General features: G+C 53.9%; 37 protein-coding genes (1 of these 37 cut by a window edge). 17 read left to right on the top strand and 20 right to left on the bottom strand.

What is annotated here, in order from left to right; translation table 11 throughout:
• The 3 genes from Q8W22_RS06210 to Q8W22_RS06220 all read right to left on the bottom strand — a co-directional run.
• Nucleotides 1-738, bottom strand: the 5' portion of a protein-coding gene (locus Q8W22_RS06210) for a YncE family protein (protein ID WP_305451834.1). 369 nt of this gene lie to the left of the window's left edge; the window shows 738 of its 1,107 coding nt (coding positions 1-738); its start codon is at nucleotides 736-738; its stop codon lies off the left edge, out of view.
• Nucleotides 739-794: 56 nt separating this feature from the next.
• A complete protein-coding gene (locus Q8W22_RS06215) occupies nucleotides 795-2,372 on the bottom strand; it encodes a SulP family inorganic anion transporter (protein ID WP_303431683.1) in 1,578 nt (525 codons plus the stop codon).
• A 262-nt stretch (nucleotides 2,373-2,634) separates the two neighbouring features.
• Entirely contained in the window at nucleotides 2,635-2,889 is a 255-nt protein-coding gene (locus tag Q8W22_RS06220) for a hypothetical protein (RefSeq protein ID WP_303431684.1), read from the bottom strand.
• A 324-nt stretch (nucleotides 2,890-3,213) separates the two neighbouring features.
• On the opposite strand from Q8W22_RS06220, the gene Q8W22_RS06225 reads away from it, so the two are divergent.
• Nucleotides 3,214-3,660: a bacteriohemerythrin gene (locus tag Q8W22_RS06225; protein WP_303431685.1), complete on the top strand. Its 447-nt coding sequence runs from the start codon at nucleotides 3,214-3,216 to the stop codon at nucleotides 3,658-3,660.
• Nucleotides 3,661-3,809: 149 nt separating this feature from the next.
• On the opposite strand, the gene Q8W22_RS06230 is transcribed toward Q8W22_RS06225, so the two are convergent.
• The 8 genes from Q8W22_RS06230 to Q8W22_RS06265 form a co-directional block, all read right to left on the bottom strand.
• Nucleotides 3,810-4,442 (bottom strand): LysE family translocator, encoded by a 633-nt coding sequence (locus tag Q8W22_RS06230; protein WP_305451835.1) that lies wholly within the window; start codon nucleotides 4,440-4,442, stop codon nucleotides 3,810-3,812.
• A 92-nt stretch (nucleotides 4,443-4,534) separates the two neighbouring features.
• Entirely contained in the window at nucleotides 4,535-4,831 is a 297-nt protein-coding gene (locus Q8W22_RS06235; RefSeq protein WP_305451836.1) for a hypothetical protein, read from the bottom strand.
• 80 nt (nucleotides 4,832-4,911) lie between these two features.
• Entirely contained in the window at nucleotides 4,912-5,175 is a 264-nt protein-coding gene (locus Q8W22_RS06240) for a Txe/YoeB family addiction module toxin (RefSeq protein WP_305413227.1), read from the bottom strand.
• On the bottom strand, nucleotides 5,172-5,414 hold the full coding sequence (locus Q8W22_RS06245) for a type II toxin-antitoxin system Phd/YefM family antitoxin (RefSeq protein WP_305451837.1): 243 nt from the start codon (nucleotides 5,412-5,414) through the stop codon (nucleotides 5,172-5,174). The genes Q8W22_RS06240 and Q8W22_RS06245 overlap by 4 nt, the downstream gene beginning before the upstream one ends.
• 382 nt (nucleotides 5,415-5,796) lie before the next feature.
• Nucleotides 5,797-8,910 (bottom strand): efflux RND transporter permease subunit, encoded by a 3,114-nt coding sequence (locus Q8W22_RS06250; protein WP_305451838.1) that lies wholly within the window; start codon nucleotides 8,908-8,910, stop codon nucleotides 5,797-5,799.
• On the bottom strand, nucleotides 8,907-10,118 hold the full coding sequence (locus Q8W22_RS06255) for an efflux RND transporter periplasmic adaptor subunit (RefSeq protein WP_305451839.1): 1,212 nt from the start codon (nucleotides 10,116-10,118) through the stop codon (nucleotides 8,907-8,909). Before Q8W22_RS06255 ends, Q8W22_RS06250 begins: the two co-directional genes overlap by 4 nt.
• Nucleotides 10,119-10,132: 14 nt before the next feature.
• Nucleotides 10,133-11,590: a TolC family protein gene (locus tag Q8W22_RS06260; protein WP_305451840.1), complete on the bottom strand. Its 1,458-nt coding sequence runs from the start codon at nucleotides 11,588-11,590 to the stop codon at nucleotides 10,133-10,135.
• A 217-nt stretch (nucleotides 11,591-11,807) separates the two neighbouring features.
• On the bottom strand, nucleotides 11,808-12,371 hold the full coding sequence (locus Q8W22_RS06265; protein WP_303431699.1) for a hypoxanthine-guanine phosphoribosyltransferase: 564 nt from the start codon (nucleotides 12,369-12,371) through the stop codon (nucleotides 11,808-11,810).
• Nucleotides 12,372-12,510: 139 nt separating this feature from the next.
• Here Q8W22_RS06265 and Q8W22_RS06270 point away from each other — a divergent pair, with 139 nt between their 5' ends.
• From Q8W22_RS06270 to Q8W22_RS06305, 8 genes are all read left to right on the top strand, one after another.
• Nucleotides 12,511-13,152, top strand: coding sequence for a Slp family lipoprotein (locus tag Q8W22_RS06270; RefSeq protein ID WP_303431700.1), 642 nt, complete (start codon nucleotides 12,511-12,513; stop codon nucleotides 13,150-13,152).
• Between the two features lie 135 nt (nucleotides 13,153-13,287).
• Entirely contained in the window at nucleotides 13,288-14,415 is a 1,128-nt protein-coding gene (gene dapE / locus Q8W22_RS06275) for a succinyl-diaminopimelate desuccinylase (protein WP_303431701.1), read from the top strand.
• Between the two features lie 7 nt (nucleotides 14,416-14,422).
• A complete protein-coding gene (locus tag Q8W22_RS06280; RefSeq protein ID WP_303431702.1) occupies nucleotides 14,423-15,376 on the top strand; it encodes a putative RNA methyltransferase in 954 nt (317 codons plus the stop codon).
• Between the two features lie 100 nt (nucleotides 15,377-15,476).
• The gene (locus Q8W22_RS06285) at nucleotides 15,477-15,917 is read left to right on the top strand and encodes a DNA polymerase III subunit chi (protein ID WP_303431703.1); all 441 of its coding nucleotides are present in this window, start codon (nucleotides 15,477-15,479) and stop codon (nucleotides 15,915-15,917) included.
• Nucleotides 15,914-16,864, top strand: coding sequence for a hypothetical protein (locus tag Q8W22_RS06290; protein ID WP_305451841.1), 951 nt, complete (start codon nucleotides 15,914-15,916; stop codon nucleotides 16,862-16,864). Before Q8W22_RS06285 ends, Q8W22_RS06290 begins: the two co-directional genes overlap by 4 nt.
• A 44-nt stretch (nucleotides 16,865-16,908) precedes the next feature.
• Nucleotides 16,909-17,109, top strand: a complete 201-nt coding sequence (locus tag Q8W22_RS06295) for a hypothetical protein (RefSeq protein WP_303431705.1) — start codon at nucleotides 16,909-16,911, stop codon at nucleotides 17,107-17,109.
• 15 nt (nucleotides 17,110-17,124) lie between these two features.
• Nucleotides 17,125-20,091, top strand: a complete 2,967-nt coding sequence (locus tag Q8W22_RS06300; protein ID WP_305451842.1) for a valine--tRNA ligase — start codon at nucleotides 17,125-17,127, stop codon at nucleotides 20,089-20,091.
• A gap of 414 nt (nucleotides 20,092-20,505) precedes the next feature.
• Complete coding sequence (locus tag Q8W22_RS06305; protein ID WP_303431707.1) at nucleotides 20,506-21,630, top strand: BMP family ABC transporter substrate-binding protein; 1,125 nt, start codon at nucleotides 20,506-20,508, stop codon at nucleotides 21,628-21,630.
• Nucleotides 21,631-21,895: 265 nt separating this feature from the next.
• Here the strand turns inward: Q8W22_RS06305 and Q8W22_RS06310 are convergent, their stop codons facing one another.
• Nucleotides 21,896-22,816 carry a TRAP transporter substrate-binding protein gene (locus Q8W22_RS06310; RefSeq protein WP_305451843.1) on the bottom strand — a complete coding sequence of 307 codons (921 nt, stop codon included), beginning with the start codon at nucleotides 22,814-22,816 and terminating at the stop codon, nucleotides 21,896-21,898.
• Between the two features lie 607 nt (nucleotides 22,817-23,423).
• Between Q8W22_RS06310 and Q8W22_RS06315 the strand changes: the two genes are divergently transcribed.
• A complete protein-coding gene (locus tag Q8W22_RS06315; RefSeq protein WP_303431709.1) occupies nucleotides 23,424-23,870 on the top strand; it encodes a bacteriohemerythrin in 447 nt (148 codons plus the stop codon).
• 106 nt (nucleotides 23,871-23,976) lie between these two features.
• On the opposite strand, the gene Q8W22_RS06320 is transcribed toward Q8W22_RS06315, so the two are convergent.
• Nucleotides 23,977-25,332 carry a hypothetical protein gene (locus Q8W22_RS06320; protein ID WP_305451844.1) on the bottom strand — a complete coding sequence of 452 codons (1,356 nt, stop codon included), beginning with the start codon at nucleotides 25,330-25,332 and terminating at the stop codon, nucleotides 23,977-23,979.
• Nucleotides 25,333-25,540: 208 nt separating this feature from the next.
• On the opposite strand from Q8W22_RS06320, the gene Q8W22_RS06325 reads away from it, so the two are divergent.
• Nucleotides 25,541-26,161, top strand: coding sequence for an alpha-ketoglutarate-dependent dioxygenase AlkB (locus Q8W22_RS06325; RefSeq protein ID WP_305451845.1), 621 nt, complete (start codon nucleotides 25,541-25,543; stop codon nucleotides 26,159-26,161).
• Between the two features lie 35 nt (nucleotides 26,162-26,196).
• Here Q8W22_RS06325 and Q8W22_RS06330 read toward each other — a convergent pair whose 3' ends face one another.
• Complete coding sequence (locus tag Q8W22_RS06330) at nucleotides 26,197-27,624, bottom strand: (Fe-S)-binding protein (protein ID WP_305451846.1); 1,428 nt, start codon at nucleotides 27,622-27,624, stop codon at nucleotides 26,197-26,199.
• A 325-nt stretch (nucleotides 27,625-27,949) separates the two neighbouring features.
• On the opposite strand from Q8W22_RS06330, the gene Q8W22_RS06335 reads away from it, so the two are divergent.
• The gene (locus Q8W22_RS06335; RefSeq protein WP_305451847.1) at nucleotides 27,950-28,579 is read left to right on the top strand and encodes a glutathione S-transferase family protein; all 630 of its coding nucleotides are present in this window, start codon (nucleotides 27,950-27,952) and stop codon (nucleotides 28,577-28,579) included.
• Between the two features lie 370 nt (nucleotides 28,580-28,949).
• Here the strand turns inward: Q8W22_RS06335 and Q8W22_RS06340 are convergent, their stop codons facing one another.
• Nucleotides 28,950-29,420 carry a bacteriohemerythrin gene (locus Q8W22_RS06340; protein ID WP_303434311.1) on the bottom strand — a complete coding sequence of 157 codons (471 nt, stop codon included), beginning with the start codon at nucleotides 29,418-29,420 and terminating at the stop codon, nucleotides 28,950-28,952.
• Between the two features lie 503 nt (nucleotides 29,421-29,923).
• Between Q8W22_RS06340 and rlmF the strand changes: the two genes are divergently transcribed.
• Nucleotides 29,924-30,970: a 23S rRNA (adenine(1618)-N(6))-methyltransferase RlmF gene (rlmF, locus tag Q8W22_RS06345; RefSeq protein ID WP_305451848.1), complete on the top strand. Its 1,047-nt coding sequence runs from the start codon at nucleotides 29,924-29,926 to the stop codon at nucleotides 30,968-30,970.
• 148 nt (nucleotides 30,971-31,118) lie between these two features.
• Here the strand turns inward: rlmF and Q8W22_RS06350 are convergent, their stop codons facing one another.
• The gene (locus tag Q8W22_RS06350) at nucleotides 31,119-31,601 is read right to left on the bottom strand and encodes an SRPBCC family protein (protein WP_305451849.1); all 483 of its coding nucleotides are present in this window, start codon (nucleotides 31,599-31,601) and stop codon (nucleotides 31,119-31,121) included.
• 203 nt (nucleotides 31,602-31,804) lie between these two features.
• On the opposite strand from Q8W22_RS06350, the gene yegD reads away from it, so the two are divergent.
• Nucleotides 31,805-33,181 carry a molecular chaperone gene (gene yegD / locus Q8W22_RS06355; RefSeq protein ID WP_305451850.1) on the top strand — a complete coding sequence of 459 codons (1,377 nt, stop codon included), beginning with the start codon at nucleotides 31,805-31,807 and terminating at the stop codon, nucleotides 33,179-33,181.
• A gap of 24 nt (nucleotides 33,182-33,205) precedes the next feature.
• Here yegD and Q8W22_RS06360 read toward each other — a convergent pair whose 3' ends face one another.
• The 3 genes from Q8W22_RS06360 to gcvA form a co-directional block, all read right to left on the bottom strand.
• On the bottom strand, nucleotides 33,206-34,621 hold the full coding sequence (locus Q8W22_RS06360; protein WP_305451851.1) for a DUF3482 domain-containing protein: 1,416 nt from the start codon (nucleotides 34,619-34,621) through the stop codon (nucleotides 33,206-33,208).
• Between the two features lies 1 nt (nucleotide 34,622).
• A complete protein-coding gene (locus Q8W22_RS06365; RefSeq protein WP_305451852.1) occupies nucleotides 34,623-35,972 on the bottom strand; it encodes a DUF2868 domain-containing protein in 1,350 nt (449 codons plus the stop codon).
• 310 nt (nucleotides 35,973-36,282) lie between these two features.
• Complete coding sequence (gene gcvA, locus Q8W22_RS06370; protein ID WP_303434317.1) at nucleotides 36,283-37,194, bottom strand: transcriptional regulator GcvA; 912 nt, start codon at nucleotides 37,192-37,194, stop codon at nucleotides 36,283-36,285.
• 126 nt (nucleotides 37,195-37,320) lie between these two features.
• Here gcvA and Q8W22_RS06375 point away from each other — a divergent pair, with 126 nt between their 5' ends.
• Complete coding sequence (locus Q8W22_RS06375; RefSeq protein ID WP_303434318.1) at nucleotides 37,321-37,830, top strand: M48 family metallopeptidase; 510 nt, start codon at nucleotides 37,321-37,323, stop codon at nucleotides 37,828-37,830.
• A gap of 158 nt (nucleotides 37,831-37,988) precedes the next feature.
• Here Q8W22_RS06375 and Q8W22_RS06380 read toward each other — a convergent pair whose 3' ends face one another.
• Nucleotides 37,989-38,225, bottom strand: coding sequence for a GrxA family glutaredoxin (locus Q8W22_RS06380; RefSeq protein ID WP_303434319.1), 237 nt, complete (start codon nucleotides 38,223-38,225; stop codon nucleotides 37,989-37,991).
• Between the two features lie 362 nt (nucleotides 38,226-38,587).
• Between Q8W22_RS06380 and Q8W22_RS06385 the strand changes: the two genes are divergently transcribed.
• Together Q8W22_RS06385 and Q8W22_RS06390 are read left to right on the top strand one after the other, a co-directional pair.
• Nucleotides 38,588-39,646: an efflux RND transporter periplasmic adaptor subunit gene (locus tag Q8W22_RS06385; RefSeq protein WP_305451853.1), complete on the top strand. Its 1,059-nt coding sequence runs from the start codon at nucleotides 38,588-38,590 to the stop codon at nucleotides 39,644-39,646.
• Nucleotides 39,647-39,651: 5 nt separating this feature from the next.
• The gene (locus Q8W22_RS06390; RefSeq protein ID WP_305451854.1) at nucleotides 39,652-42,897 is read left to right on the top strand and encodes an efflux RND transporter permease subunit; all 3,246 of its coding nucleotides are present in this window, start codon (nucleotides 39,652-39,654) and stop codon (nucleotides 42,895-42,897) included.
• Nucleotides 42,898-43,175: the final 278 nt, after the last annotated feature.

The raw sequence follows: 43,175 nt of genomic DNA on the forward strand, positions 1-43,175 counted from the left end.
TGCACGGAGGCTCATGCCAGTACGTGGCGCAGATACCACTACCAGACTGCCATCTTCCGCAATCGCCACATGGCCGGTATTGAGGTCCGTGCGGGCCAACACCACCCGCTCAAGCAATTGCTGGCTGGCCACATCCACATAACAGACGCAGGGTATTGCTCCCCCCATTGGCCCACCGGCATTGGTAATCACCAGTGTCTTACCGTTATCAATCAGGGTGCACTCATGAGGCTCTTTGCCATAGCTGGGGAATTCCCCGAGATACGCCAGCGAGTCTGCATCACGTACCGCAATAACACCCTCCAGGCCATCCAGACGGGTTTCTGTACTGAACAGCTGCTGATTGTCAGCGGAATAAGCCCCATGTCCGTAAAAATAGCGCCCGGGACGAGCATCGATTTTACGGCTCAGACGCCGCGCCCCCAGATCTACCTCGGCGGCATGTGGGCCTTTTTTCTCAAACACCGCCAGCCGGTCAGGGGCGTCAGGGTGCCAGTGAATACCGTGCGGGAAAAAATCCAGATCGATCAGATCCGTCTGCTGTTGCTGCAGATCCACCAGCGCCAGCACGTAGCGCTGGCCGCTGCCATCCGGATTCATAAAACGACCACCGCCCAGCAGCAAATCGCCTTGGCGCTGACTGCAGCCGGTGGCCATCACCGACAAGGCCGAGACAGACAAGGACATGGCCGGCACCGCTGCCAACCAGCCAAGCAAATTACGTCGCGATAGCGTCATGAGGCAGCCTCGTCTGATCAGCTTGTGCAAGTTACTGGTGGTTAAACCAGTGTTGGTTAAGCCAGCTCGTCAACCGCCACCTTGTAATTGGGGTCTTCGATCACGTTGACCTCACACAAGCTGCCAGCCTGTTTCAGCAAGGTGCGACATTCCTGACTCAGGTGCAGCAAATGGATTTCCTTGCCCTCGGCAATATAACGCTCCGCCAGTGTATCAATGGCTTCCAGCGCAGAATGATCCATGACCCGACTATCGGCAAAATCGATAATCACCTTGGTCGGATCATTGCTTACGTCGAACAGATCCTTGAACGAGGCCACCGATCCAAAAAACAGCGGCCCATACAGCTTGTAGACCTTGGAGCCATCCTCCTGCTTCTGACTGAGCACATGAATACGTTTGGCACCCTGCCAGGCAAACACCAGCGCCGACACCACGACACCAATAATCACCGCAATGGCCAGATCCGTCAGTACCGTCACCACGGTCACCAGCACCAGTACAAACAGGTCGTGTTTTGGGATCTTGCCAACCATACGGAAACTGGCCCACTCGAACGTGCCAATCACCACCATAAACATGACCCCCACCAGTGCGGCGATCGGGATTTGCTCGATCAGCGGAGAAGCGAACAGGATAAAACTCAGCAAAAACAGCGCCGCCGCAATACCCGACAAACGACCACGACCACCCGAGCTGACATTGATAATCGACTGGCCAATCATGGCACAACCACCCATGCCGCCAATAAAGCCAGTCACAACATTGGCTGTCCCTTGGGCAACACACTCCTTGTTGCCCCGGCCGCGAGTGTTGGTCATCTCATCGATCACCGTGACGGTCAGCAGCGACTCAATCAAACCAATGGCCGCAAAAATGGCCGAATACGGCAGGATAAACATCAGGGTTTCCAGATTGAACGGCACATCCGGCACACCGATCGGCGGCAAGCCCCCGGCAATACTGGCCAGATCACCCACTGTACGGGTATCCAGATCCAGACCAAACGCCAGCAGGCTGGCCACCAGAATACCGGCCAACGCCGACGGCACGGCCTTGGTCAACTTGGGCAGGTTGATGGTAATAAACATGGTCAGCGCAATCAGGCCAAGCATCACGTACAACTGCATGCCACTGAACCATTCACCGCTCAACCAGCCCCATTTACCTTCGGGGGTGCTGATTTGCAACTGCGGCAACTGCGCCAGAAAAATCACAATCGCCAGGCCATTCACAAACCCCAGCATGACAGGATGAGGCACCAGGCGGATAAACTTGCCCAGTCGCAACGCCCCGGCCGCGATCTGGATAACCCCCATCAGCACCACCGCTGCCAGCAAATACTGCAGCCCCATGCCATCGCCATACATGCGTTCGGCATCGGCCACCAGCGCCACCATCACCACCGCCAAGGCACCGGTTGCACCGGAAATCATCCCGGGACGACCACCGATACAAGCCGTAATCAGACCCACCATAAACGCGGCGTACAACCCCACCAGAGGATGAACACCGGCAACAAAAGCAAACGCCACCGCTTCAGGCACCAGCGCCAAAGCCACCGTCAGACCGGATAACACATCCGTTTTGATGTTGGGAGAGAATGTTTCAGCAAACTCACGAAAGAAAGACATGGTATTGGATACCCCCAGGAACCGGAAAGCCGCGCACTATACCAGCACAAGGCGCCAAATTCAGGATCGATCGACAGCAATGCGCTCATATCCATTCAGAAGCCATCGTCGCCAAACAAAGAGTGTCACTCCAAAGGTAATATGCGCATCAAGCGCCATACAATCCAATATTTCCAACACAATCCATCAAAAGGCAACAACCCCATTCGTTACCCCCCTTCACCAAAGCTCACCAAAGCCGACGAAACGGAGTGATACCTATTTACCCCTGGGTGGTGGATCTTTTGGTCATGGGACTGATTTGCCCGGCTTCCGGTATTTCTGAACCAGTAATCAGCCAATAAGCGTATTCTGGCCATAATTTTCCCAAGGCTTCCAGCTCTTCCGCATAGGGCTTGGCTATCTTGCTACTCATGTTTTCCCAACGCTTTGCCTTGATCCCAGTCGCTTTTTCAAGCATCGGACGAGTGTACCCCTCTTGTTTTATAACAAGATTGATCCGTTCAACGAGTTCCATATTCCAAACCAGAATTTCCCTAAACACCAGGAATTCCCTAATATTTAGGGTGAGTGTTGAAGCCACTCGTTAGTATTAACCCAAACCCGAAAGCCTATCACGAACTGCCACTTTCCCGGCAGCCTCGCGGAACAAGGAGGTTTTGTGTCTTGTTTGTGAACTCATATGATCGCCGTGAAAGCCAATTGATAACAGGACACTGCTCATATCCGTTGCTTGCGAGTTATCAGCCGGAAGAGATGCGGCAGCCAATCACCGACAATTATTTCGCATTCGAGTCATGTCACCCGCGCATTTTTATACCCAATGGTAAGGAAGGAACCTGTGCAACCGATTCGTTGGAGCCCGGAATTTGAAACCGGCATTGATATTATTGACACTCAGCACAAGCGTATTTTTGACTACCTACAAGAAGTTGAGACCGCCATCAAGCAACGGGATGACCAGAAAATTCGAGCCGTCGCCAAAGCACTGATCGACTATTCCATTTCACACAACGCCTTCGAAGAAAAACTCATGGAGCAAGCAAATTATCCAGTATTAAAGGCCCATGCCAAAGTGCACGAAGCCTTTCGGCGGCGAGCGCTCAGCTACGATCAGAGACTGGAAGATGGCGAAGACAGCATCAAAGTCGCCAAAGAAGTGCGCTCAGACATTGGCTTGTGGCTGACCAATCACATTCAACGCGATGACAAGCATTATGTCCCTTATGTCAAAAAAACGCTGGAGGGCAACTTTGTTCGACGCATGGTGAAACGCTTTTTCGCTTAAATACAAATAAAGCCAGCCTGCGTCCGTGAACAGAATGCACTCTGACTCTGAATGCAAAGACTTTTTTGGGGAGACTATACAGTCTGAACGCTTTACTCACCGGCAAATCATGAGCGAAATCGAGCAACTTATCCGAGAGCAACAAATTGTTATGTAGAAGCTTTACTTGATGTAGAGAGAAACACACCTGCACTGATAAAAACACCACCAGTTATTCTATTAAAATATTTAGCCCTACCTTCTTTGAGCAACCAATTTGACGACTTAGCACCCAAGTATGAATATATCGTCAACCAAGAAATCTCCATAACTGCAAAAGTAATTGCGAACACCCAATACTGTATTAATAGCGACTCAGATGTGTTAATAAATTGAGGGGATAAAGCAGTAAAAAACACTATTGCTTTTGGGTTACTGACCCCAACAATGAAGCCACCAACATAAAGAGATTTTTTTGTGACCATTGTTTTTTCTTGTTCAGATATTTGATAAGTCTCTTGCTTGGAAGCAAAAGATTTATATCCTAAATATATTAAATAAATTGCACCAGACCATTTTATAATATTAAAAGCCACTTCTGACGTAGCAATAACCACCCCTAGACCAGAAAAAGACAAGGTCATTATACTAACAATTGCTGTAAGACTGCCTAAAGCAGTAAACATAGAATTTCGAAAGCCTTCGGTTACAGCCTTAGTCATACATAATAGAACGCTAGGACCTGGAGAAGCAGTTAATATTAATACCGCTAGCGAATAGTAAAACCAAGTTTCTACATTCATATATATACCATTTTAAAGTTGTTTTTAACTGATATTTCTTCGTCGCAGACACATAACACCGTATTAAGGTGTGAGCAACGCCACCACTCAACCTACTGCACCGTAACCCACTTGACCATGAAAATCACCATGAAAATAAAAGACATTTGTATGTCGGCAACAACAACTTCATTGGCTGACTCGCCATTTGAAACAACAACGGAGCCTTTTATCCTGGTTGGTTTGCTTGCAGAGTTAGTTGGCTCAGATATGTCGACATACCAATCATCACCAACTTTACGACCAACGTAAAATCCATCTCTCACCATATCAATTGCTTTTGATGCAGTGATTCCTTTTAGTTTTGCAAACTCCTCGACCGGAATCATTCCTTCTGGTGCATCTGACATAGTGTATTTCCTTTTGATTGCCTAACGCCGCCAACAAGCGCCGACCGTAAGGAGGTCCATTGCCTGGCCTTATAAAGCTACTATTCATAATGAGTCCAAAGCTTGATAACTTTAATGGCGTTTTCTTTTTCTAGTACTTGGTAAACGAGACGATGCTGTATATTTATTCTTCTTGAATAGGAACCGGCTAGATCCCCAACAAGTTTTTCGTAGGGTGGAGGATTTTGGAAAGGATTAATTTCGATTACCTCTAGCAGCTCTTTCGCTTTGGCCTTGAGGCCAGAAGATGCAAGTTTCCGAGCATCCTTTTGAGCTTGCTTGGTGTAATAAAGCTTCCAGCTCACCAATCAAGCTCTTGGTCACATTCACTGAGATTAGTATCCAATCCTTCACGAATAGATTCCCGCATTCCAGGTAAAGAAAGCAGGTAAAGTGATTCGTTTATAGCGTTCCAATCCTCTTCTGCCAACAAGACTGCATTCCCTCTCTTGCCGGTAATGATAATAGGTTGGTGGCTAGCAGAAGCCTCATCTATCAAGGCGTACAGTTTTGAGCGTGCTTCAGTCGCATTAAGTATTGTCATAAGTCATCTCCGAACTCAAAGCGTACGTCTATACGTACGAGGTGTCAACATCCGAAAAAGATTTAACGCCTGCCATAACCGGCACCAAAAGCGGAGCGGAGTGCATCTTTTTGTGCGTTCGCGCTTATGGCATTATTAGTAGCGCTGCATGCTATCTTTAATAAATTTATTATAATCTTCGACAGACTGAAATCACCGCCATTAAAAGAAGAACCGATATCTGGCTCTGTGGCCGAGACAGTCAAAGGGCATGTTAATAAAGCGATCACAACAGCCCATATTGCATACGTTACAGACATAAACATTCACTCAACCTGATATCGGATTGATACGACCCCAAAATTATGCGTTTGCAACCATCTACCCCGGATGCGTCTGGCAATCAACTATTCAATGGCTCCGCCGTACCCGACAATTTGCTCAGTAACTGATCCAGCAATACATACAAGGCAGGCAACACCAGCAAGCAAATAAAGGTGGTAAACAGAATCCCGAATCCGAGTGATACCGCCATGGGGGTAATAAACTGCGCCTGGCGTGAGGTTTCAAATACCATGGGAGCCAACCCACCAAAGGTGGTCAGAGTGGTCAATAAAATGGGCCGGAAGCGTCGCACTCCGGCTTCACTGATGGCTTCCAGTGCCGTCAGCTGGCGTTTTGCCCGGATGCGGTTGGCGTAGTCCACCAGAATCAGACTGTCGTTCACCACCACACCGGCCAGTGCCACAATCCCCATCAGGCTGATAATCGACAGTCCGTATCCCAGGATAATATGACCCAGAATCGCTCCGGCCGCGCCAAAGGGAATCACCAGCATCACCAGCAATGGCTGGCCGTAACTGCGGAATGGAATCGCCAACAAAACGTAAATCAGCAGTAACGAGAACAACCCGTACAGCTGCATCACACTCATGCTTTCACGGGTATCGGCCTGACGCCCCCGAAAATCAAAGTCGAGGCTGGGGTATTTGGCTTGCAGGTCGACAAAGGCTTCTTCCTGTAACACCGTCATCACAGCCGGGATTTGCGTACGCGGTTCGACATCGGCGGTTACGTTCACCACTTGCCGCCCGGCCCGGCGTGAAATACTCGATGGCGAGACGGTTTTCTCCAGCACCGCGACTTCTGCCAATGGCACATAACCACCGGCTGTCGTACGGATCATCAAGCGCTCGATATCGGCACTGTAGCGACGTTCGTTCTGGGGCAAGCGTACCAGTACGGTGACTTCGTTACGCTGGCGTTGCTGCCGCAAGGCTCTGGCACCGTACAAGGCCGCCCGTACCTGCATGGCCACATCATCCGACTCCAGCCCAAGGCTGCGCCCGAGGTCGTTAATCGCCACATCCCATTGTGGTTTGCCACTGGTAAAACTGCTGGCAACATCCTTGACGTTACCCAGATGCGACATAAACACACTGAGGTCTTCACTGGCTTGCGCCAGCAGGTCGATATCGTTGCCGCGCAGCTCCACCGTCAGGCCGCGACCACCGGACGGGCCGCCACCGCGTTCAGAATCGAAGGTAATGCTGCGAATACCGGGAATTTCTCCCATGGCGGCACGCCAGCGTTTGGCCACTTCGTGGGCGCTGATGGGACGGATTTCAGAGTCCACCAGCCGCGCTTCCACTTCGATGGTTGAGCCATTGATACTGCCTTCAATACTCAGCAGCAAGGGCGTTCCGGCAGCTTCAACCGGCTCGACGATATCGCGCAGCCGGGCTTCCAGCTGTAACCGGACATCCAGCGCCTGTTCAAACGGCGCATTGGAGGGCAGCTCGACCGCCGCAACGGTAAACTCGCCTTCCAGGCGCGGAAACATACTGAAACCCATCCGCCCGCTGAATGCCCAGGCCAGCACCGTCAACCCCAGCGCCAGCGCGATGGCCAGGGTCAACCCCGGGTTGCGCAAACTGACTTTCAGGGTCGGGCGATAAACCCGGTCGATAAAACGTCCCAGACAGCCATCAACCTTGAGTTGCAAGGCATCCATTTTTTGCCCTAAACGGCTCTCCGGTTTTTCTTTCAAATGCGCCAGATGGGACGGCAGGATAAACAATGCCTCCAGCCAGGAAATCAGAAAACAACTGATCACTACGATCGGAATCGCCAGGAACAATTTCCCCATCATGCCAGGCAGTGCCAGCAAGGGCAGAAAGGCTGCCACGTTGGTCAGAATGGCAAAGGCCAGCGGACTGGCGACTTCTTTGGCACCCACCACCGCCGCATCGGCAAACGGCATGCCTTTCTGCATGTGTTCGTAAATATTTTCACCGGCAATAATGGCGTCATCCACCACAATGCCAAGGGCCACAATAAAGGCGAACATCGAGATCATATTGATCGACATATCCACCGCAGGCAGCAACAGCAAGGCGCCTAAAAACGCCGTTGGAATCCCCATGGTAACCCAGAACGCCAGCCGGTATTCCAGAAACAGGCTTAACAACACCAGTACCAGTGTCAGCCCGATGGCGGCGTTTTTGATCAGCAACCCGACCCGCTGGTTGTAGGTTTTGCCATCGTCATCGGTGACCACAATCTTGACCCCCGGGGGCAACCAGCCACGAATCTCGTCGAGTTTTTCGTGTACGGCGGCGGCCACGGTCAGGGGTGTTTGTTGTTCAGAACGGTATATGTCGTAACGGATGGCTTCCTGGCCGTCATACGTCACCAGTCTGCGGCTGTCGCCAAAACCTTCGCTTACCTGGGCGATATCCCCCAGCCGCAGCCGTACACCGCCAGCATCAGCGATCACCGGAATGTCGTTGAATTCTCCCGCCCAATAGCGCCGCTGGTCGAGCGCCACCAGAATATCGCCTCCCGGGGTTTGCACGGTTCCGGCACTTTGTTCGATGGCATTTTTGCCCACCGCTGTCGCGATATCTTGCAACGACAGACCATAACGCTGGAGTGCAGACTGGGGAATTTCGATATGGATTTCTTCGTCGGGGGTACCGGTCAGCTCGACCTTGGAAATCTCTGCCGACGATAACAACTCATCCTTGACCCGTTCGGCCAGACGTTTGAGGGCAAAGGTGTCCAGCGGGCCAAAAATCGCCATTTCCACCACGCTGATATTACGGCTGGCAATACTGACGCTCGGTGTCTCCATTTGCCCCGGAAAGGTGGTAATCCGATTCACAGCCTGCTGCACATCCTGATACGCCTGCTGACGGTCAGTGCCGTTATCCAGCTCAATCGTGACTCTGGCGCTGCTTTGGGAGGCGGTTGAGTTGATCTCTTTCAGGCCATCGACTTCTGCCAGTTCATTTTCAATTGGCAGTACCACCCCTTGCTCCATCTCGGTGGGCGTTGCACCGGGGTAGCTCACCTGAACGATGATCATGTCCGCTTCGTAGGATGGAATAAATTCCTTGCGGATGGTCAGCGACATCAGAAAGCCGCCAATGATCAATACGGCCATCAACAGGTTGGGCGCCACGCCATGGCGTGACATCCAGGCGATCGGGCCATTCCCCTGCGCCGCACTCATGGTGTCACCTCTGGCTCACGACTGGAGGTGCCGTCGGCGGCTTCCACAGCCGCGCCAGTATCCGCCCGGTTGGCCAGCCGCACCGGCAAGCCTTCCGTTACACTGTCCAGCCGGTTAACCAGCAACTGATCATCCGGCTGCAGGCCCGCGCCAATCCAGGCCCGGGTCCGGCCCCGGTACAAGACCTCGGGGGTGCGCCGTACCATTTGGTTGTTGTTCACGACCCAGAGGCTGCCATCGTCATTCAGCTGCTGTAATGGCACGGTGACGCTATTGGGAATGGCCTTGCCTTGCAGCTCGACAGAGACAAAATCATTCAGCATCAACACCGGCTGGTCCGGGTCCTTGAGGCTCAGTGGATCACTCACGGCAACCATTAGCCGGGCCTGACGGTCACGCTCGTCGACGTCGGCCAACAGGTTCAGAATGCGGGCTTCGCGGCTCTGTTTACCCCAGCTGGGGTGATAAAGCCGGATCGGGGCATCCACATCCAGCCAGGCCAGAAAATTGCGCGGCACTTTGACTTCGATCCAGAATTCATCGGTATTCACCAGTTCAAACAGCTCGACTGAACTGCTCACCTGACTGCCAACCGCCACATTGCGTGACAGTATCTGACCGTTAAACGGCATCGTCACACGGGTACGCGCCAGGTTCAGTCGGGCCTGGTCGGTCTCCGCCCTGGCACTGAGCAGCTTGGCCCTGGCACTGGCCAGCTGCGGTTCTCGTAACACCAGCGCCCGGTCGGCACCGGTCAGCTCTCGCTGCGCCAATTGGTATTCGTCGGCGGCCAGGGCGGACTGCCCCAGCTCCAGATCCAGATCGGCTTGCGCCTGAATGCGAGCCGCTTCGTATCGCTGCAACGCCAGCTCATAATCCCGTGGTTCAATGGTCAGCAGGCGCGCACCGGCCTTCAGGGTCGCTCCCGGCAATGCCTCGCTGGCCACCGAGACAACCCGACCGCTGACCTGGGCCTGCAGCAGGATTCGCTCTGCCGCTGACACCTGACCACCCGCCGTCCAGGTTGGCCGTCCGCCAGCGCCCGGGCGCTGCACTTCAACCAGTCGCGCCTGCACCACGGGTTTTACCCGCTCCGGCACCGGGGCGGTGGTCAGCACGATCCAGGCTGCCGCGCCTCCCAGTACAAGCACCAGCAGTACCAGCCAGACATTACCGGTTTGCTTGTGCAAGCCTGTGGGTTGTTTCATATTCCGGTTGTCCTTCATGGTTGTGATTCTCCAGCATCCGCCCCGGTGAAATCGCCGTGACTGACCGATCGATACAATTGAATACGGTATTGCAACTGCTGCCATTGGCCATCGAGTACTGTTTGCTCCAGCGCCAGTACGTCCTGTTGAACGTTGAGCAACGCCAGAAAATCCCCCACCCCGCGCCGATAGCGCGCCAGCTGGAAGGCTTCTGTTTTACGGGCCAGGTGTAATTGTTTGACCAGGCTGGCCAGCTGGTCACTGGCCTGTTGTTCCTGCACCAGGAGTTGCTGCACGGTCTGGGCTGCCGCCAACAAGGTTTGCTGATAATCCGCCACCGTCGCCTGCACTCCCGCTTCCGACGCGGTCACCGCTGCGCGGCGACGGCCACCATCCAGCAGGGGTGCGACCAGACCCGCCGCCAGATTCCCTACCCAGTTATCAAAGATATCGGCCAGATTGGCGTCGGATGCCGAATAAGACGCCGACAGCGTCAGCCTTGGATAGCGGTTGGCAATGGCTGCCGCCAGCGCGGCATTCGCCGATTGCAAGGCAAACCAGGATTGCTGCACATCTGGCCGTTGTTGCAAGGCTGACAGAGAAACACGGGGGGATGAAGACGGCAGTCGTGGCAACGGCCGTGGTGGCATGGCGGCCAATTCAGGAACAAGCTCACTCTGCAGCCAGTCGCTGCGACCCAGCCAGACCGCCAGTTGCTGCTGATAGATAATTTGCTGGGCCTGATCAGCACTCAAACTGGCGGAGAGATTTTCCAACAATTGCTGTTGTTGCCAGACATCTGAAATAGCCACCTGCCCACGATTGAATCGCACTTCGGTGATAGCCAACGCCGAGCGAACCCGCTGTTGTTGCTGGCTTAGCAACTGGATACGACCTTGTTGCCGCAACCAGCCAAACCAGGCCTGGGCGACTTCTCCTGCAAGCGTATTGGCTGCTACCCGCACACTGGCTGCACTGGCCAGGGCATCCAATTGACCTTGCTGTTCCAGCGCACTGATCCGCCCCCAGAAATCTACTTCATAGGCAGCCGATAACCCGGCCTGCCAGCGATTGGTACCGGCATCCGGCCCAAATGAGCGGCTGCGCGACAAACTCGCATCCAGGGTAGGAAACTGTTCCGCCCCGGCCTGCCGGGCCAACGCCTGACTTTGTTGCAGCCGGGCCCAGGCGGATTGCAGGGTAAAATTATTCGCCAGGCTGTCTTCAATCAGACGATTGAGCATCTGATCATCAAAGGATTGCCACCAGCGGTCCGTGACCGCCTGCCCGGCAGCAACAGCCGTGGGAGAGGTACTGGCAACAGGTTCAGCCAGCCCGGAAAAGGTCATCGGCTCAGGCTGAACCGGCTCAATCGAACTGCAGCCAGCCACCGCAGTGACCAGCAACAGCAGCAGTCCCGACCGCTTGCGGCTTTTGGAACCCGCAGTGACATACGATCCAACATCCCTCACCCAGTATCTCCCTGGCAATTAAACGGCAAATGGGGCACAACCAGACAGAAGTGATATCACCGCCGTGAGGCAAAACGCCGCTTCAGACACAGTTATTTTTTGAAAAGTTCCGTCAATAATAACGGTTAACTATCTGACACATCACCAGTACAAACAGCCGTTTGCCAATCACAACGAATAACGGTTATTCCCCTTGTTATGGCAGGCCAACAGCCGGTTACAGACCCTTAACCGCATAGATGCCCGGCAAATTACGCCAGAAGCCACGGTAATCCATACCACAACCAAAGACATAACGGTCTTCAACTTCCATACCGGCGTAATCAACGGTCAGTTCATCGGTTTTGCGATCATGCCGCTTATCGACCAAAACGGCGGTGAGCACCTCTTTGGCACCCTGTTGACGACAGGCTTCAACGACGGCCGCCAGGGTATGACCTTCATCAAAAATATCGTCCAGAATCAATACCGTACGATCCGTCATTGGTATCGATGGCGGTGCTTGCCACTGCAGTTCGGTACTGCCTGTCACATCACCGCGATAACGGGTAGCGTGCATATAGCCAACCTCAAGCGCAAACGGCAGCCGGGGCAATAACCGCCCGGCCAGTACCAGACCACCATTCATAATGGTATAGACCACAGGAACCGTATCTTGCAGGCGCTCAGTCAGATCAGCGGCGAGCTGATTGATCGCGTCGTCCACTTGCTCCGGGGTTTTCAGTAAGTCCGCTTCTTGCAATACAGTATCCAGCTGATCTTTTGTCAGTGTCTCACTCATGGAGGCTTCTCGGCATGTCAGTAAAAAACCGGCATAGTAACACGCGGCCAGAACGGCGAAACCTGCCGATCTATTCTTCTGGCACTGATATCAAACCATTGGCTATCAACGTCATTCAGCACGACAGGGAACTTGGCTTATGTACTTTTTTCGTCATACCTCACAGCACCACCCTCACTCTCTGCGCCACTGGCAATCCGGCCTGCGATGCAGCGCATTGGCACTGCTGCTATCCGGCTGTGCCAGCTACCCGTCATCAGTCGCAGTACCTGACCCCGACATGTTGCCGTCATTGCAACAGATACAAGCCAACCCGGAGCAATACCAACATCAAACCGTTGTGTTGGGCGGGCAAATTATCAGTGTTATCAATGGTGATCAGCACACTACGCTGGAGATATTGCAGCGCCCGCTGTGGGATTCTGGCCAGCCGCGTTCAGACAGCGACCGTTCCGATGGCCGCTTTCGGGCCGAGTTCGATTATTTTATTGACCCGGAAACCTACCAGTCCGGCCGGTTAGTTACCGTTCGGGGGCAGCTGACCGGTATGGATGAAGGGCATATTGGTGAGCATCCCTATCGTTTTGCCCATATCCAGGCCGATGGCATCGAGCTTTGGCGCAAAACATCAGCCCCTGAGGTCCGCTATCACTTTGTCTGGGGAGTAGGGCCCTATTACGGCTACCCCTATCCCTACCGCAGCGCGGTTATTACCGGTGCCAAACCGCTCAAGCATCCTGTCCCCAAACACCCCGCCCACCCCAAGGCCAGCACGCCCTGAGGACAACACCGGTGCATTACCATCAGTGATCGATACCGGTGTTTCACCACCGCGCAGTGCGACGCGCTTTATCCCGCTCAAGGCTATGGTATTATCCGCGCCCGTTTTCGCCCTGCACCAACCTCTGGAGTTGTCATGTCCCCTACTTTACAACTGGCTTGCGACCTGATTGCCCGCCGTTCCGTCACCCCGGAAGACGAAGGTTGTCAGGCGTTAATGATGGAACGTCTTGCCAACGCCGGATTTACCAATGAGCCATTGCGCTTTGGTGAAGTCGATAACTTCTGGTCCCGCCGTGGCAACAGCGGCCCGCTGGTCTGCTTTGCCGGCCATACCGATGTTGTGCCTACCGGCCCGGAACAGAACTGGCAATATCCGCCATTTGAACCCCAAATTGTGGATGGCATGCTGTATGGCCGCGGCGCCGCTGATATGAAAGGTTCACTGGCCGCCATGGTGGTCGCAGTTGAAAACTTCACCGCCAAGCACCCTGACCACACAGGCTCGATTGCTTTTCTGATCACCAGCGATGAAGAAGGCCCGGCCCACAACGGCACCGTCAAGGTGATTGAAACACTGGAAGCCCGGCACGAAAAAATCGATGCCTGCATTGTTGGTGAACCCTCATCGACCCATCTGGTGGGTGACACCATCAAGAATGGCCGCCGGGGTTCACTCGGCGCAGTATTGACAGTCAAGGGGATTCAGGGACACGTGGCTTACCCGCACCTGGCCAGTAACCCGGTTCATCAGGCAGCACCCGCGCTGGCGGAGCTGGCCAGTGAAGAATGGGATCAGGGCAATGACTTTTTCCCCGCCACCAGCTTCCAGATTTCCAATATCAATGCCGGCACCGGTGCAACCAATGTTATCCCTGGCAGCATGACCGTGGTGTTCAACTTCCGTTTTTCCACCGAGCTCACAGCCGACATTCTCAAACAACGTACCTGCGATATTCTCGACAAGCACCAGGTCGACTACGACATTGAATGGAACCTCAGCGGCCTGCCATTCCTTACCGACCACGGCCCGCTGGTTGATGCCTGCGTGGATACCATCCGCGCAGTGACTGGTCGCGAGACCGAACTGTCAACCGCCGGAGGCACCTCCGACGGCCGGTTTATAGCCCCGACCGGCGCACAGGTCGTGGAACTCGGCCCTCGCAACGACACCATTCACAAAGTTAATGAATGTATCAATGCCGCCGACCTCGACACCCTCACCAGCCTGTACGAAGGCATTCTTGAGCGCCTGCTAGGATAGCCAGCCGATGACAAGCACAGACACAGAACAGACCATCCCCCAGGCAAACGATATTCTGATCTGCCCGGTTTGCCAGCAACCCTTACCGGAACTGGCAGGCGCTACTGACAAACACGGTGCCGCCCGCAGCCGGGGCTGTGCCAATGGCCACAGTTTTGACCGCGCCCGCCAGGGCTATTTTAACCTGTTACTGGTCAACCAGAAGCGTTCGCTCAATCCCGGCGACAATATTGAAATGGTCAGGGCCAGACAACAGTTTCTCAACGGCGGTTATTATCAAGCCATTGCTGATGCCATCAACACCGCCCTGATCCCGGTATTGGCAGACCGGGCAAACACGTCTGCCTCCCAGACACTCCATATTGCCGACAGCGGTTGTGGTGAAGGCTATTACACCGCCTCACTGGCGCAACAACTGACCGCCAACCATATCCACCACCATCTGTACGGCATCGATATTTCACGGGATGCAGTCCGTACCGCCTGCCAACGCAGCAAGCAGATTGACTGGCTGGTGGCCAGTGGCAGTCGCCTGCCGTTCCAGCCTGGCAGCCTCGACGCCATACTCAGTGTGTTTACCCCGACCATGGCTGACCGCTGGGCGGAATTGCTCAAACCCGAAGCACCTGTCTGGCTGGTTACACCGGCACAGCAACACCTGCAAGAACTCCGGCAGCACATTTATACCGACGTTCGCAGCGACAGTTACGATCCAACTGATGACATGATAAAACAGGGATTTGAGCGGGTTGGCAGCAGCGAGCACAGCAGCCAGGTATTTATTCCGGCCGCCGCCCTCCCCGACCTGCTTACCATGACACCACATGGCTGGCGCATTACCGCCGAAAAACGTCAACAGGTACTGGCCCTGAATGGTCTGGAACTGACTATTAGTGTCCGTATCTCGCAATTTTCAGCGCATTCATCAAACGATCAACCCGCACCGGCAGAGAACATATAAAAGATCCTCGTTTAATAGCATCAAGCGGTTTGAAAGCCCCCCATCAACCGGGTAGCATTCAGTTTATTAATGACCTGCAACAACGGCAGCCACGCCTCGCATGACCGATATTCTTTTTTATGTACTGGCCGCGACCACCATCGACGAGCAACAGCACTTTGTCTGTCGTTTGACCGAAAAAGTCCTGGCCCAGGGCAAGCATATTTATATCCATACCGGTTCTCGCAGCCATGCCGAGCAACTGGACCGGCAGCTGTGGGCGTTTCGTCATACCGCTTTTGTGCCACACAGCCTGGTCGATGAACAACGACCCGTAAGCCAAAGCCCGGTACATATAGGCTGGCAAGATGCGCCGACAGAGCAGCATGACGTACTGATTAACCTGAACGACCAACTGCCATCTTTTTTTGGCCGTTTTGATCGACTGGTCGAAGTTGTTATCCAGCAGGATGACGTACTGGGACATACCCGCGACCATTTCCGTTTTTTGCGTGACAGGGGCTACCCCATTACTCACCAGGATATGAGACTACGCACATGAGTACCGACAACGATTCGCGTAACTTACTCGACGAACTGGAAACCTTGCAGCGCGTCCTCGACGATGCCGCTGGTGAGCAAATTGACCTTGAGCAAGCCTTGACTCAGCTGAATACTGTCGACGATGTCCCGGTATTGAGCGACCTGTTCAGCCAGGATGAACCGCCGGTATTACGCAATATCAATCCGCCAAACAAGCGTCCTCCTCATCTGTCCGCTGTCAAAAGTCCGGAAGCGGATAGCCAACCCCGAATTGTCGCCAGCGACATTCTGGAATACTTGCGTCAGGAAATGGTACGCAAGAACGAATCCGACCACAGCTCCGATACCCTCGATGCCATTTTTGGCCCGGTCGAAGATAACTACCCGGCACCTGAAAACCTGCATATTGAGCCGGTCGCCCTCAAACCAGTCCAGTCTGATACACCGACGCACAAGCCAGCAGCCCAACCCGCCGCTGCCCCAGACCCGGCCAGCACAACCTCCAGCGTCACCTCCGGCACGGACACCATCCCGACGCTCACCGAGAGCAATATCCCGCAAGACGCCATCACACCGGCACCACAACAACCGGAATCCCCCACTCTGGAGCCCCTGCATTTTGAACCGGAACCGGAAGCACCAGTCCTGCCCGAGTCTCCAGCAGCTGACGCTGACGTGCCGGAGATAGCTGCCAAGATATCGTCCAACCCGTTTTTGCCGCAGTCGATACTGGACCGCCTCACCTCCGAGCGTCTGGCGGCCCAACACAGTGCCGAAGAAGCACACCGCACCATGCAACGGGTGACAGAGCAAAAACAACAGCGTGACTCCGATGCCATCGCCCTACTGGGGGCCACCGAGAAGAAGCAACTGATCGAGTCCCTTGTCGATGAGCTGACTCCAGTGATCCAGGCCCGCCTGCGCGAAAAACTGCGTAATATCCTGATGAGCAAACCTCGCGACTGATACTCTGGCTCCCGAACTGCCAGGCCATACGCCCAGACCCGCGCGTGGCCTGGGCTTCACTGAACGAACTTCACTGGCCAACCATTCCACCACACCCCCAGCAACTCACCCTGAAAACACATCCGGCCCATCCAGCGGCTGAACACGCGCCACGATTCCGCTATACTGGCCGCCATTTTTTATCGTTTAATCAGTCGCTTGCCAATCTACCCGGCTACCCGGATGGCATGCCGCACCACCATTGAGATCACACCGCCGCCATGGACAAGACCTACAAGCCCGACGCCATCGAACAAACCTGGTACCAAGAATGGGAAGCCAAAGGCTACTTCAAGCCCTATCAGGACGGCCTGGATGGCGAAGGCTACTCCATCATGATTCCACCGCCGAACGTCACCGGCTCCCTGCATATGGGCCACGCGTTCCAGCACACCATTCAGGACGCCCTCACCCGTTATCACCGCATGCTGGGCAAAAAAGCCCTGTGGCAGGTCGGTACCGATCACGCTGGTATCGCCACCCAGATGGTGGTTGAACGCAAACTGGCAGCTGAAGGCCAACCAGATCGCCACGAACTGGGCCGTGAAAAATTCCTCGAAAAAGTCTGGGAGTGGAAAAACCAGTCCGGTGGCACCATCACCCGTCAAATGCGCCGCCTCGGCAACTCCGTCGACTGGGACACCGAACGCTTCACCATGGACGACGGCTTCTACAAAGCCGTACAAGAAGTGTTTATCCGCTTGCACAAAGAAGGCCTGATCTATCGCGGCAAACGTCTGGTCAACTGGGACCCGAAACTGCACACCGCCATTTCGGATCTCGAAGTTGAGAACAAGGAATCCAAGGGCAGCATGTGGCACCTGCGCTACCCGCTGGCCGATGGCGAGACCTGCACCGACGCCGATGGCAACACCCAGAACTATATTGTGGTCGCCACAACACGTCCGGAAACCATGCTCGGAGACACCGGTGTTGCGGTTAACCCGGAAGACCCGCGCTACCAGCACCTGATTGGCAAATTTATTGAACTGCCGCTGGTGGGTCGCCGCATCCCGATCGTCGGTGATGAACACGCCGATATGACCAAGGGCACCGGTTGCGTCAAAATCACCCCGGCGCACGACTTTAACGACTGTGAAGTGGGCAAGCGCTGCGGCTTGCCGATGATCAACATCCTCACCTTCAACGCCGATATTCGCGACGAAGCCCAGGCGTTTAACAGCGACGGCTCGGTCAACACCGAAGTCGACACTCATATTCCGGAAAAATACCGGGGCATGGAACGCTTCGCCGCCCGCAAAGCCATCGTTGCCGACTTCGACGAACTGGGCCTGCTCGATGCCATCAAGGACCACGACCTCACTGTGCCCTACGGCGACCGCGGCGGCGTCGTCATTGAGCCAATGCTCACCGACCAATGGTACGTCGATGCCAAAACCCTGGCCAAACCGGCCATCGAAGCGGTCGAAAATGGCGATATCCAGTTTGTACCGAAAAACTACGAAAACATGTACTTCAGCTGGATGCGCGATATCCAGGACTGGTGCATCTCCCGCCAGCTCTGGTGGGGCCATCGCATCCCGGCCTGGTACGACACCGAAGGCAACGTCTTTGTTGGTCACGATGAAGCCGAAGTACGCGCCCAGAACCACCTCGCCGACGATGTTGAACTGACGCAAGACAACGACGTGCTCGACACCTGGTTCTCCTCTGCCCTGTGGACCTTTGGCACCCTTGGCTGGCCCAATATCGACGACAAGGAAGTGGCTCGTCGACTGGCCGACTTCCACCCGACCGATGTACTGGTGACCGGCTTCGATATCATCTTCTTCTGGGTTGCCCGCATGATCATGATGACCATGCACTTCTGTAAAGACGACGACAACAAGCCCCAGGTGCCGTTCAAGACCGTCTATGTTACCGGCCTGATCCGCGACGAAGTTGGCCAGAAAATGTCCAAATCCAAGGGCAACGTCCTTGACCCGCTGGACATGATCGATGGCATCAGCCTCGATGAGCTGATGGAAAAACGCACCGGCAATATGATGCAGCCCAAGCTGGCGGAAAAAATCGGCAAGCGCACCCAAAAAGAATTCCCCGATGGCATCGCCCCCCACGGCACCGATGCCCTGCGCTTCACCCTGGCAGCCATGGCCTCCACCGGCCGCGATATCAACTGGGACATGAAACGCCTGGAAGGTTATCGTAACTTCTGCAACAAGCTGTGGAATGCCTCGCGCTACGTCATGCTCTCCATCGCTGGCGAAGAAGCCGTCGAAGCCGCGGCCGCCAACAACACCGCCATTGCCATCACCGACGACATGCTGGCCGCCTGCGGTGCCACCGGCGAAGCCGCAGCCCTGAGTCTCGCCGACCGCTGGATTATCTCGCGCCTGCAACGCACCGAAGCCGAAGTCCGTCGCCATATGGACCAATACCGCTTCGATATGGCCGCCCAGGCACTGTACGAATTTATCTGGAACGAATACTGCGACTGGTATCTGGAGTTGTCCAAACCCGTACTGTGGGACAAAAACGCCAGCGCCGAGATTCGTCGCGGCACCCTTGGCACCCTTGTACGCGTGCTGGAAGCCACCCTGCGTCTGGCCCACCCCATTATTCCGTTCATCACCGAAGCCGTCTGGCAGCAAGTGAAAGACCTCGCTGGCAAAGGCGGGCCTGACTCCAGCGCCTCCATAATGCTGGCCGACTACCCGGTCCCCCAGGAAGCCCTGATCGATACCGAAGCCGAAGCCGATATCGAATGGCTACAGGGTGTTATCACGGCGGTACGTAACATTCGTGCAGAAATGAACATTGGCCCCAGCAAGGAACTCGACCTGTTGTTAAAAGACGGCAATGACGACGACTTCCGCCGCGCCGACGACAACCAGACCTTCCTTGCCAAGCTGGCCAAACTCAGCAGCATCACCTGGGTCAACGACGGCGACACCGTCCCCATGGCCACCACCCAACTGGTTGGCCATATGGAAGTGCTGGTACCCATGGCCGGACTGATCGACAAAGACAAGGAAATCGCCCGCCTAGGCAAAGAAGAAGAACGCCTGGGCAAAGAAATTGGCCGCATCAGCAACAAGCTGAACAACGCCGGTTTTGTCGCCAAGGCCCCGGCTGCCGTGATTGAAAAAGAGAAAGACAAGCTGACCGGTTACGAACGCGATCTGGGCAAGATCAAGGAACAGATCGAAGCCATCAAGGCGCTGTAACCCAACAGAGCAACATGCCGACCGGCGGACACGGAATGCCGCCTGTCGGGCACGGACGCTAGCCGACGACTACGCGCCACTCCACGGTCTCTACGGCATGCAAATGCACAACTCTCCTGCCTGACAGCCACAAACAGAGCCGTATAAAAATCTGTCATTCCGGGCCGGCCCCGGAATCCGACGGCCACGGACAGGGCCGCTCCCCACGTAAATTCAAATCCTTCCAGAACCGAACCACCAGGCATCCATCCATTCGCAATCACTGCTCCTTCTGCGGGATTGTCCGCTGTGTCGAATAAGACCCATTAACAAATTGATTATTTATTGACCTGAATGGTTGAGATATTGATAATCCCCGCAAGCTGACCATATGGTCAGGTTTTGCAACCAAGCATTCTCAGGTCATTAATCGTGATGAATATCAAACCCGTTTCCCTGCTCAGCCATATTGGTTCTGCCACTACCCGATTCGCCTTCTTCGCTGCCGTACTGGCCATTGGCTTATTACCAATCATCCTTTCCAGTACCGCTTATGCCTCCCCCATCAAAGCTGCCTTCATATTGGTCGGCCCAGCCGATCATGTTGGCTGGAGCTATTCTCATAACCAGGGACGTCTTGCGATAGAAAGAACATTTGGCGATAAAGTCGAAACAGAAGTCGTTGAATTTGTTCCGGAAGGACGCTCTTCACGTGAGGTATTACAAGACCTGGCAGACCGAAACGATATCGTATTTGCTACTTCGTTTGGTTATATGGTTTCCACCGAGAGCATTGCCCGCGATAATCCCAATGTCATTTTTGAACACGCCACTGGATCCCGCCAAGGTGGAAACCTGGGCAATTACGCGACTCGAGCCTATCAACCCAGATACCTCTCTGGCCTGATTGCTGGCAGCATGACCAAAAATGGCAAAATTGGTTACGTTGCTGCGCATCCAATACCGGAAGTTATCCGTGGCATCAATGCATTCACCATGGGAGTCAGGGAAGTTAACCCAACGGCTGAAGTCGAAGTACTCTGGACCTATAAATGGTACGACCCGGAAAAAGATGTTGAGCTGGCCAATCAGTTGATTGAATCCGGTGTTGATTTATTAACACACCATACCGACTCATCCGCCATTGCCGAAATCGCCGAGCAGAAAAACGTTTATGTTATCGGCTACCACTCAGATATGCGTCCATTTGCACCCAGCAAACACCTGGCGTCGGTTGTTCATAACTGGGGGCCTTATTATATCAATCGCATTCAAGCCCTGTTAAACAACACCTGGAAGCCCGACAGTGAATGGACTGGCATGGCAGAGTCTACCTCTCAGCTGGTTTCAATCAGCCCTGAAATTCCCGCGGATATACGCCGGCTGGTAGCCAATAAGCAACAAGAAATAATGTCCGGCCAATACTCAGTATTTGCTGGCCCGATTAAAAGCTATCGTGGCAGCACCCGCATCAAGGAAGGTAAAGAATTATCTGACGATCAGCTATTACGGATGAACTGGTACGTAGAAGGTGTCACAGGCTCGTTATTGGCTTTCTAGCCTACAGGGGACATCCATTTAATCCGGTGCTCACTCTGGGCTACCGGATGGTTTCGAATCACGAAGCCGATTGGCCAGCCTGTTGACCCGGGGAACGAGGCATTGCAACCGCGACCCGGATCACCAGACAGCCATTCCGCTGGCAGGCAAGAGGGTTATCATGGGGCAATACCTTGCCCCGGCCGGTAAACTTAACTCCCCCTGATTTGGTATCAAGGAACGATGCTCTGCTGCCACAGCCATTTAACCCGATCAGAGCAGGCGGTTACGGCTGATCCATACCAAAACGTTTCAGGCGTTCATTAGTGCCGTAATAAAAGTCTCGCAGCTTTTGGGGCACGCTATTAAAGTCGGCTTCGGTGTAGGTTTTCACGCTAACGCCCTCCCCGCGCAGTTGCTTCAGGTCGGCTTGCTCCGCTTTTTCCAAGCCAGCAAAAGTTGCCTGCTCTGCCTGGGTAAAGGCCGTACTGATGGCCTGCTGCTGTTCTGGCGTTAACGCATCCCACCAGCTTCTGGACACCACAAACACTCCGGGAAAAGCCATATGCCTGGTGTACATCAGGTTGGGAGCCTGGGTAGACAGCTGCAAATCAACCGCCGTAGCCAGGTCGATATCAATAGCGTCGATTTTTTCCTGTTCAAACCAGAGGCGTATATCCTGAATCTGGATCGGTTGCGGATCGGCCCCCAATTGCCGATACCAGTTGTAGAATACGTCGTTGGGGAAGGTGCCTACTTTTTTGCCTTTCAAATCCTGGACAGAGGCCATCGCCGCCGGCGACATAATCACCCGCATACCGGAAAAGGCATACCCCAACGCCACCAGATTGTGGCGCTCCAGACCGACCAACATGGTTTTGGCATCATCCCGCTGCGCCGCCCGACGTAACTGCCCGGTATCGGCGAACTGGTATGGCATCAGCCAGCCATTCAACGCAGGATCAAGCGTGGTCAGTGAACCAACCGCAACAATCGCCGCCTGTAGCTGTCCTCGCCCTAACAGTTCGATAATGCTGGACTCTCCACGGACTTTGGCGAAGCGGGATTCACGCACCCGAATAGTATTGCCAGAGCTGCTTTCTACGGTATTTTTAAACTGTTGCATCAGCCTGGACCAGGCGTGATCTGGTGTTGTGATCATGCCAAAGCGAATGGTCTCGGCAGCCGCGCTGGTCGCCGTGACCATGAGTAGCAGTGCCAATATGATTGTTCGGTGCTGTTGCTGCCTTGTTATTATTTTTATCATTGCTGATCCATGCCATTACGTGGAGCGGTCGTTCGTTCACCAGAGTCATGCATCTTCGTCCGTCCACCGGAGCGTCTTTTAGGTGTGTTACGGCAACCTCTGGCTATTGCTGTTCCTGCAGCCAGATGACGTATCTGGGCATAGAGAGCCAGCATCTCTCGACCCGCGGATAACAGGAATAATACTTAAGGGCTTGAATCGCACTCCTTTAGCCCGACCAAATCACTACTACTTTTGCTGCAATACCTGCCACGACTTCCCCATAAGTATTTCAACCGGGTTGGGTTGTTTACGGTCAAACACAATGTTTTAAATATGAACCAATTCGTTTTACAGCAAAATTTTTGCCAACAATGCAATCACGCTTACGCGAGCTATGTCATAAAGCCTACAATTCCATCCATCTGGACAGTGTCATAAAACTTACATTCTGTTGTCATCAATATGACAAATAAACCCTGTTCTCATTTTCAACCCATTGATTTAAAAGAACTTAATATTGGAATGCCTTTTGCTGTACTAGCGTATACTTAAAGGAGGAATACACATGCAACAGTTCCAGTGGGTGCCCGGATTCGAAACAGGAATCGATGTAGTTGACTCTCAACACAAGCGAATTTTTGAGTATATCCTCGAGGTCGACAAGGCGATAAAGATGAAAAACCCGGAATCTGTAAAACAGATTGCCCGGTCTCTGATCGACTATTCCATCTCACACAATGCCTTTGAAGAGACTCTGATGGAGCGCGCTGGCTACCCCATCCTTGATGCTCACGCCAAAGTGCACGAAGCCTTTCGTGATCGCGCTTTGTCCTACAATCAACGTCTAGAAAACGGCGAAGACTGTTTCAAGGTTGCCAAAGAAGTCCGCTCAGACATCGGCTTGTGGCTCACCAATCATATCCAGCGCGACGATAAGGATTATGTCCCTTACGTCCGCAAATCACTCGAAGGCGGGTTTGTCGGCCGTATGGTGAAACGCTTTTTTGCCTGATTGATACAATCCCAGGCAGTGGCAATTCCCTCAACCCTCAGGGCAATTGCCACCCTTTTACGCTGCCAGTCAGCTTTCCAAGCAATCCGATCACCGCTTAACAACCTTATAGAGTTATCAGATACCCATACCCATACAAGGTTGCGCAGCACAGCGGCAACATCAGCAACGCGTAATAACGATTGGCCCACATCATGGCACGGGCGCTCATACCAAAACGCGCCTGCAAACTCAGTTGAATACCCGACAGTGGCGAAATCCCTACGCCAATGGCCCACCCCATCAAAAAGGTCAAACCGAGCAGGTTCGGGTCATCCACGCTACCCGCCAACAAACTGCCCGCCAGCACAACACTGGTCACTGGATGCATCCCCGCAATCGCGGCGATAACCAGCACCAACAGGGTGACACAGGCTTCTAAAGCACCAAACTGAGCGGGAGCAACGGATATATCCAAGGCATTCATACTGGCTGACACCCCCGCCGCCAGGACTGCCGCCCCGAGAAACAAGGCAATTTCACTGCACATGCCAGGCAGTCCCACCCGGATATGTTGCACAATGTCTTTGGCACCTTTTCCGCCTCGCGTCAGCAGCAGCCAGATCAACGAAAATACAATGGCAATCAGGGTAACAAGCGTCAGTACCGCCAGTTCTGGCCAGATCCAGTGGCTGACGATCACCAGTACCGCCAATACCAACGGCATCCAGAGCGACGACCAGCGCAAAGGGTAGCCGATGGCGTTTTTCGCTGCCGGGTTACGGCGAATCTCCCAGGCAGAAAACAGCAGCGCCACCAATGCCAACGGCAAACCAAACAGCACCAGTGTTATTAATTGCGCCCCCGGAGCGCTCAGCAACGTCAATCCCATCGCTGCAAAGAAAGGTGACCAAAAAGCGCAGGCCGAAAAGGCTCGCAACAGCACCATGCCCTGTTCGGGTTGCAAGGGCTGATGCTGACGAGCATGGGCCAGACGGTCACCAACAATCAGTGCGGCAGAGATATTCAATACCGATGCAATCAGATGAGTACTGAACAAGGTTTTTTGCAGCGCCTGGACGCCTTGTGGCAACCGTTCTGTGGCACTCATTCCCGCCAACGCCACCAGCCGTAAAAAACTGACGCCAATGATCATCGCCAGCAACATCTGATTACCCTCAACTGCCTTGAGCCAATACGAGGCAGAGGACCCCTGCCAGGCAGCAAAGACCAGCCCGGCAACACCCACCAGCATCAGCCCGCCAATCTGTCGGCGTTGGGACGCTTTTATCTGAGGGATCAACAAGGCCGTTGCGATCCACAGCGGTACACCAGCCACCCAGGCTGGAAAATCGATCAACAGCGCGTTGGTCAACACCAGTACCAACGCCAATAACAACAGCCAGCCCGCTAACGGGGGAGTACCGGCGCCAGTATTCAGCCAGCGCCGCAAACAAGTAAGGAACCACAAAGGGGAAGACATCCAGAATCCGACAGATTGAGCAGAAAAAACGTGATTGATAATAACCAAAGAACACGATCAGGTGATCAGGTTACAACGAGCAGCAATAACAGCAAGGTGAAATCCAACCGAGATCAAGAATGGCACCGATGCTGCAGCAACAAATACCAAGACCGCATACCACACCACACCACACCACACCACAAACCGTACAATGAGAAACGCCGTCGTGAGCCATGTTACCAAAACACCATCATCCAACACTGCTGAAAGCCTCACCGACGCTGGACTACATTATATTGGCCCCCTGATGACACCAGCAGAAGCCGATGCCTGGCAAGGCTGGCTTCTCAACAATATTACCTGGAGTGATGACGGCTACGAAGCATTTGGGCGGCGCTTCCCGATCCCGCGACGACAGGCCTGGTTTGCCGATGAGGGGATTTGTTATCGCTATTCTGATAATTTATTACCCACCCAACCGTGGCCAGAACCTTTGCAGCACCTGCGCCAGCAAGTGGAAACCCAGACCCGGCAGCGTTTTAACTCGGTACTGGCAACCCTGTATCGTTCAGGGTCAGACTCTGTTGGCTGGCATGCCGATGATGAACCGGAGCTGGGACCAGCACCAGTGATTGCTTCCCTGTCGGTGGGCGCTACACGGATATTCCGCTTGCGGCCTAAAGTCACACCAGAACAGCAACGAGCGGTTCCGATGCATAGTGGTGATCTCTGGCTGATGCAGCCGCAATGTCAGCAACACTGGGAGCACGCAGTGATCGCCGAACCCGGCGTACAACAGCCCCGTATCAACCTGACGTTTCGCTGGGTTACACCGCCATCGACCTGACATCGACCTGACATCGATATTACCCGAAACCGGCTTTATTCACGGCCAGCCGTCTCCACCAGACAATCCGCCAGCAGCTCCGCCAGATGCATGGGCCGGGCATCGCTGTGCTGGCGTATTTGCTGACGACAGGAAAATCCATTCGCCAGGACCTGCCGGTCGCCCCGGTTACTCAGCGCGGGCAGCAAGCCTTGCTGTGCCATGGCCAGGCTGTGCTGCGCATGCTCGGCTTCCAGCCCAAAACTGCCAGCCATGCCGCAGCAGCTGGATTCGATAAAATCAAACGAATGCTCCGGAATCAGCTTCAGCACCCGCCGCACGGACTTCATCGCCCCAACGGCTTTCTGATGGCAGTGACCATGTACCAGCGTGCCGGAAACCGGACTCGACAACGGCAGATTCAAGCGCCCGGACTTGCTCTCACGCGCAATAAACTCTTCAAACAACAGACTGTGTTTGGCTGCTGTAACCGCGGCCTCCCCCAGCCCCAATGCCTGGGCGTCATCGCGCAAGCCCAGCACACAAGAGGCTTCCAGCCCCACAATACTGTAACCCTGCTCAACCAGCGGCAATATAGCCTGAATCAGCCGACTGGCCTCCGTCCGGGCCCGATCAATCATGCCCTGTGCCAACCAGGTACGACCACAACAATATGGTCGTGCATCCTGGCTGGAACCACTGGCATGAGCATCCGGCTGCAGCAACCGCACCTGATATCCACCTGCCTCCAGCACCGTAATGGCGGCCTCAACAATATGCGGCTCGTAATAACGCGTAAAGGTATCCACAAACATCGCAACTTTATGGCCATTAAGGTTGCCAGCAACCGCCGGACTGGTCAGCGCCTCAAGCCGCTTGGGGGAACGGACCGGCAGCTTCACCGCCGGGTTCAGACCCATCACAGGGTCCACCATCCGACGCAGCCAGCCACTGCGGTTACGCAGCTGTATCAAGGTATCCAGCCAGGGATGCTGATGCTGCCATTGCGGCAATGAAGCCATCAGCCGGGAACGCCAACTGCGAGGCTGAAGGGCGTATTTTTGTGCCAGATATTCAGCCTTGATCAGCGGCATATCGACACTGCTTTCACACTCGCGCTTGCAGCCCTTGCAACTGACACACAGATCCATTGCCTGCTGCAATTCCGGGTCCAGCAACGGCGCTGAATCCTGGCGCGTCGACAAGGCCGCCTTGAGCAGACGCACCCGGCCACCGGTAGCCAGATTCGGATCACCGCTGACCCGATAACTGGGGCACATCACCTGCTTGCCAGCGGCTTCGCACTGGCGACTATTGATACACGCGGCAATGGCCTTGGCGTAATGGCCGCCATATTTGGGAATATCGGCATACGCGTCCCCCATCCCCGCATCACGGTAAGCAGACCAATCCAGCTGCAGTTCAAGATCCTGAGGGGCAGATTCCGGTGACAGGCACGCTGTAGAAGTCGAAGAATCCGTCATAAACAATACCAACCCGCGATAAATGTAAGCTGGTCAGAGTGCAATCTCCATTCCTACCGACGACTGGCCAAGCAGCCCCCTGTACATGCCATCACCACATGGATTCCTTGCGCTCCGGGTCGTTACATCCCCCAGAAGAAACGTGACAAAACCGGTCGCTGTTCCCGGCTTGTCGGCTTTGCGACAGCGCCAGCCAGCCCCCAATCGACCAGCCAGACCAACCGGCAAGAGCACCCACCGGGTCCAGAGCAGAAAATGCCATCACGTACAGATTGGTTGTGTATTTGCAATATCAGCGTCTTCCCTGCCAATGAGGTAACGCCTGATGATGACGTTTTATATGACCCCCGGCTCCTGCTCGACAGGTATTCATATTCTGCTGGAAGAACTGGAACAGGTATTCAGTGCCACTGTTCTGAACCTGCCCGCGGGCGATGGACAAAAGCCGGAGTACCTGGCTATCAACCCGAAGGGCACCATTCCCACCCTGGTGCTTGATGACGGCACGGCGTTGACCGATTTTGTTGCCATTGCCTGGTGGCTGGCCCAGCGCTGGCCGAAAAAAGCCTTGTTACCAAGCGATCCGACGGCCCAGGCTGTTGCCCTCGACCGGCTCAATTATCTGGTCGGCACCCTGCATGGACACGGTTTTACCCGTATTTTTACTCCCGAGCGCTACCTGCTGCATGCGGATGATCGTGATGCCATCGAGCGCCAGGGCCGGACTCTGGTACAAAAAGGCTTCCACCAGGTTGCCCAATGGCTGGAAGCATCTCCCGGTGCATTACTGTATGAGCATTTGTCAATTGTGGATGCCGCGCTGTTTTATAACGAGTTCTGGGCCAACCGCCTGGGTATGACATTACCCAGTGCCTGCCAAATTCATTACCAGGCAATGACGCAACGCCCAACGGTACAACAAGTATTAATGGAAGAAGGATATCGACAGTTTTGACGGTTACGATTGTCAATATTGACTTTTCCAGCAACCACTGACCAATAAAAAACCGTATTATTCAGGAAATAAAACAATCATGTAACCATTGAAAACAAGTTACTTACCATAGGTAACAGAAAGAAACAGCGGCAAGCACAGCCAGAAAAAAGTCAGCGAAATAATTTTTAAATGACACCCACGACATATTGCACCACTTGGTGGCGCAATATGTCATTCAAAAAAATGCACCCAGCCACAAACAACCATTCAAAGCCAGTCTTGTTTTTATAGCTGTCAATAAAGCCATCGTTTGATTTTTTTATTTTGATAACCAGATCACATTTTATTGTCGCTCATACTTTTAAATATCGTATTTTTTTATTCTGCATCAAGCATGATGATCCACGGAACCAAACACTCGCTTCAGCGTTGCGCTGACCCAACTGCTTTCCTTGCGTAATGCCTTACGCACCAGAGACGCATAGTTCTGATCTTCTTCCTTGATGTGCTGCAGCAGCCAGCGCATCAGACCTGTACGCATTTTCCGGGCGACATTCATCGGGTCTGTACCACCATGGAGCTGCTCTCTCAGCAACTCCATATGTTCACAAAACTTCTCATGTATCAGTAAGTGATCATCCAGCAACGGGTAGCCTGCCCGCGCCATCAACTGCTCCTCAAAGCTGAAGTGATCAACGGTATAATCTTTCAACCGATCCATCACGCTATAGACTTCACTAACGTCATTATGCTCGATCGCATGGTGCAAATCATTCACATAGTCTGCGATACGTCTATGCTGACTATCAATAATGTCAACACCAATATCATACGAAGCATTCCAGACAAAATAACTCACGACCATCTCCTTTAATCGCAGAAATGCAATGGCTACTTCAACGCCAAACATCTGCATTCAAATAAGTACGTATAGAATTCAGACCAAACAGTCTCAACCAACAGGCCGGTGATTGTAGCCGCGAAATATGAAAAAAAATAATGACATAAATCACATCATATATCATATAACCAATTAGTTATATTAAAATTATAAAACCTTGGTTTTTTAATTATCGACAATCGGACAATCTAAAAAAATCAGAAACGTAATATCAAAACAAAGATGACAATATGATTAATATTTAATTTTTTACAACCAACACCCTTGGATCTATTTTCTTTTTTTATAAAAACTCCGCAATACCCAAGGGGGAATAATTGAGTGTTCCCTGCCACCAATGATCTTTATACTGCAGGCGACCTTTCGTTTTGCCTTGCAGTGGCCACAGCCCGGCTACTGATTCCGGACACTGCATTCATACGATCAGCCACCGTCTCAACCACCCCACCACCAGAGTCATCATGTCCCGAAAGTCGTTTCCCCGCTCATCCAGCCACAAACCATCTGCCACCCCAGCGGCAAACAAGGCAGCGGCATTACATCCGCGCAATCGCCACCAGCAGCGTTATGACTTTGACGCACTGACGGCCACCAGCCCTGAGTTAGCCGCTTTTATTCGGCTCACCCCAAGTGGCAATCATTCCATCGACTTTACCGACCCGGTGGCCATCAAGGCATTAAACCGGGCCTTGTTACAAAACTGGTACCAAATCAATGACTGGGATATTCCCGACGGCTACCTCTGCCCTCCCATCCCTGGACGCGCAGACTATATCCATAATCTGGCCGACCTGTTGGCAGCCGCCAATGGTGGCAAAATACCGGCGGGCAAGCGTATTCAGGCCCTGGACATTGGCTGTGGTGCCAACTGTATTTATCCGCTGATCGGCCAGAGCGAATATGGCTGGCGCTTTATTGCCGCAGATATCGACCCGGTCTCCCTGGCATCCGCCGAACGTGTGCTGACCGCCAACCCGTTACAACAGGCCGCCATTAGCCTGCGCCAGCAACCCGACAAGCACTGTTATTTCACTCACGTGCTACAGCACAATGAATTTCTCGACCTGACCCTGTGTAACCCGCCGTTCCATGAGTCGCCAGAGCAGATGTCGCGTGGCAACCAGCGCAAATGGAAAAACCTGGGCAGATGGGACACTCCTCAAGAAAGCCACAGCTCAGAGTCCACTCCCAAAAACCAGCCGCTCAACTTCGGTGGTCAAAATAATGAATTATGGTGTGAAGGTGGCGAAGTCCACTTTATCAGTCAGATGATGCGGGAAAGCCAACAGTACGCCAGCCAGGTGTACTGGTTTACGTCACTGGTATCACGACAGGCAGCGCTACCGGCGCTGAAAAAGGTCTTGCGAGAGATCGGTGTGGTGCAGCAGCAAACAATTACCATGACGCAAGGTCAAAAAAGCAGTCGTTTTATTGCCTGGAGTTTTCTCAACGCAGAACAACAGACAATCTGGCGGCAAATGCGCTGGCAAAATACAACGCGCCGTTAGCCGTTATCTTCAGTACTGGTGGGAGGACGGGAGAGAACACAAGAACAAGACGAATAGAATAAACACAGACAGCCGACAAAGAGCCGGTGTATCACCCCGGCTCTTGCCCTGATTTCCTGAGAACAAGAAAAACCCATTAATCTCTTTGTTAATACATCCGTTGTAGCTGATCCAGCCCACCCCGATAAACGCCACTGATCACGGCTTCGGCTTCCGGTCGGGACATACCCTTGGCATCAAAGGTCGATTGCCAAGTGACTTTCGACTGACTGTCACCCATCGACGTGACACTGATGGTCGCGTTATACGCTTCGACCGGTAATGGCCCGGAGAGGATACGATAGCTGTAATTCATGCCGTTGTTGTCGCGGCTGGTCTCTTCTTCAACGATTTCCGCACCGTCCTGCAAGGTCAGATAACGTCGATCCGATACCTGCTTGCTGAGTTTTACCGCCGGATGCCAGCGGTTCAAATCATTAAACTCCCCCACCAATGCCCAGACTTCTGCCGCAGGGGCATTCACCTTGACGGATTCAGTCACCGACGCCTGTCCGTCCATGCTGTCCATATGAGCACAAGATGCGGTTAATGCTGAACCACAGATCACCAGGGTAGAAAGTGTTTTGTTCATAAATATAGGCCTACGTTTTTTGTTATTGGCCTGTCATAGCATGCGCAGTCATACGCCGGTCAAACATACTGCTTTGTATGGAGTCTTGACCTCCTTAAGCAGGGTATCTGTTCGCCATTGTTTTCTTATCCCTCCCTGCTTGACCCCGCAAACCGCTGTGCTAATGTGCGCGGCTTTTCGCTGTCCGGCTCACGAGGAATTCCATGATTTGCGGCTTCGACTACGGTACTTCCAACTGCGCCATGGGCGTCAAATCACAGGATGCCGTGCAACTGCTGGCCGTTGATGGCGACCAATGCTTTATGCCGTCGGCGCTGTACACCCTCGGCCGGGAATTGATCTGTGAGCAGGTCGGACTGGCCATGACCGAAGGGCCGCAACGGGATGATTTCATCAAAACCCGGCGGGGGCCATTACAACTGGCCCAGCGGGCGCGGCGTGAGCTGGACCTGGGGACAGCCTCCGAAGACACCGATGCCGTTATGCAGGTCGGCCAGCAAGCCTTTGCACACTATTTTGCCGACCCGGAAGAAGGCTACTTCGTCAAATCGCCCAAATCCTACCTGGGTGCCAGCGGCCTGCGACCGGAGTTTGTGCATTTTTTTGAAGACATCGTGACCGCCATGATGCAAACGGTGAAGCAGCGGGCCGAGTTATCCCTTGGCCAGACCCTGACTCATACGGTAATCGGGCGACCGGTCAACTTCCAGGGCGTCAATGCCGAACACAGCAACCGCCAGGCGCTGGATATCCTCAGTATTGCGGCCAAACGCAGCGGCTTTCAGTCCGTCGAGTTTCTTTATGAGCCGATTGCCGCCGGGCTAAGCTTTGAGCGTCATCTCACCGGCAACCAGACGGTGTTGGTGGTGGATATCGGTGGTGGTACCAGTGACTGCGCCATGGTAAGAATGGGCCCGGATCACCGCGACCGCGACGACCGCAGCGCCGACTTTCTGGGCCACACTGGTGAACGCATCGGGGGAAATGATCTCGATATCACGCTGGCGGGCAGACAGCTGATGCCGCTGTTTGGCATGAACGCCAGCCTTAAAAGCGGCAAACCCATGCCTACCAAAACCTTTCTCGATGCCGTCTGTACCAATGATGTCGGTGCGTTGTCGCGCTTCAGCAGCCTGGAAACCACCCTCCACTTGCAGCAACTGCAACGGGACTGCCTGCAACCAGAGCTGATCAGCCGCCTGTTACATTTGCAAACCAACAAGCAGAACCAGCAGCTGGTACGCTGTGCTGAAAACGCCAAGATTGCCCTGTCCGATACCGACAGCACCCGCGTAGCGCTGGATTTTGTCGAAGCCGGGCTGGACACCCAGGTCTCCAGAAGCGGGCTGGAAAATGCAATCCAGCGCCCGCTGCAACGTATCAGTGAACTGATGGCTGAAGCCGTCGCCCAGGCCGGTGTGCAGCCAGACCAGGTATTTATCACCGGTGGCAGTGCCCGCTCACCAATCATTCGTCAGGCGGTGGCGCGCACCCTGGGGGATATTCCATTGCTGGACGGTGATCATTTTGGCAGCGTGGTCTCCGGCCTGACCGAATGGGCACAGCGGATATATCGCTGATATGCGCTCAGAAGCCTGTTCCGATTAACCGGGTTTGCCAGTCGGACTGTCCCCTGGCACCGGTTGGCTCAGCTGTAAAACCCAGTCACGCAGTTGCACCAGCTCTTTATCGTTCAGCCCCTTGGCGGCTTTTTGCAAGCTGCGGGTAAGCTGCACCTGCTCCAGTTTCGGCAACCGCTCCAGGCGCTCAGTCAACCCGGTCGAGGCCAGCTCTGCCACGGTACGGTCAGCATGGGTCCGTCGCAGCATCAGCTCCAGAAAATCCACCGCCCGCCCCAGCAAGACAAACACAAACGTCAGATCCCGCACAGGCCCGGCGGTCAGGGTTTTGCCCGCAACCGGCACACCTTTGATGTTCATTTTTTCCGGTTTCCAGGTTGCTGCCAATGAGGCCAGCCCGGACAACAGTCCGCCCGCCAGTGCTCCGGCCATCAACGAACTGCCACCCACCCCGGCATCCAGCACCGCACCCGCCGCCGCTCCGGCAGAGGCCGCCAGCGCAACGATTTTCTGTCGATCCAGACCGTAAAGATACCAGTGACTGTTATCAAACAGATCCGGGTAATCAGCGCTTAACAACTGCGCTTGCACTCGCATATTGGAATGGGCAAACAAGGACTGTAGCTGGCGCTGCATACTGAATTCCATATCGCGCAAGTGGCGCTGATACTGGCTTTTCAACTGGGTCTCCAAGGCAGATTTGGCAAAATCGGCCGGGACCCGAACATCACTGACATGACTGATCATCTGCACCATATGCTCAGCCACAATCATCGCTCCCTGACTGGCCAGACGGTCAAAATAACGCGTCAGTGCCGCCATGGTGGCTTCGATTGCAGGTCGCCAGGGTTCGTGTAATTCAGCAAAGGCCGACAGCACCGCGAACTGCTTTTGGCGATCCGCGGTCATGGGATCAAACACCCGCACCACACTGAAATACTGGCTCAGGGCGTTTTGCCATTCTTCCACATGTGCAGCACCGCCAATCGGATTGATCAGTGCCATGCGAGGCTGCCCGGTCCACTGCAAAATGGTCATTTCGGCTTCAAATTCCGGGCTGTAAGGCAAGGATCCATCAACCACATAGATAATGCCGGCACCATCCAGAATAGGCTGCAGCAGCTCGATTTCATCCTGAAACCGGCTGCTCGCTGCATGCCGTTGTTCGGTCACAAAATCCTGTACCGTCTGTTTGCGTTCAGCGGCATTGGGAGCCCGTTGCTGCAACCAGGACAATACTTGTCGTGGACGCTGAAACCCCGGCGTATCAATCAGCCGATAATGACTGACACCATCAACACACAACTCAAACGCTTGTGCTGTTGTCGTGGTACCGGAAATTTCCGATATCCGGATTGCATCCTGACGCGTCAAGGTCGCGACGATGCTTGATTTACCCTTGTTCGGATGACCAACGACCGCAAATCCTGGCATCGTCATGCTAATACCCCTTTTTTAACGGAATCTGGTGACGGCTGGCAAAATACTGCCAGGATTTAAGCAGGGTCTGGTAGCGCTCATCCTCGACATCAGAGGACACCAGCACCAGCACAACCTGGGTATTGTTGTGCTGCAATAACTCGATACAGTCTGCCAGTTCACCGGTGGGTGTCTGCGCCGGATCCACCACCAGCAGTACCGGACGCGGCCGCTTGCTGTCGGCAGAGGCCAGCCACTGTTCGTCTTCCAGCCAATCACCACTGCCCAGGTTTTTGACCACCGGCCAGTCGGTATCTGGCTGCTGCCAACTGATCAGATCGGCTGGCGTAGTGCTGATATCAATCTCGTCTGGCAGCACCAATGCTGCGTCTGATACCAGGGGTTCGTGGCTTTGCCGATGCTGCTGTGCCAGTACAAATTGCTCAACATCGGCGCTATTGGCAATGCTCCAGCGCAGCTGCCGGATAAAACGCCAGCGTAACAACAGCGCCAGCGCAACCCGAGGCAAGATACCGTACGCCATGATCGCCATCACCAGTGTTGGCCACCAGCCACTCTGGCGGCTTCCCATACCGGCACCGGCCCCCATCACATCCTGGGCACTGAAACGACTCTGACTGATCAGCTCAAGACCCGGTGATGCCACTAACCAGTGCCAGGGCCAGCTGACAACCGCCATCATGTGTACCATGGTGCGATTGTCACTGATCAGTGTCGACGACCAGCCAAATTGATAATCCTGAAAGGTCGCCAGTGCAAAAAAGGCCAGCAAGGCAGCGACTGAAAAAACCAATCCCAGCCACTGGGTTTGCCAAAGCATCCAGGGGAACAACACCTTCTGATACGGCAAAAAATGCGTCAGCCGCAGCTTGTTGGCCAACGCCAGCAACAAGGGATGGGCACTGGCCAGGCGAGCGGGTTCACGCGCTGGTGCCAACACCGTCATATAGGCGCTGCTCAGGGTAAACAGCAAGGGCAAGAAAGCGAACAGCAGCAGAGGTACCCAGATATTCACCGGCTGCTGGCTGGCGTAGTTCAACACCCCCGCCATACTGACAAAACCGACCACCGCAATAACCAGCCCCAACAGCAACAATACCCAGCGGGCGGGGGTTGTCAGCCCGTCGTCGCTGCCCTGCTGCAAGGCTTGTTGCTCCCAACGGCGCAAATAATCCACTGGCGACAGGGTACTGCTGGCATCACCACTGGCGGTGTCGGACGCTGTTAATGACAGTGGTTTTTGCGCCACGAACAAACGGAAGTCCAGCCAGCGACACATGGCGGTGGTGGCCCCGTCCTTGAAAAAAAACTGCACAACCTGGTTTGACGATACTGATAACGCTGAAGACATAGAATCCTGAATTTCCGCAACAAAAACCGTTACGCCCAGCCGTCAATGGCCGACCGCAGATAAAAAGATGGGCCAGTATACGTGGCGAATCGCTCCGAGGGCATATTCGCAGTCATGGGTATAATGGGTTGAAGGCTGACAGCCAGGTGTTTAGCAACAAGATCTTAAAACAAGATCTTGAATAGGCAGCACCGTGGCGGCAGTCGAACTTCGCATCATATGGCCAACACAATGCACTCCAGCACTCCAGCACTCCAGCGAGCCACATTGCCGATTAATGCGTACCCGGGCCGTCCGTCGTCATTATCGATCAGAACCCCGTTGAAACCGAGTCACCGGACTCTGCCATGGCACTCATCATCCACTCCTTGAAAGCCTTCATCCCGGTGGTCAAGGGCCGGTTTTTGCGGTACACCAAGTAAAATGCCTTATTGGTATCCAGCTGAATATTAAACGGAATCATCAGGCGGCCAGAGGCAATTTCACGGGAAGTCAGCGTACTGTCGGCCAAGGCCACGCCCAGGTTCTCCTGCGCCGCTGCCGTCGCCAGCTGACTGCTCGACAGCTGCAAGCTGCCCTTCGGCACCAGGTTGTCGACCCCGGCCTGATGCATCCAGTTTTCCCATTCCCACTTGCGCTTGCTGACGTAAATCAGCGTATGCCGACGCAAGTCACTGGGCTTTTCCAACGGGTATTTGCCGGACAGCAGCGCCGGGCTACACACCGGCACCAGCATGACCTTGCAGAGAAAATGGGTTTCAATATCGTCCCACTCGCCATTACCGTAATAAATGGCGATATCCGTACTGACGCGATTAAAATCAATCAGCCCCTGCGAGGCGTTGATTTGCAACTCAATATCCGGGTACAACTCCTGAAACTGCGACATATGCGGCATCAGCCAGCGCGTCAGAAAATTGGGCGCCACACTGATCTGCACCACATTGCTTTCGTGGCCATTGGTCAGCCGCTGGGTAGCAACCTCGATTTCATCCAGCGCGTGTTTGATGCCATTCAGATACTGCTCTCCAGCGGAGGTCAGTGCCACCTTGCGCTTGTTGCGACTGAACAGCTGTACTCCCAGATATTCTTCAAGTGTCTTGATTTGATGGCTGACCGCCGAAGCCGTCACAGCCAACTCATCGGAGGCAGCAACAAAGCTGGATTTTCGGGCCGATGCTTCAAAGACACGCAAGGCATTCAAGGGAGGCAGGCGACGCATGAACAATCCTGAAAGATGAATTTATTTCAGCATCATGTCGCTAGCCTGACGGTTTTTCAACCACCTTGGTCTCTCTGTTACAATCCCGCCTCGACTTACTCTCTCACCGACCCTGGCTGCTGCTTTATGACCTCCCACTCGTTACGTTATCTGTCGGCCTACTCGGCCGATCTGCAGCACCAGGCCAGCCAGCTGCTGCAGGCAAACAAACTGGGCGACTTGCTCAAACACCGTTACCCTCAGGCACACACCCTGGCGTCGGCCGGATTACTGTATGACTACGCGCAGGATCTCAAGCACCGCTATATGCGTAAATCACCCCCGATCAGCAAGGTGATTTACGACGACAAGATCCACGTAGTGGAACACGCTCTGGGGCTACATACCTTTGTCAGCCGGGTACAGGGCGGCAAGCTGAAGGCCAAGCACGAAATCCGTATTTCGACCCTGTTTCGCAACACCCCTGAAGCCTTCCTGCGCATGATCATCGTCCATGAACTGGCTCACCTGCGCGAAAAAGCCCACAACAAGGCGTTCTACCAACTTTGTCAGCATATGGAGCCAGACTATTTCCAGCTCGAACTGGATGTCCGGTTATACCTGTGTCAGCGCGACCAATACGGTGATTTATGGTGACTGCTGCCGGATTCTGATGGCTTCACATCGCGCATGTGGCTCTGCCTTGAAGTCTTCCGGCCACAAAAAAGCCCGGTCATCCAGACCAGGCTTTTTTGTGGTGTTCCAGGGTGCCAGAACTCAGGGGGCATGATACCCGCAATCTATCGACTTACCATTTACTTGGCGTTGATCAAGGCCGCAAATTCAGTATAGCCGCCGACGTGTTCAGTGCCGATAAAGATTTGGGGCACGGTATCCACCGGTTTGCCAACGGTCTTTTCCAAGTCAGCCTTGCTGATACCTTCAACATTGATATCAATGTATTTAAAGTCCAGCTCTTTGATTTCACACAATTCTTTGGCACGCCGACAGTAGCCACAACCTTCTCGTCCAAAAATAGTGACACGTTTCATAAACAGCTTCTCCGCAGTAAGGGGCATGACCGCCACTCTGATTTACTCTCTGGAGTGCGATTCAGGGCTAGGCCATAGTGGGTAAGTATTCTCATAGCTTATAACGATAGCTCAACCTCTGTTAAATCAATATTTACTATAAAGGCTATAGCCTGCCACCCAGACCGCTGTCACCCAGGCAGCAGTCAGGACTTTCTCGCACAGAAGCCAGGAGAGCAATAAAATGAAGCTCATCCGGTCGCGTCTGGTTATTGCATTTCATATATTAGTATATTCTAATACAGGAATATAAATAATCTGGAATTCACACCCGTCTGTGAGTCCTGCCAGTAAACCCAGCCAGTAAATAAAGGATGCTCCTTATGCTGCCTTCTCGTTTGATGTTGAGCCTTGGCCTGTCTATCCTGCTCACCCTGCCGACCCATGCGCTGGAGACACGTACGTTACAAACCAGCCGCATCCCGGTGTTTTACGATTTTGAAGCCTCGTTGGAAGCGGTTAACGAAAGTACCATTTCCGCACAAACCAGCGGCTCGATTCTGGCCGTCCATGTGGATGTAAACGACCAGGTCAAAAAAGGGGCGTTGCTTATCGAAATCGACAACACCCAGCAAAAAGCCCAGCTCGCCCAAGCCCAGGCTGAACTGGCAAAGGCAGAAGCCCAGAATGAAGACGCCCAGATCCTACTCAAACGTAACCAGCAACTACTGAAGCAACGGTCCATTTCCCAAGGCCAGTACGACAGTGCCTCCGCCCAGGCCAAAAGCGCCGCGGCGGCAGTTGCAGCAGCCAACGCCAATGTCCGTCAGGCCCGCACCCAATTGTCCTACACCCGTGTTACCGCCCCCTACTCCGGCATCGTCAAAGCCCGTATGGTACAAGTGGGTGAGCTGGTCAGACCCGGACAACCCATGATGACTGGCCTGGCATTACAACCACTGCGAGCGGTCACCAATTTACCCCAGCGTATCGCCCGTTATTTCCGTAGCCGTCAAGCCGAAAGCAGTGTTGAGGTTCTGGTCGATGATCAGCAGATCCATATCAACGCCGACAAAATCACCCTTTACCCCTACGCCGATGACCAGCATCACAGTCTGCGTCTACGGGCCGAACTCCCTTCAGAAGGCGCCGCCAGCCGGTATCCCGGAATGTGGGCACAAGTGAGAGTGCCAGTGGGAGAACGAGAAGGCCTGATGATTCCACAAGATGCCGTCGTCAGGCATTCCGAAGTCACCTCGGTGTACGTTATGAAGGACCAGCAACTGTCCATGCGTCAGGTACGGCTGGGCAACAACAGCAACGGTGAGACTGAAGTTCTGGCAGGACTCAGTGCCGGTGACACCATTGCCATTGATGGCTACGCAGCGCTGGCAATGATTGCCCAACAGGCTGAAGCCTCCTCCAACCACGCTGGAGAATAATGACCATGTCTGCAGACACCACCCCATTGGGAATTTCCGGTAAAACCGCCCACGCTTTCCAGAATTCAGCCATTACGCCATTGCTGGCGCTGGTTGGCCTGCTGCTCGGTTTTTTTGCGGTGATGATCACCCCGAAAGAAGAAGAGCCGCAAATCGACGTTACCTTCGCCAACGTTTTTATCAGCTACCCGGGTGCCAGTGCCCGCGAAGTCGAGCAACTCGTCGCCATCCCCGCTGAGCAAGTCTTGTCTGAGATTCAGGATGTCGATGATATTTTCTCCATCAGCCAACCAGGCCAGGCCATACTGACCGTTGCCTTCAAGGTTGGTGTTCCGCGAGAAACGGCCATCATCAACCTCTATAACAAAGTCCACAGCAACAATGACTGGTTTCCGCAAAACCTGGGAATCAGCCAACCCATTATCAAACCGATGGGGATTGATGATGTCCCGATCATGGCAATCACCTTATCTTCTGACGCCCCCCTGGTCTCTGCTGCCGAGTTAACCAAGATCGCCCATACCCTGGAAACCGAACTCAAGCGCATCCCGGGCACCCGTGACATCTACAGCATCGGCGGCCACTCCGATGTGGTGCTGGTCAAGCTGGACCCTGCTCGCATGAATGGCTACAACCTCGCCTTTGACGACGTTCGTAATACCCTGATGAGCGCCAATGCCGGTGGTCAACGCCTGCCTCTGGTACAAAACAACGAAGTGATTCAAATCCAGGCCGGAGCATTTTTGCAGCACAGTACCGACCTCGGACAGTTGGTTGTTGGCAAAACCGAGACCGGGCTGGTCTATCTCGCCGATATCGCCGACATTCACCAGGGTGCCGACGTTCCGGAACAATTTGTCATGCATCGCGACCTCGGCAACACTCACAGTCAGGTAGCCGTTACCATTGCGATTGCCAAACAGCCCGGCACCAATGCGGTCGACATCACCCAATCCGTCGAACAACGCCTGATCGACCTCAAACAGCGCGTTATTCCCGACAATATCAACGCCGATATCACCCGTGACTACGGCATCACAGCCAAAGACAAATCCGACAAGCTGATCGCCAAACTCCTGTTTGCAACCACTGCCGTGGTGGTTCTGGTATTGGCAACCATGGGCTGGCGCGAGGCCATCATTGTTGGTGGTGCTATTTTTATCACTCTGGCCATCACGCTGTTTGCCAGCTGGGTATGGGGCTTTACGCTCAACCGGGTATCCCTGTTCGCGCTGATTTTCTCCATCGGTATTCTGGTGGACGACGCCATTGTGGTGGTCGAAAACATCCATCGACACCTGCATCTGGGCGGCAAAAAACTGCTGGACGTAATCCCGATTGCGGTCGACGAAGTTGGTGGGCCAACCATTCTCGCCACCTTTACTGTGATCGCGGCTCTTATGCCCATGGCGTTTGTAACCGGCCTGATGGGGCCTTATATGAGCCCAATCCCGATCAACGCCTCAACCGGTATGCTGATTTCCCTGGTGGTGGCGTTTGTGGTTACACCCTGGTTATCCTACAAACTGCTCAAACGCCATTTACCCGACAGCACATCGGCTGATGAAGCCCCTGCCGATTCAAAGCTGCAGCGGTTTTTCCATGCCCTGATGTCACCCTTCCTGCAAGGCGCTGGCGCAGTCAAAAAACGTATTCTGTTATTTGTGGGGATTACCGGCCTGATTGTTGTCGCCGTTGCCTTGCCCGCCACAGAACTGGTGGTCTTGAAAATGCTGCCATTCGACAACAAGTCAGAATTCCAGGTTGTCGTCGATATGCCTGAAGGCACCCCGGTTGAAGAAACCCTGATGGTTCTCGATGCCCTCGCCGATGAATTAATGACAGTAGAAGAAATCCGCGATGTACAACTGTATGCCGGTACCGCAGCCCCCATTAACTTCAACGGACTGATACGCCAGTATTACTTGCGCAGCTTGCCTAACCAGGGCGATATCCAGGTCAACCTGGTCGACAAGCACCATCGTGACCGTAAAAGCCATGACATTGCCCTGTCCGTACGAGAACCGCTGCAAGTCATTGGCGAGCGCCTGAACGCCAACGTCAAAATCATCGAAGTACCACCTGGCCCACCCGTGATGGCACCGATTGTGGCGGAAGTCTATGGCCCGGAATACAGCCGCCAGATCGAAGCCGCCAAGGCCTTGCGTGGCCAGTTTGAAACCACAGCCGATATCGTCGATGTCGATGACTACATTGAAGCCGACCAACAACAGTGGATCATTCGTATCGATCGCCAGCGCGCCGCCATGCTGGGAGTCGCACAAGCCAGCATCGTCCAGGCCATCAACACCGCATTGGGTGGCGAGGATGTCAGCTATTTACACACCCACACTGAAGAAGGAGATCTCTCCAGTGCCAACAGCAAATACCCGCTCCCCATTCGTCTTGAACTGAACGAAGGCGACAAGGTGGGTCTGAACCAGCTGTTGGTGATGAAAGTGAAAGCCGCCGATGGCAGCCTGGTTTCACTGGCTGACCTGGTCAGCATTCGTAAAACCATCGCCGACAAAACCATCTACCATAAAAACCTGCAACCGGTCGTTTTTGTCACTGCGGATATGGCCGGAGAACTCGACAGCCCGCTGTACGGCCTGTTTGGTATCTCGTTTGGCATGGAAGACGCCGGACTCAACTGGCAACAATGGTTTATTCAGCAACCACCGCTGACTGACGATATCAGCATGAAATGGGACGGCGAGTGGCAAATCACTTACGAAACCTTCCGCGATATGGGGATTGCCTATGGTGTCGGCATGATCCTGATTTACCTGCTGGTGGTCGGTCAGTTCCGCAGCTACCTGGTGCCGTTGATTATTATGGCTCCGATTCCACTGACGGTGATTGGTGTTATGCCGGGTCACGCCCTGTTTGGTGCCCAGTTCACCGCGACCTCCATGATCGGCATGATCGCCCTGGCAGGGATTATCGTGCGGAACTCCATCTTGCTGGTCGACTTTATCAATCAGCAACTAGAAGAAGGAATGCGCTTTGAAGAAGCCGTTGTAACTGCCGCAGCCGTGCGCTCCCGGCCGATTGTACTGACCGCTGTCGCAGCCATGATCGGGGCATTCTTTATTCTGGATGACCCGATCTTTAACGGCCTGGCGATCTCACTGATCTTCGGCATCATGGTCTCTACCCTGTTGACGCTGATCGTAATCCCTCTGCTGTATTTCTCGCTGATGCCTAAGAACCTGGGCGAAAAACTGCGGGGAGAAATGGCAGGCTGAGATCAGCCCACCGGCAAATAATGCAACCCGATAATCAGCCCCTCATCTGAGGGGCTGATTGTTTATGAACAGAATTTTATCTATCTATTCTTGATGTTCAGTGGTATCTCCAGAATCCAGTTTTTTTTCAAATCATCCCAACGACCACTGTAGTGTAGTGGTCAACTAATCCCGGACAGTATTTTAAAGTTTTCCTCTGCTGCAACGGGCGAAATGCCGTCGTTGAATGTATGAGGTCGCTGCCGGTTGTAGTAGTCCATCAGATAACCACCAACATC

Source organism: Oceanobacter sp. 1_MG-2023 (genome assembly GCF_030689025.1).
GTDB lineage: Bacteria > Pseudomonadota > Gammaproteobacteria > Pseudomonadales > Oceanobacteraceae > Oceanobacter.

Bases quoted from the DNA above. Each gene is read 5' to 3' on its own strand.
- Q8W22_RS06350 (WP_305451849.1), bottom strand. From the start codon at position 31,601: ATGAACAAAACACTTTCTACCCTGGTGATCTGTGGTTCAGCATTAACC.
- Q8W22_RS06230 (WP_305451835.1), bottom strand. From the start codon at position 4,442: ATGAATGTAGAAACTTGGTTTTACTATTCGCTAGCGGTATTAATATTA.
- Q8W22_RS06390 (WP_305451854.1), top strand. From the start codon at position 39,652: ATGTCTGCAGACACCACCCCATTGGGAATTTCCGGTAAAACCGCCCAC.
- Q8W22_RS06270 (WP_303431700.1), top strand. From the start codon at position 12,511: ATGTACTTTTTTCGTCATACCTCACAGCACCACCCTCACTCTCTGCGC.
- Q8W22_RS06365 (WP_305451852.1), bottom strand. From the start codon at position 35,972: ATGTCTTCAGCGTTATCAGTATCGTCAAACCAGGTTGTGCAGTTTTTT.
- Q8W22_RS06255 (WP_305451839.1), bottom strand. From the start codon at position 10,118: ATGAAACAACCCACAGGCTTGCACAAGCAAACCGGTAATGTCTGGCTG.
- Q8W22_RS06320 (WP_305451844.1), bottom strand. From the start codon at position 25,332: ATGTCTTCCCCTTTGTGGTTCCTTACTTGTTTGCGGCGCTGGCTGAAT.
- Q8W22_RS06285 (WP_303431703.1), top strand. From the start codon at position 15,477: ATGACCGATATTCTTTTTTATGTACTGGCCGCGACCACCATCGACGAG.
- Q8W22_RS06375 (WP_303434318.1), top strand. From the start codon at position 37,321: ATGACCTCCCACTCGTTACGTTATCTGTCGGCCTACTCGGCCGATCTG.
- Q8W22_RS06250 (WP_305451838.1), bottom strand. From the start codon at position 8,910: ATGAGTGCGGCGCAGGGGAATGGCCCGATCGCCTGGATGTCACGCCAT.
- Q8W22_RS06265 (WP_303431699.1), bottom strand. From the start codon at position 12,371: ATGAGTGAGACACTGACAAAAGATCAGCTGGATACTGTATTGCAAGAA.
- rlmF (WP_305451848.1), top strand. From the start codon at position 29,924: ATGTCCCGAAAGTCGTTTCCCCGCTCATCCAGCCACAAACCATCTGCC.
- Q8W22_RS06380 (WP_303434319.1), bottom strand. From the start codon at position 38,225: ATGAAACGTGTCACTATTTTTGGACGAGAAGGTTGTGGCTACTGTCGG.
- Q8W22_RS06310 (WP_305451843.1), bottom strand. From the start codon at position 22,816: ATGGTCACGGCGACCAGCGCGGCTGCCGAGACCATTCGCTTTGGCATG.
- yegD (WP_305451850.1), top strand. From the start codon at position 31,805: ATGATTTGCGGCTTCGACTACGGTACTTCCAACTGCGCCATGGGCGTC.
- Q8W22_RS06215 (WP_303431683.1), bottom strand. From the start codon at position 2,372: ATGTCTTTCTTTCGTGAGTTTGCTGAAACATTCTCTCCCAACATCAAA.
- Q8W22_RS06305 (WP_303431707.1), top strand. From the start codon at position 20,506: ATGAATATCAAACCCGTTTCCCTGCTCAGCCATATTGGTTCTGCCACT.
- Q8W22_RS06360 (WP_305451851.1), bottom strand. From the start codon at position 34,621: ATGACGATGCCAGGATTTGCGGTCGTTGGTCATCCGAACAAGGGTAAA.
- gcvA (WP_303434317.1), bottom strand. From the start codon at position 37,194: ATGCGTCGCCTGCCTCCCTTGAATGCCTTGCGTGTCTTTGAAGCATCG.
- dapE (WP_303431701.1), top strand. From the start codon at position 13,288: ATGTCCCCTACTTTACAACTGGCTTGCGACCTGATTGCCCGCCGTTCC.
- Q8W22_RS06300 (WP_305451842.1), top strand. From the start codon at position 17,125: ATGGACAAGACCTACAAGCCCGACGCCATCGAACAAACCTGGTACCAA.
- Q8W22_RS06245 (WP_305451837.1), bottom strand. From the start codon at position 5,414: ATGACAATACTTAATGCGACTGAAGCACGCTCAAAACTGTACGCCTTG.
- Q8W22_RS06290 (WP_305451841.1), top strand. From the start codon at position 15,914: ATGAGTACCGACAACGATTCGCGTAACTTACTCGACGAACTGGAAACC.
- Q8W22_RS06330 (WP_305451846.1), bottom strand. From the start codon at position 27,624: ATGACGGATTCTTCGACTTCTACAGCGTGCCTGTCACCGGAATCTGCC.
- Q8W22_RS06335 (WP_305451847.1), top strand. From the start codon at position 27,950: ATGATGACGTTTTATATGACCCCCGGCTCCTGCTCGACAGGTATTCAT.
- Q8W22_RS06385 (WP_305451853.1), top strand. From the start codon at position 38,588: ATGCTGCCTTCTCGTTTGATGTTGAGCCTTGGCCTGTCTATCCTGCTC.
- Q8W22_RS06280 (WP_303431702.1), top strand. From the start codon at position 14,423: ATGACAAGCACAGACACAGAACAGACCATCCCCCAGGCAAACGATATT.
- Q8W22_RS06235 (WP_305451836.1), bottom strand. From the start codon at position 4,831: ATGTCAGATGCACCAGAAGGAATGATTCCGGTCGAGGAGTTTGCAAAA.
- Q8W22_RS06315 (WP_303431709.1), top strand. From the start codon at position 23,424: ATGCAACAGTTCCAGTGGGTGCCCGGATTCGAAACAGGAATCGATGTA.
- Q8W22_RS06220 (WP_303431684.1), bottom strand. From the start codon at position 2,889: ATGGAACTCGTTGAACGGATCAATCTTGTTATAAAACAAGAGGGGTAC.